Consider the following 55,137-nt stretch of genomic DNA (forward strand, 5'->3'; position numbering starts at 1 on the left):
CGACGATCGTCGCGCAGAGCGAGGCGATGCGCCGTGGGGCGAACGACGTCGGGACACGAAGAAGCCCCACCGGATGACCGGTGGGGCTTCAGGTGGTGCGCCATCAGGGACTCGAACCCCGGACCCGCTGATTAAGAGTCAGCTGCTCTAACCAACTGAGCTAATGGCGCGAACAGGAAAGAACTTTACCCCCTCGCCGCAGGAGGTCCAACCTCAGGGGCGGGTCTGTGATCGAGTGAACAGGACCGCCCGCTCGGGGCCCGTGAGGACCGCCGTCGGAACTGTCTCTCCGCGCCCCGGCGCCCCGTCCACCGGGACGCTCGTCGGCGCGGGGACCAGCCCCGATCCCCTAGACTCGTTGCTCCCAGGAAACACGGTGCGCGGGCGGCCCAGCAGGCCGCTCGCCGGAGGAGGTCAGCGTGAGGATCGCGGTCACCGGTGCCACAGGCGTGCTCGGCCAGGAAGCCGTGGAGGCGCTGGTCGCCGCCGGGCACGAGGTCACCGGGATCACCCGACGGGACTCCGGCGTGCCGATCATCGAGGGCCGCGGCGGCGGCGCGCTGGTCGCCGACGTGTTCGACGCCGGTGATCTGGCCCGCGCCTTCCGCGGCCACGACGTCGTCATCAACACCCTCGCCCACGTCCCCGTCGGCATGGCCGGTCTGCGCCCGCTCGCCTGGCGGGAGGACGACAAGCTCCATCTCGAGGCCTCGGTCGCGATCGCCGAGGCGGCCGCCCAGGCCGGGGTGCGCAAGCTGATCCAGGAGTCCTCCGTCTTCCTCTACCCGGACAACGGGACCGAGTGGATCGGCGAGGACCTCCCCCTGAGCGTCCGCAACCAGGCGTTCCGCCCCCGGGTGGCGGAGATGCGCGCCGCGGTGAACTTCGCGACCTCCGGCCGCAGCGCCGTGGTGCTGCGTCTGGGGCAGCTGTTCGGCCGGGATCCGCAGACCACCCATGCCCTCAAGGCGACGCGGGACGGCGACCCGATCCTGCTGGGCAAGCCGGAGAACTACATCACCCTGCTCCACCACTGGGACGCGGGCCGTGCCTTCGTGGCCGCGCTGCGCGCCGGCAGCGGCTTCTACAACGTCGGCGGGGAGCCGATCACCCGCGGTCGCTGGGCGAAGGATCTCGCCGCGGAGGCCGGGAGCGGGCAGCCCGCGAAGTTCTATCCGGAGATCACGCAGGCGATCGTCGGCACCCGCCTGGAGGTCCAGCGCCGCTCCCTGCGCGTCTCCTCGGTGCGGTTCATGTCCGAGACCGGCTGGCGGCCGACGGTCGGCCCGTCCACCCCGGGCTGGTCCCGCCGCTGAGCGGACCGGCCGCAGGGCCGCGCCGTCGCCGATCCTCAGAGCTCGCGGATCACCCGGGCCGGGCTGCCGACGGCGAGGCTGCGCGCGGAGACGTCCTTCGTGACCACGCTCCCGGCGCCGATCACGGCGCCGTCCCCGATGCTCACGCCGGGCAGCACGGTCACTCCCCCGCCGATCCAGACGTCGTCGCCGACGATGATCGGCTCGGCGGCCTCCCAGCCCTCGCGCCGCGGCTCGAGCTCGAGGGGATGGATCGGAGTGAGCAGCTGGATGTTCGGGCCCAGCTGGCAGTGGCTCCCGATGCGGATCTCGACCACGTCCAGCGCGGTGAGGGCGTAGTTGACGAAGGTCCCCTCGCCGATGTGCAGCCGGGTGCCGTAGTCCACCCGCAGGGGCGCCCGCACGTGGGCGCCCCGGCCGAGCGTGCCGAGCAGGCCGTGCAGGATCTCCTGCGCGCCGTCCGGATCCTCGGCGTACGCGCGCTCGAAGCGGGCGGTCTCGGCCAGGGCGCGGCGGAAGGCCCTCTGGATCTCGGGGTCGTCGGCGATGTACCAGTCCCCCGCCGTCATCCTCTCGAACGGGGTGCGGGGGTCGTTCTCGTCGATCTCGAAGCGCTTCATGAGGCGAGCCTAGGCAGATCCGGCAGCGGGGCGGGCGTCGGTGTCGGGGCGCAGGAGGGTCAGGTCACAGCGGGTGCTCGTCGGCCCCCGCCGGCCGCTCGGCTCAGCGGGGAAGCCGCATCCCCAGGCTGGGGTCGGAGTCGACGAAGCCGAGCGAGCGGTAGAGCCGCTGCCCCGGCGGGTCCGCGAGCAGAGTGATGTACGGATGCGGGGGCGCGGCCGCATCGATGCGGCCGAGGAGGTCCTCCATCACCGCACGCCCCAGCCCGCGACGCTGATGGACGGGGTCCGTGGCGACGTCGGCGAGGTGGAAGTACCAGGTGCCGTCCCCGATGATCCGTCCCATCGCGGCCAGCGCACCGTCGGCGGAGCGCACGGTGGTCCAGGCCCAGCTCGCGGTCAGTGCGCCCGCGGCCTGCTCCGGGGTGCGAGGGCTGAGTCCGGCCTCCCTGCGCAGCCGCACGTACTCCTGCGAGCCCGGCGGAGCGTCGCTCAGCGCGTAGCCGTCGGGCAGCTGCGGGGCCGCGGGCTGGTCGGCGCCGGGGGCGGTCGGTGTCGCGGGCATGGGACGATCCTGCCATCCGCGACCCGGGCGCCGCGGAGGCCGAGCCGCCGTGGCACGTGATACTGGAGGGATGAGCACCGCCGACACGTCTCTGCCCGACGACGCCCGCTGCCCGTGCGGAAGCGGCGACGACTTCGGCACCTGCTGCGGGCCCGTGCTGCGTCAGGAGCGCCGGGCCGGGACCGCGCAGGCCTTGATGCGCTCGCGGTACACGGCCTTCGCGGTGCGCGACCTCGAGCACCTGCTGCGCAGCTGGCATCCCTCGACGGCCCCGGACCGCGACGACCTGGCCGCCTCGCTCGAGCAGGAGGTGCGGTGGCTGCGCCTGGAGATCCGCGGGACCTCGGCGGGCGGCCCCTTCGACGATGCCGGCACCGTGGAGTTCGTCGCGATCTCGCGCAGCCCGCAGGGCCGCCAGGTGCAGCGCGAGAACTCGCGGTTCGTGCGCGAAGGAGGCGCGTGGCTCTACGTGGACGGGGAGGTCGACGGACGGGTCGACGGGTCCGCGTCCGCACCCCCGGCATGACCGACGCCCCGGGCTCACGAGGAGCACGGGGCGCCGGCGGATGTCAGGGTCCGGGACCGCACGGGACGGCCTGAGGCGTCGGCGACCTCAGCCGCCCACGGACGCGACCTTCTTCTCGGCGCGCTTCGCGGCCTCCTGGAGGATGGCGCCGAGCTCTGCGGCATGCTTCTCGGCGTCCTTGGAGCGCGGCAGCGAGGACTTCCTCACCGACTTCGCGGCCTGCTTCGCGGAGCGCTCGGTGCTGCGCCGCGCGTCCTTCATGGCCGCGGCGAGCTTCTCGCCGCGGGTGGGCTCGCGCCGCGACAGGGCGATCGCCGCGGCGATGCCCCCTCCGATCAGGACCACGCCGATGACGCCGCCTGCGATCACCATGGGGAGCGTCGCAGGGGTCTTCCCGTCACCGGCCTCGGAAAAACCCTTCACGGATCCGACGAGCTCGTTCTTCCAGCGGGTCGCCGCGTTCTTCGGGTTCACGCGGTCGATGAGCTCATCGATGTCCGACGCGAGGTTGTCCTGTCGGCGATAGGCCTCGTCGCGCATGTCGTCCAGGCTCTTCTTCTTGGCCACCATTGCCTCCGGGGGTCGTCAGGCTGTGCTGCTGCTGATCGTATCGCGGTCGGGGGGCCGCGAGTGCCGTCACCGCCGGGCGCGGGAGAGGAAGTCGTCGGCGCCGCCGACGAGCTCGATGTGTCCGGTCTCGACGTCGGCCGACGCCATGGCCGCGATCTCGGCGGCGAACTCCTCGACCGAGTACAGCTTCCCGGCGGCCTCGCGGCGGGCCTCGAGGGCACCGGGGCGGGCGCGGTCGAGCAGGGTCGCGGTGACGGTGCCCTCGATCATGTCGGCCGAGACGACCACGAAGGAGACGCCCCTCTCCCGCATCTCGGGAAGGCGCTCGGTCAGGGCGATCTCGCCCGCTCGCTTGGACCGCGCGACCTGCTCGTACTCGGGCATGGTCTCGACCTCGTCGATGAAGTGGGCCTGGTGGCTGGTCACGAACACCACGCGGCCGCCCTGGGAGAGATGCTCGAGCCCCGCGGTGAGGGCCTCGGACTGCGCGTCGCGGTTCAGGCGCATGGCGTAGTCCTCGCCGAGGTCCTTCTCCATGCCGCCGGAGGCGTTGAGCACCAGCAGGTCCAGGCCCCCGAAGGTGTCCACCGCGGTCTGCATGAGTCCGCGCAGGCTCTCGGCGTCGGTGAGGTCCGCGCCGACGGCGACGGCCTTCCCGCCCGCGGCCTCGATCTCCGCGACGACCTTGTTCGCCCGCGGCGCCTTCTGGCGGTAGTTGACCACGACGTTCGCGCCCTCGGCGGCGAGCAGCTTCGCGGTCGCGGCCCCGACTCCTCGGGACGAACCGGTGACGACGGCGGTCTTGCCTGCGAGGGCGCTCATGGGAACTCCTGTGGGATCGGGAACGGATGTCCGTGTCTGCGGGGGTGTCGCGGCCGCGCCGCCCACGAGGGGGACGAGTGCTCCGCGCCACCGACCACACGAGCCTACCGGAGCATCACTGTCGGCCCCTCAGGCTGGTTAGGCTGGGTTCGCGCGCGAGTGGCGGAATTGGCAGACGCGCTGGATTTAGGTTCCAGTGCCCGAGGGCGTGGGGGTTCGAGTCCCCTCTCGCGCACGCATCACCCATCCCGCGACGAGGAGACCCTTCATGACCCTGTTCGGCCTGGTCCGTCATGGACAGACGGACTACAACCGACGGAACCTCTTCCAGGGCTCCTCGGACATCCCGCTGAACGAGACGGGGATCGCGCAGGCGCACTCCGCCCTCGACGACCTCCCGCCGGTGGCATGGGACGTGGTGGTCTCCTCCCCGCTGCAGCGGGCCGAGCAGACCGCCCGCATCATCGCCGGGGACCACGGGATCCCCTTCGGCGGCACGGACGCGCGCCTGGTCGAGATCGACTGGGGCATCGCCGAGGGCGAGCCCGTCGACGAGATGCAGCGGCGCCATCCCGGCCGCTCCTTCCCCGGCATCGAGGATCCCCAGCAGGTCGCCGACCGCGGCTACGACGCGCTCGAGCACCTCGAGGGGCGGTTCCCCGGGCAGAAGGTGCTGCTGGTCGCCCACGGCACCCTGATCCGCTTCCTGCTCTCCGGGGTCATCGGACGGTCGCTGCCCTCGATCCCGAACGCGACGCTCTCCCTCCTCGAGCTCGAGGGAACCACCTGGTCGGTCACGATGGTCGCCGGGCAGAGCGTCGAGCACGAGGCCAGGGTCGCCTCCCACGAGCAGGGACCTCGCTTCCCCGTGGGGCAGGAGGGGCTGACCCCGCTGGACCTGCAGCGGCAGAGCGCCTCCGCCGCGGGAGCTCTCCCCGAGGGAGCCCCGTCCGACGACGCCGAGGAGACCGTCCGATGAGCAATCGCACCGCCGTGGACTCCGAAGGGCCGTGGTTCGAGCCGGAGCACGTCACCGAGCTGCGTCGACGCCTGCCGATCCCCTACGTCGACGTGGTGCCCGTGCGCACCGACGTGGACGGCACCGTGGTGGAGGTGGGGCTGCTGCTGCGGGCGTCGGGGGACGGCCAGATCGTGCGCGCGATCGTCTCCGGGCGCGTGCTGGTCCACGAGACCGTCCGGGAGGCGATCGCCCGCCACGTCGAGAAGGACCTCGGACCGATGGCGATGCCGCGCATCCCGGTCTCCCCCGTGCCGTTCACTGTCGCCGAGTACTTCCCCACCCCGGGGGTCTCGCCGTTCCACGATCCGCGCCAGCACGCGATCTCGCTCGCCTACGTGGTGCCGATCGACGGGGAGACCGCTCCCCAGGAGGACGCCCTGGAGCTGTCCTGGTACGGGGTCGACGAGCTGCTGGCCGACTCCTCGCCGCTGGACGAGATGAACGGAGGGCGCGATCTGCTGGTCCGGCGCGCCCTCGCCCACGTCGGCGCGGCCTGAGGCGCGCACCGGGCGACGTGCCCGGACGGGCACGGCTCAGCAGGACCCGGCAGGACCGTGCACGAGATGGCTCGACCGGGCCCGGTCGAGTTCAGCCCAGCAGGCGCGCGACGTGCGCGGCGACCGCCCGGAACGCCTTGCCGCGATGCGAGATCGCGTCCTTCTCCTCGGGGGTGAGCTGCGCGGCGGAGCGCGTCTCGCCCTCGGGCAGGAACAGCGGGTCGTAGCCGAAGCCGCCCTCGCCGCGGCGCTCCCGCAGCAGGGTGCCGGTCATCTCACCGCGCTCGACGGCCTCGGCCCCGTCGGGGGCCACCAGCGCCGCCGCGCACACGAAGCGGGCCGCGCGGTGGACGTCGGGGACGTCTCCGAGCTGGGCGAGCAGGAGGTCGTTGTTCGCCTCGTCGTCGCCATGGCGGCCGCTCCAGCGGGCGGAGAAGATGCCCGGCGATCCTCCGAGCACGTCGATCGCGAGCCCGGAGTCGTCGGCGACCGCGAGCAGTCCGGTGGCCGCGGCCGCCGCTCGGGCCTTCAGCAGGGCGTTGCCCTCGAAGGTGACGGCATCCTCGACCACGTCCGGCAGGGCGATGCCGGCCGAGGAGACGACCTGCTCGGGCTCCAGGCCGGGCACGGCCGCGGCGAGGATCCGCTGCAGCTCGCGCAGCTTCTTCGCATTGTGGGAGGCGAGGATGACCCGCGCCCCGGCGGGGACCTGGGCGGGTGCGGTCATCGCTGCGCGGCCAGCACGTCGCGCTGGATGTCCGCGAGCTGCGCGCACCCGCCGGTCGCGAGGTCCAGCAGCGCGCCGAGCTCGGTCCGGTCGAAGGGCGCGCCCTCGGCGGTGCCCTGCACCTCCACGAAGGAGCCGGCCCCGGTGACCACGACGTTCATGTCGGTCTCGGCGGTGACGTCCTCGCGGTACTCGAGGTCCAGCAGCGGCCGGCCGTCGACGATGCCGACGCTGATCGCGCTCACCGAGTCGGTGAGGACCTCCGTCGCGGCGGGCAGAGAGGTGTGCTGCTTGCCCCAGGTGATCGCATCGGCGAGCGCCACGTAGGCGCCGGTGATCGCGGCGGTGCGGGTGCCGCCGTCGGCCTGCAGGACGTCGCAGTCCAGCTGGATGGTGTTCTCGCCCAGCGCATCGAGGTCGATGATCGCGCGCAGGGAGCGGCCGATGAGACGGGAGATCTCGTGGGTGCGCCCGCCGATCTTCCCCTTGACCGACTCGCGCGGGGAGCGGGAGTCGGTCGCACGGGGCAGCATCGCGTACTCGGCGGTGACCCAGCCGGAGCCGGAGCCCTTCTTCCAGCGCGGCACGCCCTCGGTGAAGGAGGCGGCGCACAGCACGCGGGTGCGGCCGAACTCGATGAGCGCGCTGCCCTCGGCGTGGTCGAGCCAGCCGCGGGTGATGCGCACCTCGCGCAGCTGGTCGGGGGTGCGGCCGTCGACGCGGTCGCCGGCAGGGGTCTGGGTCGGAGAGCTCACGGAGCTCCTTCCTCGTCAGGGGTCCTCGTCAGAGGCGAACAGGCCCCGCGTCGATCGCCCGCCGCGATGTCGCGGCAGGCCGATCAGGCGGGGACCTCGAGGATATCCCCCGGCTGGACCATCGTGATCTCCCCGGTGTGCACGGCGCGGGCCTCCGCGAGCGGCACCTGGGGATCCGTCCAGGCCGGGATGTGGGTCAGCGCGAGATGGCCGACCCCCGCCCGGGTCGCGCACTCCCCGGCCCGCCGACCGGTCAGGTGCACGCCGCTGAAGCGGTCGTCGCGGCCCTCGATGTAGCCGGCCTCGCAGAGGAACAGGTCGGCGCCGTGGGCGAGCTCGTCGAGGGACTCGCAGGTGTCGCTGTCCCCCGAGTAGGCGAGCGTGCTGCCTCCTCCGGTGATGCGGAAGCCATAGGCCTCCACCGGGTGCAGCACGGCGCGGGTCCCGATCTCGAGCGGACCCACCGTGAAGCGGTGACCGTCGCTCAGCGTGCGGTAGTCGAACGGGGCACGGTCCACGCCGTCGGGGACGATCCCGTCGCGGCTGAGCACGGCGGAGAGCCGATCGGGCAGCGGGGCCGGCGCGTGGATGGGCAGCTGCCCGAGGTCGTCCCGCTCGTGGTAGGCCCAGAACACCTCGAGACCGGTGAGGTCGAGATAGTGGTCGGGATGGAGGTGGGAGATGATCACCGCGTCCAGATCGGCCGGGTCGATGGCGCTCTGCAGCGGGCCGAAGGCGCCCGAGCCCAGGTCCATCAGCACCCGCCACAGGCGCCCGTCGGCGTCCTCCTGCTCGATGAGGTAGCTGGAGGCCGCCCCCTGGGGTCCGGCGAAGCTGCCGCTGCAGCCGATGACGTGGACCCTCATGCCGGCACCACGGGCAGCGACCCGGTCATCTCGAGGGTGGGACCCAGGAACCGGCGGGAGAGCAGGGCGAAGTTCTCGCTGCCCGGGCCCTCCGCGGTCTGGGCGAACACGTGCCGTGGCGAGTGCTGCGCCTCGCGCAGCTGATCGGCGGCGTGCAGCTGCCGGTACACGTCCAGCGCCGTCTCCTCCGCGGAGGAGACGAGGGTGACGTCCGGACCCATCAGGTAGCTGATGGGGCCGGCCAGCATCGGGTAGTGGGTGCAGCCGAGCACCAGGGTGTCCACCCCCGCCTCCCGCACGGGGGCGAGGTACTCCTCGGCCACGGCGACCACCTCCTCGCCGCTGACCACGCCCTGCTCGACGAGCTCGACGAAGCGCGGGCACGCCTGGGTGAAGAGCTCGAGCTCGGGGGCCGCGGCGAAGGCGTCCTCGTAGGCGCGGGAGGTGACGGTCCCCTGGGTGCCGATCACGCCGACACGGCGGTTGCGGGTGGCCGCCACCGCGCGACGCACGGCCGGCTGGATGACCTCGACCACCGGCACGTCGTAGCGCTCCCGGGCATCGCGCAGCACGGCGGCCGAGGCGGTGTTGCAGGCGATGACGAGCATCTTCACGCCGTGGCCGACGAGACCGTCCATGATGTCCAGGGCCAGGGAGCGCACCTCGGCGATCGGCCGGGGACCGTACGGACCGTTCTCGGTGTCGCCGATGTAGACCAGCTCCTCCTGCGGCAGCTGGTCGAGGACGGCGCGGGCGACGGTGAGCCCGCCCACCCCGGAGTCGAAGATCCCGATCGGCGCGTTGTTCATCCGGGCAAGGCTAATCTCGACAGCCGTCCATGGCAGTGACCCCACGCTCACTGCGTGCAGTTTCACAGTTCGGGCACATCCGGCGGGACCGGCTCTCCGAGCGGGTGCGTGCCGCCGCCTGCCTGGCCACGTGCCCCTCGAGCGCTAGTCGAGCGCCCTGAGCAGGCTCTCCTGCAGCCAGGACAGCAGCTCGTACACGGCGATCACGATGTCGGATCCCACGTGCTCCTCGTCACCGGTGGCGCCCGCGCCCTCCACCCCGTCCTCGATCTGCTGGAGCATCCGCACGGTGTCGAAGTCGCCGTCGCGCTTCAGACCGAGCCGGTCGGCCAGCACGATCCGCACGTCGTTCAGGGCCCGCAGCATCGCCAGGGCGGCGTCGTCGTCGATCACGACCTCGCCGTGCCCGCCGCCGGTCGCATCGAGGATCGCCATCACCCGTCGCAGGTCGGCGAGCTTGCCCTCGGCGAGGTCCTGCTGGCCCAGGCGTCGGTACTCGGCCGCGAGCGCCGGATCCTCGGAGGCGGCGGGGAACAGGCGCCGGACGGCCGAGTCCGAGGGCTCCCGGGCGTCGCGGCCGGCGAACTCGGCCTCCAGGCGCCGCAGCGGGTCCTCGCTCTCGGCGGCCCTCCGCAGCGCCTCCGCGTCGGAGTCGATCCCCAGGTCCGCGCGGATGAGGTCCGCGGTCTCCTGCGCGACCTGGGCGATGATCGCCTTCTCCTCGCCGTCGAGCCGGCAGGCCAGGGAGCCGTCGGGGCGGCGGCGGAATGCGTGCGCCATCAGTCCTCCCCCGCCCTCTCGAGCGTCGCCTGGAGACCGAAGGAGTGCATGGCCTGCACGTCGGTCTCCACCCGTTCGCGGGATCCGCGCGAGACGATCGCGCGCCCCTCCTCGTGCACCTGCATCATCAGCTGCTCGGCCACCACCCGGGAGTACCCGAAGTAGCTGCGCAGCACGAAGACCACGTAGCTCATGAGGTTCACGGGGTCGTTCCAGACGACGGTGCACCAGGGTCCGTCGGACTCGGCGGTCACCTGCGCCTCGTGCGAGAGATCGGTGAGCGACTCCGTTCCCGGGTCCGCCCGCGGCAGATCCACCGGCATGCACATTCCTCCTGGCTCACCCTTGCCCCAGGGATCGGGACGCGGCGTCGACGAGTCTACGGGGCGCGCCCGGTCCTCTGTCGCCCCGGCACGCATTACGGTGGATACCGTGACTTCTGCCCTGCTCACCGATCTCTACGAGCTGACGATGCTCGAGGCCGCCCGCGAGGCCGGCACCGCCTCGCGTCGCTGCGTCTTCGAGGTGTTCACCCGCTCCCTGCCCGAGGGGCGGCGCTACGGCGCGCTCGCGGGCACCGGCCGCGTGCTCGATGCGATCGCGGACTTCCGCTTCGACGACGCGGACCTGCGCTTCCTGCGTCGGACCGGCGCGCTGCAGGAGGAGACCCTCGAGCATCTGGCCGACTACCGCTTCACCGGGGACGTGCACGGCTACGCCGAGGGCGAGCTCTACTTCCCGAACTCTCCCGTGCTGCGGGTCGAGGGGACGTTCGAGAACGCGGTGCTGCTGGAGACGGTGGTGCTCTCGATCCTGAACCATGACAGCGGGATCGCCTCGGCGGGGTCGCGGATGGTGACCGCCGCGCGGGGCCGACCCTGCATCGAGATGGGCGGGCGGCGGGTCCACGAGGACGCTGCGATCGCCGCGGCCCGCGCCGCCTACCTGGTCGGCTTCGCCTCGACCTCGAACCTCGCCGCGGGCGCCCACTACCGGGTCCCCGTCGCCGGCACCGCCGCCCATGCCTTCACCCTCCTGTTCGACACCGAGGAGGAGGCCTTCCGCGCCCAGCTGACCAGCCAGGGCACCGGCACCACCGTGCTGGTGGACACCTACGACGTCGAGTCCGCGGTGCGCACAGCGGTCGAGATCGCCGGCCCCGGGCTCGGGGCCGTGCGCCTGGATTCCGGGGACCTCGGGACCCAGGCCGCCGAGGTGCGGGCGCTGCTGGACTCCCTGGGCGCGACGGGCACGAGGATCACCGCCACCGGCGACCTGGACGAGTACCGGGTCGAGGAGCTGAAGCACGCACCGCTGGACGGCTACGGGATCGGCACCCGCCTAGTCACCGGCGGCGGGCACCCGGCGCCCGGCTTCGTCTACAAGCTGGTGGAGCGCGAAGGGGCCGACGGACGGATGCACCCCGTGGGCAAGCAGTCCGCCGACAAGGCCACTCTCGGCGCCGGCAAGGCCGCGTTCCGGATGCTGGTGGGCGGAGCGGCCTTCGCCGAGCTCGTGCTGCCGGGCGAGGAGGAGGTCGCCGAGTTCGAGCGCGAGCTGGTCGCCGAGCTGACCTCCGGCGCGGCGAACCCGGACTGGAAGCGCACCTCGATGCGGCCCCTCCAGCAGCCGCTGGTCCTCGGCGGGGAACCGGTCGAGGAGCTGCCCGGCCCGGCCCGGCTCGAGGCGGCGCGGGCGCGCCATGCCGCCTCGCTCGCGGAGCTGGGGATCCCGGCCGATCACGGCCCCGACGGCGGCATCGCGATCCCCACCGTCACCGACGGCGCGGACGCGGCGCGCGTGCTCGGCTGATCCCGGCCGGGCTCAGCGCCGTCCGACGAACCAGCCTCGCACGATCCCGATCCGCTCCTGGATCTGCTCGGCGCTGGCCTGCGCGACCGCCGGTCCCCCGCTGCGGCTGCGCAGCGTGTTGTGCACGGAGCCGTGCGGAGCGCCGGTCTTGCGGGCCCAGGCGGAGACCAGCGAGGAGAGCTCTTTGCGCAGGTCCATCAGCTGGCGGTGATCGACCACGCCCGGCGTGGTGGGGCGTTCCGCGGTGCCGCTCTGCCGGCGCCGGGCCTGCTGCTCGGCCTGCTGCTGCTGGAGGACGGTGCGCATCTGGTCCGCGTCCAGCAGGCCCGGGATCCCCAGGAACTCCTGCTCGTCCTCGGAGCCGATCATCCCGCCGGCGCCGTACTCGCCGCCGTCGAACAGCACCCGGTCGAAGGAGGCCTCCGACTCGAGCGCCTCGAAGCTCATCTCCAGCTGGTCGGAGGCCTGCTCGGGGCGGTTGGCCTGCTCGATGAGGCCCTCGTCGAGCCCGGTCTCCTCGTCCCCGGCCTTGGGGCGGCGGTCGAGCACGTGGTCGCGCTCGGCCTCCATCTCGGCGGCGTGGGCCATCAGGATCGGGACCGTGGGCAGGAAGACGCTCGCGGTCTCCCCGCGGGTGCGCGAGCGCACGAAACGGCCCACCGCCTGGGCGAAGAACATCGGGGTCGAGGTCGAGGTGGCGTAGACGCCCACCGCCAGGCGCGGCACGTCCACGCCCTCCGAGACCATCCGCACCGCGACCATCCAGCGGTCCTCGGAGGCGGAGAAGCTCTCGATCCGCTCGCCTGCGCCGGCGTCGTCGGAGAGGACCACCGTGGGCTCCTCGCCGCAGATCTCCCGGAGGGTCGCGGCGTAGGACCGGGCGGCCTTCTGATCGGTGGCGATCACGAGTCCGCCCGCGTCCGGGACATGACGGCGCACCTCGGTCAGGCGACGGTCCGCGGCCGAGAGCACGGACTGGATCCACTCGCCCCGGGGGTCCAGCGCGGTGCGCCAGGCCTGCTGGGTGATGTCCTTGGTCTCCAGCGCCCCGAGCTGGGCGGAGACCTCGTCCCCGGTCTTGGTGCGCCAGTGCATCCGGCCCGAGTAGGTCATGAACAGCACCGGGCGCACCACGTGATCGCGCAGCGCGTCGCCGTAGCCGTAGGTGTAGTCCGCCTTCGAGCGCGCGAAGCCCTCGGCGTCCTCCTCGTAGACGACGAAGGGGATCTGCGAGTCGTCGGAGCGGAACGGGGTGCCGGTCAGGGCGAGCCGCCGGGTGGCCGGGTCGAAGGCGTCGCGCACCCCGTCGCCCCAGGTGCGCGCGTCCCCGGCGTGGTGGATCTCGTCGAGGATCACCAGGGTGCGGTCCGCCTCGGTACGGGCCCGGTGCAGAGCGGGGTGCATCCCGACCTGCGCATAGGTCACCGCGACACCCTGGTAGTGGGAGCCGTGGGCGCCCTGGGCGTTGGAGAAGTTGGGGTCCAGCGAGATGCCCACGCGGGCGGCGGCGTCGGCCCACTGGGTCTTCAGGTGCTCGGTCGGTGCGACCACGGTGATGCGGCGGACCGTGCCCTCGGAGAGCAGCCCGGCCGCGATCTGCAGCGCGAAGGTGGTCTTGCCGGCACCCGGGGTCGCGACGGCCAGGAAGTCCCTGGGGGCGCGGCGGGTGTACAGCTCGAGGGCCTCGGACTGCCAGGCGCGCAGCTTGGGGACGGTGCCCCAGGCGGCGCGCTCCGGGTAGGCGACGGGAAGCGATCGCGCGGCCGCCTCGGAGGGCTGGCGGGGATCGCTCGCGGAGAAGAGGGAAGGGGTCGTGTTCACAGCGTGCTCCACCGTACCGCCGCGGTGCGACGATCCGCCGACGGCGCCGATGTGAGGAAGTCCCCGGAGTGTCCTGCGGGGACCTCCGCCGGTGCGGGCGTCGGCGAGGTCAGCGGCGCCCGCCGAAGAAGCCGCGGAAGCCGCCGCCCTTCCCGGATCCGCCCTTGCCGTCTCCGCCGTCGTTCGGCTCGCGCATCCCCTCGTAGATCTCCTTGCACTCCGGGCACACCGGGTACTTGTCGGGGTCGCGGCCGGGCACCCACACCTTGCCGCACAGTGCGATCACCGGGGTCCCGCCGAGGGCGGCCTGGGTGACCTTGTCCTTGCGCACGTAGTGGGCGAACCGGTCGTGGTCGCCGTCGTCGGTCTTCTGCTCCTGCTCCTGCAGCTGCCGATCGAGCACGGCGGTGCTGCCCGGGGCGGCGCCGGGATCGTCGCTGTAGGGGTCCATCCGGGACGGGTCGGACGTGGAGGACATGGCACTCTCCCTCGGTCGTTGTCGTGCTCGTCGAAGCCTAGCGGCCCTGCCTCCCGCAGGACAGCGCCCCGCGCTGGAACAATGCCCGCCATGGACGCCGTGGTCGAGTTCCTGCACCGTCTGCCCTCGGAGATCCGACGGGTGGACGGCTCCGTTCCCCGGCGCGTCGGGCTGCTGGCCCTCGCGCTGCTGCTGAACATCGGCTTCTACCTGCCTGCGCTGCCCGCCGGGACCCCGGGTGAGGGAGTCCCCGGGATCGACAAGGCCGTGCACCTGCTGGTGTTCGCGCTGACCGTCTTCGCCGTCGGCCGCGTCCTCGCCCCGCGCCGGCGCTTCCCGATGGGGTGGGTGGTGATCGCCGCGCTCGCCCATGCCGTGCTCATCGAGCTCGTGCAGCTGGTGGCGCTCCCCCAGCGCAGCGGCGACGGAGCGGACATCCTGTTCGACGCGGTGGGCATCGCCCTCGGCGTGGCGCTGTGGATCGGCGAGCGGGTGCTGCGTCGCACCGCCGCGATCCGCCGCGCCGACCCGGAGGACGACCCCCTGCCCCGGCCCCTCGAGCACGAGGTCCGCTGAGCACGAGGTCCGCTGAGTACGGGGCCGCCCGGCGATCCGGGAGCCGGCCTCCCGGGTCCGCCGTCCCGGACGACCACCCCGGACACGCGACCGCGGAACACGTCCCCGGGGCCGTGGCGGGCACCTACGATCGGGCCATGAGCACCCAATCGCTCCTGCAGGCCGTCCAGGAGGACCTCCCTCCCTCGATGCGCCGCGTGGCCGAGGTGATCCTCGCCGATCCGCAGCGGGTCCTGAGCTCCACGATCGCCGACCTCGCCGCGGAGTGCCGCACCTCGGAGCCCACCGTGGTGCGGCTGTGCCAGCGACTGGGCATGGCGGGCTTCGCCGAGCTGCGCCTGACCCTCGCCGGCGAGCTGGCCTCCGAGCGGGTGCGGCGGACCCCGGTCGGCACCGGACACGGCGCGGACCTCCCCGCACGCAGCACGCTGACCCAGATCGTCGAGGACGTCGCCCTGGCGGAGGTGCTCGGCATCGAGGAGACCGCCGCCTCCCTCGACGTGGCCGCTCTCGAACGGGCCGTGGAGGCGATCGTCGCCGCGCCCACGGTGCTCCTGCACGGCATCGGCGCCTCCGCCTCCGTGGCCGGGGACTTCGAGCGCAAGCTGCAGCGGATCGGTCGCCGTGCGCACTGCGCCCGCGACACCCACGACGCGCTCGCCGCCGCCTCCCTGCTGGGGCCCGGCGAGATCGCGCTCGGCTTCTCGCACAGCGGGACCACCGAGGAGGTCGTCGCGGTCCTCGCCGCGGCGCGGCGGGCCGGGGCGACGACGATCGCGCTCACCAACGGCGCCGACGGGCCCCTCGTCGCCCGGTCGGACATCGCCCTGCGCACCACGGTGCGCGAATCCGCCTACCGGTCCGGGGCGATGGCCTCGCGCTCGGCCCAGCTGCTCGTGGTGGACTGCCTGTTCGTGGCCGTCGCCGGGCGCAGCCGGGAGGCGAGCGTCGAGGCGCTGCGCCGGACCTACGACACCCTCGAGGAGTACCGCAGATCATGAGCAGCCGCAGCTCGGGCAGGGACAGCGAGCAGGACGGAGATCCTGGGCGGGACAGCGACCGTGCGCAGGACAGCCACCGCGAGAAGGACCAGCGCCGGCTCACCGCGATGGTGACCGCGCTGACCCGGACCGCCGCGGCGTCCGCGGGCCCTCCCCTCGAGCCCGCTCCCCGCGAGGGCGCGGTCGCCGCCGTCGCGGCCGTGGAGCGCCCCGGGCACGGCACGGCCCGCGCCCTCGCCGGGGTGACGGCGCTGTTCGACGCCGACGGCTCTGCGCTCCCGGGCGACTCCGCGGAGATCACACCGGTGCGCGAGGACACCCTGTTCGACCTCGCGTCCGTGACGAAGGTGGTCACGGCACTCACCGCGGCCACGGCGATCGACGAGGGACTGCTGGACCCGGAGGCGCCGGTCGCCGAGCACCTGCCCTCCCCGCATCCCGCGATCACGGCGCGCCACCTGCTGACCCACACCTCGGGCCTGCCGCCGGTGATGCCGCTGTGGCAGATCCCCGGGGGCCGACGGGCGCGCCTGGCCGCGGTCCCGCAGGCATCGCTCGTCACGGAGCCGGGGACGGCGCACGCCTACTCCTGCATCGGATTCATCCTGCTCGGCGCGCTGCTCGAGGAGCTCACCGGCACCTGCCTGCCCGAGCTCGCCCGGGAGAGGGTCCTGGATCCCGCCGGGGCGAGCGACGCCGGGTGGGTGCCGAGCGCGGGGAGCGCCGCCCGGGCGGCGGCCACCGAGCACCAGGAGGACCCTCCTCGCGGTCTGGTGCGCGGGACCACGCACGACGAGACGGCCTGGTCGCTGGGCGGTGCGGGCAACGCCGGGGTGTTCGCCACGCTCGAGGGCGCGCTCGCCCTCGGCCGCGTGCTCGCCGGCACCGCCCCGGGGCCCGAGCTCTCCCCGGCCGTGCGCACCCTGATGACCACCGATCAGCTCCCCGCCGGCGTGAGCACGGGAGCCCCGTGGACGCAGGGCTTCGGGCTGCGAGTCGGTCAGGAGACCGCGCCCGGCACGATGCTGCCTCAGGTGGTGGGCCATCCCGGGTTCACCGGCACCTCGGTGCTCGCCGATCCGGGCAGCGGCGCCGTGGCCGTGCTGCTGACCAACCGGGTCCACCCCCGGCGCTCGCGCTTCACCGTCGACGGCTCCCGCCGGGAGCTGGCCCGGATCGCCTTCGGCTGACCCTCCCTGCGCCGCTCAGCGCAGGCGGGAGGCCGGGTCCGGGGCCGCGGCGAGCAGTCGCCGGGTGTACTCGTCCTGCGGATCGTCGATCACCGAACGGCTCTCGCCGGACTCCACCACGCGGCCGTGGTGCATGACCATCACCTCGTCCGAGTAGCGCCGGGCACTGCCCAGGTCGTGGGTGATGTAGAGGACCGCGAGGTCCTGGTCCCGGCGCAGCGAGTCGATGAGGTCGAGCATCTCCTTGCGGATGGTGACGTCGAGCATCGAGACCGGCTCGTCCGCGATCAGCACCTTCGGCGAGGCGGCGAGCGCCCGCGCGAAGGACACCCGCTGACGCTCCCCGCCGGAGAGCTCGTGGGGGAAGCGGTCGAGATAGCGGTCCGCCGGGGTGAGACCCACCCGCTCGAGCAGCTCGAGGCAGCGGTCGTGCACGTCACCGGAGGTCCGCGCGTCCTGGTGGATCCGCACCGCGCGACCCAGCGTGTAGGCGATCCGGCGCAGCGGGTTCAGCGAGGCGAAGGGGTCCTGCAGCGTCAGCTGCACGTCGCCCACGTACTCGCGGTGGCCCGAGCTGGTCGAGGCCGGCACCTCCCGGCCGTCGAGCAGGATCTGGCCCGAGGTGGTGGGGATCAGCCGGGCGAGCATGCGGCCCAGGGTCGACTTGCCCGAGCCGCTCTGCCCCACCAGGGCGGTGACACGGCCCTGCACGAGCCGCAGCGAGACGCCGTCCACGGCGCGCATCGTGTCCTGGCGGCGCAGCAGACCGCGACGGGCGCCGACCGGGTACTCCTTGACGAGATCCCGGCCCTCGAGGACGACGCGCGCCTCGCCCTTCCCTCCCGTTCCGCTGCTGGTGTCGGTCGTGTCGGTGGTGGTCATGCGAGGCTCCCCAGGTCAGCGAGCGAGGACAGCAGGTTCTTGGTGTACGGGTGCTGCGCGTCCCGGTAGATGTCCACGGCGGGCCCGTACTCGACGAGTCGGCCGTGGCGCATCACGGCGATGGAGTCGGAGATCTCCAGCAGCAGCGCGAGGTCATGGGTGGTGAACACGATCGCGAACCCGTACTCCTCGCGCAGGCGCACGATCTGGTCGAGCACGTCGCGCTGGACCAGCAGGTCCAGGGCCGTGGTCGGCTCGTCCATGAAGATCACGTCCGGCTCCAGCACCAGCGCGATCGCGATCGCGACGCGCTGCTTCATCCCGCCCGAGAGCTCGTGCGGGTACGCCTGGATGCGCCCGGGGTCGATCCCCACCCGCTCCAGGTGCTCCTTCGCGATCTCCGTGCGCCGCGCCGGGGGAAGCCCCGGCCGGTGCACCCGGATCACGTCGTCGAACTGCGCATGGATCGAGGTCACCGGGTTCAGGGCGTTCATGGCGCTCTGGAACACCACGGCGATCTCGTTCCACCGCAGGGACCGCAGCTCCCGGTCCTCCAGGTGCAGCAGATCCGTGGCCGTGCCGTCCTCCGCACGGTAGGAGATCGAGCCGCCGGCGATCTCGGCCGGGGGTCGCAGCAGGCGGGTGATGGAGTTGGTCAGCGTCGACTTCCCCGAACCGGACTCGCCGGCCAGTCCCAGGATCTCCCCGCGGCGCAGGGTCAGCGAGACGTCCTGCACGGCGTGCACGGTCCCGAAGGCCGTCGGATAGTCCACCCGCAGCGAGTCGACCTCGATGATGGGCGAGCCCGGCATCGGGGAGGGCTGGATCCGCGGAGCGAGCTCGGCGTCGTCGGCCCCGCCGGTCCCGCCGGCCGCGTCGGCTCCGTCGGCTCCATCGGCTCCATCGGCCCCGGTCGGCGCCCGGTCGCCGGCGAGGGCGACCTGCTCGGCCGTGACGGGCCCGGCCCCGCCAGGGACGCTCGATCCCGTCGACCCGATCCCCGAGGCCTGGGCGTCGGTGCTGATCGCGTCGCCGCCCGCGGCGCGGCTGGCGCCGCCCTTCGTCGCCGCGGAGCCCGTGCGCAGGCGCGGGTTGGAGTACTCGTCGATCGCGAAGTTGATCAGCGCCAGTCCCGCGCCGATCACCGCGATCGCCAGGCCCGGCGGCACGTACCACCACCAGGCGCCGGCCAGCAGCGCCTGGGAGTTCTGCGCGAAGTACAGCATCGAGCCCCAGCTGGTGGTGGTCAGCGACCCGAGCCCGAGGAAGGCGAGCCCCGCCTCGGCGAGGATGCCGCCGATCACCGAGAACAGGAAGCCCGAGGCGACCAGCGGGAGCATGTTGGGCAGGACCTCGAAGAACATGATCCGCAGCCGGCTCTCGCCGGTCGCGCGGGCCGCTTCGACGAACTCCCTGTTGCGCAGCGAGAGGGTCTGGGCGCGGATCACGCGGGCGGATCCGGCCCAGGAGGTGATCGCGATGACGATCGCGATCGACAGCAGTCCTCGCGAGGGCAGGTAGCCGGTGAGCACGATCAGCAGCGGCATCCCGGGGATCACGAGGAAGACCGCGGTGAGGATGTACAGCAGATCGTCGGCGACGCCGCGGAGGTACCCGCCGAGCAGGCCCACCGCCACGGAGACCACCTGGGAGACGACGCCCGCCAGCAGGCCCACCAGCAGCGACGTGCGTGCACCGGTCATGAACTGGGCGAACACGTCCTGCCCGGTCTGGGTGGTGCCCAGCCAGTGCCGGGCCGAGGGCGGCTCGAGCATGTCGAAGGAGGTCTGGCCGGGGTCGAAGCGGGAGATCATCGGACCGAACACGGCGAGCACCGCGAACACGAGCACGATGAGCAGGCCGACGCGGACCTTCCCGCCTCGCGGGATGAGGGTGGAGACGGTCATGGTTCAGGCCCCCTGCCTGGTTCGGGGATCGAGCACGACGTAGGCGGCGTCCGCGATCAGGTTCGCGACGATCACCGCGAGCGAGATGATCAGGAACAGTCCCTGCATGAGCGGGAAGTCCTGGGCGGAGACGGCCTGGAACAGGGTGTAGCCCAGTCCCGGGTAGTTGAAGATCACCTCGGTGAGCATCGATCCGCCGACGACGGCGCCGAGGGCGAGGGCGAAGCCGGTGATGGACGGCAGGATCGCGTTGCGCGCCGCGTAGCCGAACAGCACCATCCGGTTCGGCAGCCCCTTGGCCTCGGCCATGGAGACGTAGTCCTCGCCGAGGATCGTGACGGTCATGTTCCTCATCTGCAGCACCCAGCCCGCGAACGAGCCGATGACGATGGTCAGGGCGGGCAGCGCGGCGTGGACCACGACCGAGCCGACGAACGAGGCGGACAGCTCGGGGAACATGGTGCGGTCGTAGGCGCCGGCGTAGGGGAACCAGCCGAAGGTGACGGCGAGGACCAGCACCAGGATCAGGGCCATCCAGAAGTACGGGATGGCGTTGAGGAAGGTCAGCGCCGGCAGCACGTGATCGGACCAGGTGCCGCGGCGCCAGGCGAGCCACACGCCCAGCCCCGTGCCGAGCAGGAAGCTGATCACCGTGGAGACGCCCACCAGGGCCACGGTCCAGGGCATCGCCCCGGAGATGATGTCGATGACGGGCACCGGATAGTTGCTCAGGGACACCCCGAGGTCGAATCGGGCCAGATCGGCCAGGTAGCGGCCGTACTGGATGATCAGGGGATCGTCGGTGATCCCGAACCGGGCGGCGATCGCCTCGGCCGCCTCCGGCTCGATCGTCCCCTCGGAGCCCGCGATCAGCACACGCACCGGGTCACCCGGCATCATGCGTGGGATCAGGAAGTTCAGCGTCAGCGCGGCCCAGGCGATGAACGCGTACAGGCCCAGCTTCTTCAGCAGATATCTCATCGCTCTCTCCTCCGCCTCAGCTCGAGGTCCTGGTCAGGTTGCGCAGGATCATCACGCGATCGGCGTTCTGCACGGGGGATCCCAGGGCGTACGGGTCGGTCTCGTCCGGGAAGCCGGTCCAGACCTCGGTGTTGTAGTTGAACCAGTTCGGCGCGGTGATGATGGGGATCGTGGGCATCTGCTCGATCACGATCCGCTGCAGGGCCTCGACGGCGGCGCGCTGCTCCTCCTCGTCGTCGGTCTCGGCGAAGCCGCGCAGCAGCTCGTCCGTCTCGCCGTCGTACCAGCGCTGGAAGTTCGCCACCACCGGCTCGTCGCCCTCGGTGCGGTACTCCGAGGAGAGCATCGAGCGGTAGAGGTACCAGGGGCTCTGGCCCGCGGCGACGGAGGCGATGGTGACCTCGAAGTTGCCGGTGTCGCGGGCTTCGAGCCACTGCTCGAAGGAGACTCCGCGCGGGGTGAGGGTGATGCCGACACTCGACAGCTGCGAGGCGAGGATCTGGCTCGTGGTCACCCAGTCGTTGAATCCCGAGGGGATCGGCAGCTCGAAGGCGAGCGGGGTGCCGTCGGGCGCGACGCGGATGCCGTCGGCGCCGCGCTCGTACCCGGCCTCGTCGAGCACCTTCTCGGCCTCCTCGACATCCACCTCGAACTCGAGGTCCCGGTACTCCTCGGCGATGAACTCCTCGTAGGTGGGCCGTGGCAGGCCGGTGGGGTGGGGCGGGCCGAAGTAGGACATGTACGCGATCTCGGCGATCTCCTGGCGGTCCACCGCCAGGCTGATCCCGCGACGCAGCTCGAGATCCTGGAACAGCTCCTTCTCGAGGTTCAGGGTGAGGTTGACCGTGCCGTGGCCGGGGTACCAGTAGCCGCGGTGCTCGGGATCGTGATCCACGAAGATCTTGTCGATGTTGGCGACGAAGCCGCCGGACCAGTCCAGCTCGCCGGCCTGCAGGGCGGTGTTCATGGTCTGGGTGGTGAAGGACGGCCAGGCGAGCTCGCGGGGCTCGAACTCCTCGGCCGCCCAGTGCTCGTCGTTGCGCACGAAGGTGTAGAGCTGGTCGGAGAACCTCTCCAGCATGTAGGGGCCGCTGCCCATGGGCTCGGCGATCTGCTCGGTGGACGGGTCCTCGAAGGCGGAGAACACGTGCTCGGGCACGATCGGCCGGGTGAGGATGTCCGATTCCTGCGCGAAGGACGTGCTGCCGAACTCGATCCTCACCGTGTAGGGGTCCAGCGCGGTGGCCTCCGCGATGTCGAGGGCGACGGTGTTGATGGCCGGGATGTCGCGGTGCATCAGGAAGGTGAACACCACGTCGTCGGCGTCCAAGGGCTCGCCGTCGGTGAACGCGACGTCCTCGCGCAGCGTCACCGTGATCTCGGTGCCGTCCTCGTTCCACGCCATCTCGGTGGCGAGCCAGGGCTCGGACTCCCCCGGGTTCATGGCGGTCGCGAGCCGCAGGTTCTCGTAGATCAGACCGCTCGCGCCCTGCAGCGGGACACCGCCGTAGGGGTTGAAGTTCGGCAGGAAGGTGGTGGCGTCGTTGGCGTGGATCCGCACCGGCTGGTCCTGGTCGGCCGGTGCGGCGGTGGAGCAGCCGGCCAGGGCGGTCGCCCCGGCGGCTCCTGCGGTGCCGAGCATCAGAGCGCGGCGGGTGACCTCTGGTGTCATCGGAGGAGTCCTTCCTGGTGGCCCCGGTGGTTCTGGTGGCCCCGGTGATTCTGGTGGCCCGGGGGGTCCTGGTCGTCGTGGCGGCCTCGTGCGCCCCGGTGGCCCGTCCGGTCACCGTCGACGTCGAGGGGGAGGGTGTAGGGCACGTAGGTGCGCAGCCGCGTGAAGCCGCGCGAGGCGTACAGGCGGTGGGCCGGGGAGTCGGGCGCGGTCCACTGGAACCAGGCGTGGGCCAGTCCCTCTCCCGCCATCCGGTGCAGCGCGGCATCGAGCAGGGCGGCGCCTGCTCCCCGGCCGCGGGCGGCGGGGACGACGCCGAAGGGTCCGAAGCGGCTGGGGTCGCGGCCCACCAGGCCCCAGCCGGCGAAGCCGAGCAGCTCGCCGTCCGGCGTGCGGGCGAGCAGGATCCGGTCCCGGTGCTCGGGGCGCCCGGCAGGGATGCGCAGCACGTCCGTCCAGGCGGGGTCGATCTGCTCCTCCACCAGGCTCAGCAGCTCGGGCACGTCCTGCTCCCGGCACTCCCGCACGGAGACCCCGGGGCGGTCGGCGGGCGCCGGGAGGTCGAGCAGCGGCCGGGTCATCGCGAGCGCTGTCGCGCCCGGCCGCGCGCCCCACCGCTCGAGGAAGCGGACGGTCCCCGGATCGCGCTCGCGGTCCACCCCCGGGGCGGCGTAGCCCTCGGGCCTGCCGCTGAGGCGGAGGGTCCGGGCGCCGGCGGCGCGCGCGACGGCGGTCGCCTCGCCGAGCAGGGCGTCGCCGAGGCCCTGCCGTCGGTGTGCGGGGTCGACGGCCGCGCTGACCAGCCATGCGGTCCCGGGACCGATGCTCAGGTGGGCGTAGCCCAGGAGTGCGCCGTCCTGCTCGGCGGTGACCACGGTCGTGGCACCGCTCGGCGCGGCGCCGAGGAGGTCGCGCATCAGCCGCGGGCCGATCACGGCCGTGGCGGAGCCGGTGGTCAGCTGGGCGAGCGCAGCGGCGTGCCCGACCCCCCGGCCCCGCCGGAGTCGGATCCCGCTCACGCGACCATCTCCACCGGGGCGGGAGAGGCGGCGAGGATCTCCGGCAGATCGGCACCGGCCTCGATCCCCTCGCGGAAGGCAGAGGATCCCCAGAGCAGGTCGATGAACGGCGGCCGGCCCGGCACCTGCTCGCGCCACAGCGGACGGTCCGGGTGCAGCGCGGCGAGGGCGCTGATGATCGCGTGCCCCACGGCGAGGGGGTCGAAGAGAGCGGTGTCGGTTCCCGCGCGGTCGAGGCCGACGGTCATGTGCACCTGCGCGCCGTGCACGCGCTCGCCGGCGAAGTCGGCATGGGTGGGCCGGTAGGCCGCCTCCCGGAAGGCGACGCCCGGCAGCTCGAGCTCCCGCAGGTGCGCGGCGAGCTCGGGTCCGCACCAGGGGGCGCCGAACACCTGGAAGGGAGCGGTGGTGCCGCGGCCCTCGCTGTAGACGGTGCCCTCCAGCAGGCCGGTGCCGGGGTAGAGGGCGAGCGTGGTGCGGGTGGGCATGTTCGGGGAGGGGGCGACCCAGGGGGCGGAGCCGTCGGCGCCCGGCGCCTCGACGACGTGGAGGTCGGGCGCAGGATCGAGGTGGTGCGCGGCGACGATGCGTGCGATGCCGCCGAGGCGCTCGCCGTGGCGCAGGGGCACCCCCAGGCGGCCGACGAAGCTCGCGCAGGCGGGGTCCAGGCCCGGCCCGGTCGCGACGGCGGCCAGCGGGGCGGGACGGTCGAGGACGGTGACCGGGAGGCCCAGGCGTCCGCAGGACGCCATCACGTCGACCATGCTCCACATGTACGTGTAGAAGCGACAGCCCGCGTCCTGCAGGTCCACGACCACGTGGTCGATCCCCGCCCCGCCCAGCAGGCGGTCGAGCGCCTCGCCGTGCACCCCGTAGGCATCCAGGACGGGCAGTCCGGTGGCCCGGTCCACGTCCTCGTCGTTGCCGACCCCGGCCTGGCCCGTGCCCCAGTACCCGTGCTCGGGGGAGATCAGGCAGTCAGGACGGATCCCGGCGGCGACCAGGGCGTCGACCCCGCGGTGCAGGTCCGGGGTGACGGCCGCGAAGTGCGTGAGCAGCCCGAGGCGTCCCGACGGACGGAGCGCGGGCTCGACGAGCAGCCGGTCGAGGCCGGAGAGTGCGTGTGACACGGACGACATGTCCCCACGCTACACATCGGATCCGGATTCTGTAACCGGCCTACGTAATCGGCGTGCCGCGCTCCCCCGCCGCATGCGACAGGGCAGGCGCCCGGCGGCACCCGCCCTGTCACCCCGGTCCGGCGGCTCGTTCCGTCAGCCCGGTGCCGTCGACCGCGCTCGAGCCTCTCAGCCCTCCAGGGTGATCTCGTCCGCGTAGACCGCGGTCATCGCCCCGGTGATGGTGTCGACGGTGCCGGCCTCCTCGCGGGCGACCTGCTCGACGGCGCTGGCCACCGCCTTGGTCACCCCCTCGTGGAACACGCTGGGCACGATGTAGGTGGGGTTGAGCTCGTCGGCGGAGACGACGTCCGCGAGCGCCTTCGCGGCGGCCAGCAGCATCCGGTCGCTGACCCGGGTGGCGTGGGCGTCCAGCAGTCCGCGGAACACGCCCGGGAAGGCGAGCACGTTGTTGATCTGGTTGGCGAAGTCGCTGCGGCCGGTGGCGACCACCTCGGCGTGCTTGACCGCCTCGGAGGGGTCGATCTCCGGGGTGGGGTTGGCCATCGCGAACACGACCGAGCGCTCGGCCATGGTGGCGACGTCCCCGGCGGTGAGGATGTTGCCGGCGCTGACGCCGATGAAGACGTCCGCGCCCGCGACCGCGTCGCTCAGGGTGCCGGTGAGCTCGCGCGGGTTGGTGACCTCGGCGATCCACGGCAGGCGGCCCGCGAGGCTCTCCCGGCCCTCGTGGACGATGCCGTCGATGTCCGTGACGATGATGTCCCGCGCCCCGGCCGCGCGCAGCAGGCGCAGGATCGCGGTGCCCGCGGCGCCCGCGCCGGAGAGCACGATGCGGGCGGTGGCGATGTCCTTCTCGACCACGCGCAGGGCATTGCGCAGGGCGGCGACGACCACGATCGCGGTGCCGTGCTGATCGTCGTGGAAGACGGGGATGTCCAGCTCGGCGCGCAGGCGGTCCTCGATCTCGAAGCAGCGCGGGGCGGAGATGTCCTCGAGGTTGATGCCGGCGAACACCGGGGCGATCGCCTTGACGTGGGCGACGATGTCGTCCACCGAGTGGGCGTCCAGACAGATCGGGAAGGCATCGATGTTGGCGAAGCGCTTGAAGAGGGCGGCCTTGCCCTCCATCACCGGCATCGCGGCCAGCGGGCCGAGGTCTCCCAGGCCCAGGATCGCCGAGCCGTCGGAGACGACGGCGACGGTGTTGCGCTTGATCGTCAGGCGACGGGCGTCCTCGGGGTTCTCCGCGATCGCCTTGACCACGCGCGCCACCCCGGGGGTGTAGATCATCGAGAGGTCGTCGCGGTGACGGATCGGCAGCTTGGACTCGACGGTGAGCTTGCCGCCCAGGTGCGCGAGGAAGGTGCGGTCGGAGACCTTGCCCAGCTCCACCCCTTCGAGGCCGCGCAGCTCGTCCACGACCTGCATCGCGTGGTCGTGTCCCGCCGTGAGCACGGTGATGTCCGCGCGCATCCTCTCGGGACCGGACGCGGAGACGTCGAGCGCCGTGACCGTGGCGTCACGGCTCTCGATGCAGCTGGTGATGTCGCTGACCGCGGCGGAGCGGGCGGCGAACTCGAGACGGATCGTGATGGAGTAGCTCACGGTGGGCATCGTTGACATGGGCTCAGCCTAACGAGGCGAGCGCCCTCTCCGGGGCAGGACGCGCATGCTCCTCCCCCGGGGCACGACTCCGGCTCGTCCTGCCCCCGACGGGCAGGGCAGTTGCCCACGTCACAGCGGCCATGGGACCATCGTCCATGGACTTCTGGGGGGCACGGACGGATGATCTCGTCGATCTCGCGCGAGCGGTCCGCGATCGCGGGCACGAGCTGTCGGCGACGGGACAGGCGCTGCAGACCACCGTGGCCTCCGTGACCTGGGAGGGGAGCGACGCGGACAGGTTCCGCGCCACCTTCGAGCAGTGCCGCCAGGAGCTGTCGCTGACCTCGGACCACCTCGGCTCGACCGCTGAGCACCTCACCCTCCAGGCCGCCGAGCAGGACGCCGCCTCCGACCCGGCCGGGAGGATCGACGCCGCGGACTACGACGGGATGCTGGGCGGTGAGTTCCTCGACTGGTCCGACGTCATCAACGCCGGCGAGCGCGTCAGCGACCTCTGGCGCGATCGCGTCGAGGCCGGCGACGCCGACAGCCCGCTCGGCGAGCTCTACACCGACGTCCACCCCGACTGGGACGGCACCGACGTCGACATCGACCAGCAGGGCATCGAGGGGACCGTCGTCCGGCAGGGATCGCTCGGCGACTGCTGGTACCTCGCAGCCCTGATGGCGGTGCAGCAGACCGACCCCGGCCTGCTGGCCGACAACATCAGCGGGCTGGGGCGGCCTCCCGGCGCCGACGGGTGGGAGGTGCGGCTGTTCATCGACGGCCAGTGGCAGGACGTCGCCGTCGGCCCGGACGATCTGGGCACCAACGGCACCCGGGACCACCGCTCCGGCGAGCCCACCTGGGCCACGATCTACGAGATGGCCATGATCAACGCCCACGACGGACGGGCCTCCGCGGTCTCCGCGGACACCCCCGCGGCCGGGCTGGAGATGATCACCGGCGAGAGCGCCCGCGAGTCCGACACCCTGGGACAGCCCTCCTTCGAGGACTACCGGCAGGCGATCGACGAGGGACGGCCGGTCACCGTCATGACCGATCCGCTGAAGCCGATCGGCCCGGCGCACGACGACCTGGTCGCCGCGCACGTCTATCAGGTCTCGGGCTACGACGAGTCCACCGGGGAGATCATCCTGACCAACCCGCATGGTCCGAGCTCCGCCAATCCGTACGAGGTGCGCATCGACCCGGACCACCCGGCGTACGCCACCTCGATCTTCATGACCGGGATCGGGGGATGATCCGGTGGTGAGGGAGCACGTGATCGAGCAGGCCGGCGAGCTGACCGACGGACCGGTGAGGGTCGCCGTCTTCCGCACCCTGGCCGACGAGGGCGGCCCCTATGCCGTGCTGCGCGTGGGTCTCGAGGGGGCGGAGTTCGTGGACGAGCTCACGCTCCGTCCCGGGCAGCAGGACGTCCTCGAGGGGATCGGGCGCCTCGTCCTGCTCGCGACCGCACCCTCGACGAGGGAGCGACGCGGAGCCGTGCGCATCGGGCTCGAGCGCTCGGAGGCGGGACGGGCCGACGATGTGTGAGCGCGAGGGAGCGCGCCCCCTCCCCCGGTACAGCCCGCGGGCCGTGGCGCTCGCGGGGGCGCTGCTGCTGCTCACGGGCTGCGGCGGCGGTGAGCCGCTGGCGGCGGAGGATGCCGTGGCGGCGTACGAGGTCGTCTCCGAGGACGTCCTCGAGGCCCTCGACGAGGTGCGGCCGCTGGCGTGGGAGCGCCGGGCGCAGGAGATCCTGGACCCCGGGGCGGAGGACTGCCGCTACCAGGCCGGGATCTGGGAGGCCGGTGAGCCGCTCTACCCGGAGCCCGGGCAGGGGATGGACTGGGATCCGTGGAGGGAGGCGCTCGATCCCGTGCTCGAGGAGCACGGCTTCGACGCGCTCGGCAGGGAGCAGCGCTCCGGTGCGCAGTACTGGGTCGAGAGCGAGGGGCCGCACGGTGCCCGCCTGCTCCTGGACAGCGAGGGGACGCTGCGCCTGACCGACATCCGTGTGGACGCCGAGCCGTGCGAGGACGCCGCCCTCGGGCTGTGAGCCGTGCGACGCGACGCTGCGACGCACGGCGGGTCAGGGGGATCCGACGGTCTCAGTCGGTGTAGGGGGCGACCTCGTCCGCGAAGCGGTCCCAGAGGATCTGCGCGGCGGGGAGCTGCTCGCTGTAGCGCTCGGGGTGGGCCGAGATCTGGACGGCCTGGGCCGCGGCACCGGGCTCCCAGTCGGCGTAGTCGGGAGCGACCTGCAGCAGGCCGGGGGCGGCGGAGTGGTCGCCGAGCCCGAGGAAGGCGTCGATCGCGAGCTTCTTGTGGCGCACCTCGTCGTAGGTGCCCCACCCCATCGAGGGACGCTGCTGGAACAGGCCGCCCGAGTCGAGGTCCACGGCCGGCTCGTAGTTGCGCAGCCAGGACTCGACGATCGCGGTGATGAGGACGATCTTCGCGGCCGACTCGTCCAGGCCGTGCCCTGTGCACACCGCGATGACGAACTTCGCGTTCTCCTCCTGCCACTCGTCGAGGTCGTCGACGAGGAAGCCCTCACGGGTCTCCGGGCGGGTCATGAACTCCTCGCTCCAGACCTCGTCGTCGGCACGCGCCGGGGCGACGCTGCCGAGGGCGGCGAGGGAGGAGAGTCCGACGACCCCGGCCAGGAACAGGTGGCGTCGGGACAGCGCCGTGCGCGGAGCGAGCGTGCGCTCGGTGGTGGAGATCGGCATGTGGTGCTTCCTTCGGGCCGGAGATCAAGGCGGTGCCCGACGTACCGGGCCGTGCCAACGTAACGACCACCTGGGAGGCTGTGAAGTGCGCACGAGCACAGTGCCGGGCGTCGTGGCCGCAGAGTTGAAACGCGCATGACCTGCGCATGAGGATCTCCGGGGGCGCGTCGCGGGTGCCGTCCGCACCGGTCGCGGGCCCGTACGCCGCGCGACGGCGCGGGACACGGACCCCCTTGCCCGGTCGGCCTCATGAATCGGGTAAAGATTGCACAAGTCAGTGCGGGAGGGCGCGGGAGGGGACCTGGCTCACTCGCAGGAGCTCGGGACCGACCGGGGGCGGGGTCCCGGTCGGCGGGCTTCAGCCGGTGAGCTCGGCGATCGCCTTGCGCACGCGCTTGTCGGAGACCGTCTGCCGGGTGCCGAGGGTCTGCGCGAACAGGCTCACCCTCAGCTCCTCGAGCATCCAGTCGATCTCGCGAGCCGCGGGCTCGGAGCGCCGACGGGCGGAGAGCTTCGCCCGCTGCGTGGCCCAGTGCTGCTCGAGGTCGCGGATCTGCCAGGCCCACTGCTCGTCGCGGCGCGGGTTCTCCGGCAGCTTCTCCAGTCGCTGCAGGTCCGCTCGGAGGTAGCGGCTCAGGTCGGGCAGGTGCTCCACGCCGGTGCGGGAGACGAACCCGTCCCCGAGCAGGGACGCGGCGTGCTCGCGGATCTGGGTGAGGTGGGAGAGCACCGCCAGCGAGGTCGCGCGGCTCAGCTCGCGGTGGAGCGTGGCGGACACGGCGAGCGCGGAGGCGGCGTCCTTGACCGCCTGTGCGGCGAGGACGTCGTGCTCGGCCCGCACCCGGTCCAGCAGCGCGTCGTAGTCCTTCCGGGTGCGCACGTCGGCCTGGCCCACCAGGTGCACGGTCGCAGCCCGGGACGCGTCGGCGAGGAGGGCGGCGGTCGAGGCGTACTCGGAACCGGAGACGGCGAGCTTGGTGGGGTTCGGCAGGGAGTTCAGCACTCCGGAGAGGTCGGTGCCGATCTCGCGGTCGAGCAGGGCGATGACCCCCTCGCGGTGGGAGAGGGCCTGCTCGTCGGCGGTGGCGAGGACGGCGAGGTCCACCCGCTCGAGCCGGCCGTCGCCCGCTCGCCGGGCGACCAGCGCGGGATAGCCGGTGACCTTCAGCCCGCCGACGACGGACTCGTGGACGGACGGCACTCCCTGCGCGGGGAAGCCGGGCAGGTCCTTCTGCGCGAGATCGTCGGCCTGGGCGGAGACCGAGGCGTCGACGCGCTTCTTGAGCCGCTCCTTGAGCGCCTCGAGATCGTCGCCGGCACCGATCTGGGCGCCCTTGTCGTCGACCACCCGGAAGTGCATGCGCAGATGGGCGGGCAGCTTGGAGGTGTCGAACTCGGGGCCGTAGAGCGGCAGGTCGTCGGGGACCCCGGGCAGTGCCACCAGCTCGTCCGCCACCGCCTCGAGGAAGGCCTCCCCCGCGTCGGGATCGTCGTCGTGGAGCGTGGCCGCGACGGTCTTCGCGCGCTCGGGGGCGGGGACCAGGTGCCGTCGGATCGGCTTGGGCAGCGAGCGGATCAGCTCGGTGACGAGCTCCTGGCGCATCCCGGGCACCAGCCAGTCGAAGCCGCGCGGCTGCAGTCTGTTCAGCACGGCCAGCGGCACCGTGGCGGTGACCCCGTCGGTGCCCTTCGCGCCGACGTCCCCGAAGGAGTAGCTCAGCGGCAGGGTGATGTCCCCCTGCACCCAGGTGTCGGGGAAGTCGGCGGCGATCGCCTCGGCCACGCCCTCGTCGGCGGCCAGCAGGTCCTTCTCGGTGAGGGTGAGGAGATCCGGGGTCTCGTGGCGCTGCTTCTTCCACCAGCTGTCGAAGTGCCGGCCGGAGACGACGCTCGCCGGGATCCGTTCGTCGTAGAAGCGGAACAGCTGCTCGTCGGAGATCAGCAGGTCGCGCCGACGGGTCTTGGCCTCGAGCTCCTCGAGCTGCGCGATCAGGGCGCGGTTGTCGCGGAAGAAGTGGTGCCGGGTGCGCCAGTCGCCCTCGATGAGGGCGTGCTGGAGGAAGATCTCGCGCGCCGCCTCGGGATCGATGCGGCCGTAGCCCACCACCCGGTCCGCCACGATCGGCACCCCGTAGAGGGTGACCTTCTCGTGCGCCATCGCGGAGGCCTGCTTGGAGGACCAGTGCGGGGCCGAGTGGGAGCGCTTGACCACGTGTGCGCCCGTCTCCTCGGCCCAGGTCGGGTCGATGCGGGCGGCGGTGCGGCCCCAGAGCCGGGAGGTCTCCACCAGCTCGGCGACCATCACGTAGTCGGGCCGCTTCTTCGCGAGCGCCGAGCCGGGCCACAGCGCGAAGCGGGCGCCGCGGGCGCCGGCGTACTCGCGCGTGCGGTCGTCCTGCAGACCCACGTGGCTGAGCAGGCCGGCCAGCAGCGCCTGGTGGATCGCCTGCGGTGAGGCGTCGTTGTCGTTGCGGGTGAGGTCCGCGTCCTTGGCCATGTCGCGCAGCTGGGCATGCAGGTCCCACCATTCGCGGATCCGCAGGTAGTGGAGGTGCTCGGCGCGCACCTCGCGGCGGAACGCGCTCGAGGACAGCTCCTTGCGGCGCTCCTGGAGGTGGTTCCAGAGGTTCAGGTAGGCGAGGAAGTCGCTGGTCTCGTCATCGAAGCGCTTGTGCTTCTCCCTGGCCTGCTGCTCCTGGCCCAGCGGGCGCTCGCGCGGGTCCTGGATCGACATCGCCGCGACGATGATCAGCACCTCCCGCAGCGCTCCGAGGCGATGCGCCTCGATGAGCATGCGCGCCATGCGGGGGTCCAGCGGGAAGCGCGCGAGGGTGCGGCCGATCCGGGTGAGCCGGCGGCCACCGGGCTCGCCGGGGGCGTCCTCGATCGCGCCGAGCTCGTCGAGCAGGCGCACGCCGTCGGTGACCGCGCGGGAGGCGGGAGGTTCGACGAAGGGGAAGGACTCCACGTCCCCCAGGCCCAGCGAGGTCATCAGCAGCACCACGGAGGCCAGTGCGGTGCGCAGGATCTCGGGTTCGGTGAACTCGTCGCGGCCCTCGAAGTCCTCCTCGGAGAACAGCCGGATCGCGATGCCCGGGGAGGTGCGGCCCGAGCGGCCCGAGCGCTGGTTCGCGCTGGCCTGGGAGATCGGCTCGATCGGCAGGCGCTGCACCTTGGTGCGCTGTGAGTAGCGGGAGATGCGGGCGAGCCCCGAGTCGATCACGTAGGTGATGCCGGGAACGGTCAGCGAGGTCTCGGCGACGTTCGTGGACAGGATGATGCGACGGTAGGCGCCGGCCCTGGGCGGGGAGAAGATCTTCTGCTGATCCTGGGCGGAGAGGCGCCCGAACAGCGGCAGCACCTCGACGGGCAGGGCGGAGCGCCCGCGGGTGCCGCGGGTCAGGTGGTCGGTCAGCGCGTCGGAGATCTCGCGGATCTCGCGCTCGCCGGGGAGGAAGACGAGCATGTCGCCGGGCCCCTCGGCGGCGAGCTCGTCGACCGCGTCGGTGATGGCCTGTGTGAGGTCGCGCTCGACGGAGTGGATGTCCTCGAGCTCGTCGTCCTCGGCGAGGTCCGCCTCGAGCACGAGCGGGCGGTAGCGGATCTCGACGGGGTAGGTGCGTCCGGAGACCTCGATGATCGGCGCGGGCCGCTTCTCGCCCGAGGGGAGGGTGGCCGCGAAGTGCTCGGCGAAGCGCTCGGGATCGATGGTCGCCGACGTGATGACGACCTTGAGGTCCGGGCGCTGCGGCAGGATCTGGCGGAGGTAGCCCAGGATCACGTCGATGTTCAGTGACCGCTCGTGGGCCTCGTCGATGATGATCGCGTCGTACCGGGTCAGCAGTCGGTCGCGGCCGATCTCGGCCAGCAGGATGCCGTCGGTCATGAGCTTCAGCCGGGTGCCGCGGGAGGTCTCCTTGGTGAAGCGGACCTGGAAACCGACGGTCCCCTCCCCCAGCTTCTGCCCGAGCTCGCTCGCGATCCGCTGGGCGACGGAGCGGGCGGCGATGCGTCGGGGCTGGGTGTGACCGATGAGCTTCCCGCGCCGACCGTAGCCGAGCTCGAGCAGCATCTTGGGGATCTGGGTGGTCTTGCCCGAACCGGTCGCGCCCGCGACGACCACGACCTGGTGCTCCCGGATCGCGGCCTGGATGTCCTCGCGGCGCTGGGAGACGGGCAGGTCCCCCGGATAGGTGATCCGGGGCGCGGCCGAGGGCCCGTCGGTGGTCTGGCCGGGATGTGCGTCGGGGGTCGAGGAGGGCGTGGTCATGGCGGGGCCACTCTACGTGGACGGGACGGGGCCGGTCGCGTGCATTCCGGTCCCGGGCGATGCCTGCCACATCGGGCACCGCGGGCAGGGACTGCGGCGCAGATGCTCCTCGCCCGTCGCCCTGCCGCCCTGCCGCCCTGCCGCCCTGCCGCCCTGTCGCCCGGTCGCCCTGTCGCCGCTACGGTGGGTCGATGCTGCCGCCAGGACTGTCCATGCTGTGGGAGGGGACCGACCCCGGTGCCGCGCTGCGCGAGCGCTTCGGGTTCCGGGACCTCGGCGAGTGCACGGCCTGGGCGGGCGCGGTCCTGACCGAGCACTGGGGGATCCGGCTGCGGGCGTGCTCGCGCCTGGTGATCAGTGATCACAACGCTATCGCCTGGCTCGACAGCGATGCCGGGCCCCTGGTCCTGAAGCTCTCGCGGGAGCGCTCCCGCTTCGCAGCCCTCGCGGCCTCGACCCGCCTGCTGCACCGTCTGGCGGCCCTGGGGGTGCCGGTCGCCGCTCCGCTGCCGGCACGGGACGGCCTCGTGCGGCTCGAGCTCGACGGGCCGGGCGGTCCGCTCTCCCTCGCGCTGCTGCCCGAGATCCAGGGGGACTGGCTCGATGTCGAGGACCTGAGCGCGGTGCGCTCGGCCGGCAGGACCCTGGCGGCGGTGCACGAGGCGCTGCGGGCGGCCGAGGAACCGAGCGAATCGGTGGGCGAGGTGTCGGTCGAGATGATGGGCGAGGAACCGATCGAGCGGATCCGCCGCTGGCTGGCCGCATCGGATCGCGGCCTGGTGCCCGAGGCTTCTCGGCGTCTGGCCCGGCTGCTCGAGGAGGCGTCTCCGCTGCGGCAGGAGCAGCAGCTGGTCCACCATGACTTCCGAGCGGCGAACATCCTGGTGCGGGACTCCGCCGTGGTCGCGGTGCTCGACTTCGACGAGGTCGAGCCCGCGCATCGGGTGGACGATCTCGCCCGCGCCTCGGTCTACCTCGCGACACGCTTCACGGACTGGGGGCCGACGCCGCGGCCGGCGCGGGCGGCGCTGCGCGAGGGGTACGAGTCCCTGCTGCCCCTCAGCGAGGCCGAGGCGGAACGGCTCGAGCTCCTCACCCTGTGGTACGGCCTCGCCGCCGTCCGTCCCGGGGCCGACGGGAGGTCCTGGGCCTCCGCCCTCTGACCCCCGACATGCCGGGGACGGGAGCGGATCCCCGGTGGTCGGTCCGCTGTCACCGCGCGAGGAGTCGATGGCCGGCGGCGCCGAGCCCGTGCTCGGGCGGGTAGGCAGTCACCAGCGAGAGCGCCATCCTGGTCCCCCATGCCCAGGACCTGGCCACCAGCGCCTCCCAGGTACCCTCGTCCTCGATGCCGGTCCAGGCCGCCGTCTCCCGATACGCCGCGAGCAGCGCGTCGCAGGGATCGTGGAGCAGCAGACCGCCCAGGTCGCTCGCCGGGTCGCCGCGCGTGGTGTCGCCCCAGTCGATGAGCGAGGCCGTGCCGCCCCGTCCGGGTTCGGGGACGACCACGTTGCCCGGATGCGGGTCCCCGTGCAGCAGCAGCTCGCGGCCCGTCCAGAGATCGGCCTCGAGGCCGTCGATCCAGCGCTCCTGCGCCCGCTCCTTCTGCTCCGCCGGCAGCGGCGCCCGTGCGAGATCCTCGACGAAGGCCTCGTCCCGGGTGGCCAGCGGCACCCCGCGCACAGGATTGCGCCCCACCTCCGGAGCGGGCCCCGAATGGATCGTGGCGAGCATGCGGGCGAGGTCCTGGGCGACCTTCATCCGCACCTGCACCGCGACCTCGGCCGCCGTGACACCTTCGATCCACGGCACCAGCACGGCGTCGTCCTCGGTCGCCAGGACCGTCGGCATGCTCATCGGCAGCTGCGTGCCCAGGCCCCGAAGGCGCCGCAGCACCGTCACCTCCCGGCTCAGGAGCGTGCGCGCGATCTCGCGGCGAGCGACCCGCAGCACCAGGGGGCGGCCCTCGAGCGTCCCGATCGGCCACAGGACGTTGTCCCAGCCCTCGCCGCGGGGTGCCTTCCCGATCGCCCACTGGATCCGCTCCAGCTCGACCCCCTCCTCGGGACGCAGCCTCGCACACAGCAGCTCCACGCGGCGCAGGTCCACGGGCAGGTCTGCAGGGGGCGGAGAGGGGGCGACTCGCGGAACGCCGGTCATCTGCCCACCGTACCGGGTCCGCCGCGACTTCTGGTCGCCGTTTGCCGAAGGCGGTGCCGCCGCAGGCCCTCCGGTCGCCTCATTCCCCTCCGATGCTCCACCGGCCGATGCTCCCCCGGTGCGCCGCGAGGCAATTCGAGGCAAGACCGGCAGGCGGCGCCGTCAGCGCTCTACCGTGACCGGCATGCGAGGGGAGCACCTCTTCTCGGCATCGAGCGGAACCGCGCCGACGAGGGAACGGCTCCGACACCGACCAGCATCGCCGGAGGCCCTTCCGACACCGCCCGCCCCGAACTCCCTGGGCAGCGACGCACCGATCACCACAGGAGGACATCCATGACCGAGCAGCCACGCCTCTCCAGCCGGGTCAAGCAGATCATCGAGGTCGATGGCCTGCAGTTCCGGGACCTCGACGGGGACGGTGAGCTCACCCCGTTCGAGGACTGGCGCCTGAGCCCCGCCGAGCGTGCCGCGGACCTGGTGACGAGGATGTCCCCGGACGAGAAGATCGGCCTGATGGTCATCACCTCGCGCCCCATGGGCATCTCCCAGCGCAATCCGGAGATGACCAGCCACGACGGCGTGCTCGACGAGCAGTACCTGCCGATCAGGATCGATCCGCACACGAGCGCCGGCATCCCCTTCGAGGGCACCACCCAGATGATCGCGGACCTGCACATCCGCCACTTCATCATGCGCGAGGAGCCGACCGGCGCCCGCATCGCGACCTGGATCAACACGATGAACGAGGTCGCCGAGCACACCCGCTGGGGCATCCCCGTGATCGTGGCCGCGAACTCGAAGAACGAGACCGGCGGCTTCAGGATGGGCGCCACCCCCGAGGATCAGCCGTTCACGCAGTGGCCGGGGACCCTGGGGCTCGGAGCCACCGACTCGCTCGAGGTCATCGAGTCCTTCGCCGAGCACTCCCGCGCCGAGTGGCGGGCGTGCGGGCTGCGCAAGGGCTACATGTACATGGCCGATGTGTTCACCGACCCGCGCTGGTTCCGCGGCCAGGGCACGTTCGGAGAGGACCCCGCGTTCGTCAGCGCAGCGATCGGCGCGCTCGTGCGCGGCTTCCAGGGCGAGGACGGTCTGGACGCCGACGGCGTCGCCCTGACCACGAAGCACTTCCCCGGGGGCGGGGCCCGCGAGAACGGCACCGATCCGCACTACGCCGAGGGACGGTTCAACATCTACCCCACGCCGGGCTCGCTCGAGGAGTACCACCTGCCGCCGTTCCAGGCGGCGCTGGACGCCGGCACCTCCTCGGTCATGCCGTACTACGCGATCCCCTCGGAGGAGAAGTCCTCCACCCCGCAGGGGCGCGTGACCGACTTCGAGCAGGTCGGCTTCGCCTACAACACCGAGATCCTGGACCTGCTGCGGGAGATGGGCCACCGCGGCTACATCAACTCCGATTCCGGGGTGCTCTCGAAGATGGCCTGGGGCGCGGAGGACCTCGACACCCCCGAGCGGGTGGGACGAGCTGTCATGGCCGGCACCGACATGTTCGCCGACACCAACGACGTCGCCGCGGTGCGCGAGGCGTACGTCACGGGGCAGTTCACCGCCGCACGGCTCGACGAGGCCTCCGCGCTGCTGCTCGAGGAGCTGTTCGCCCTGGGGCTGTTCGAGGACCCGTACGCGGATCCGGAGCAGGCCGATCGCGTGGTCCAGAACGCCGAGGCGCGCGCCGCGGCGGAGGACGCCCACCGCCGATCCGTGGTGCTCGCGAAGAACCATCAGGGGACCCTGCCGCTGACCGCCGACTCCCTCGCGGGGACGTCGGTCTACGTCGAGCTGTTCTCGAAGGATCTGACGGTCAAGGAGCTCGACGCGCTGCGGCGACGTCTGGCCGAGGCCCATCCGGCCATCGCCTTCACCAGCGACCACCGCCACGCGGACGTCGCGATCCTGCTGCTGCGGCCCGTCATCGGCTCCTACTTCGAGTTCGCGGGGATCGGCGACCTCTCGATCGGCGATCACTCGCATGTGGACATCGAGAAGGTCCGGGACATCCGCGAGCACGTGGACACCCTGGTCATCGGACTGAACACGCTGTTCCCGTGGCTGCTGGACTCGCTCGAGCCGCTCGCCGACGCGTTCCTGATGGGCTTCGAGACGGACTACCAGGTGATGGTCGAAGCGATCCTCGGCGAGTTCTCCCCCACCGGGTCGCTGCCGATCACCTTCCCGATCGATGCCGCGGCCATCGCGGTGGACGAGCATGGACGCTGTGCCTCCCCGAACGACGTCCCCGGCGTCGCCAAGGAGCGGCACATGGACGGCCGGCCGTACGTGTACGTCGACACCGACGGCAATCGCTACGAGCTCGGGCACGGGCTGAGCTACGGCGGCTGACCACCGAACGGATGCCGCGCCGGCCCTGTGTCCCTCCTGGGCGCGGGGCCGGCCGCCGGGGCGACGCGCCGGAGCGCACGAGAGTGGGCACAAATGTGGGCATGACACGGGAAAGGCCCCCTCCCCTGCACATCAGTGCAGGTGAGGGGGCCTCTCGTGGTGAGTGCAATGGTGGAGCCGGCGGGAATCGAACCCGCGTCCGATAGTGCGGAGCGAGGGCTTCTCCGGGCGCAGTCCGTGTTGGCGTTTTCTCAGTCCCGACGATCCCACGGACACGTCGTCGACGGACTCAGTCACTCTGAGGTGTTCATCCTTCCCCGATGACGAGGGTCGGCAGCAGTGGCTCCTTGGATGATGGAACGATCCGGGTCAGGAGCACCCCCGGGGTTCCAGACTGCTAACGCTGATCAGGCAGCGAGAGCGAAGTCAGTGCGCTTGGGTTCGGCACTTATTGGTTTCCAGAGGACGTTAACGAGATGACTCTGGATTCTCGGCCCGCTTCCCCTCGCTGGACAACTACCGTCGAAACCGATCGGCCCCTTGCGTGGGTACAGCACAGACATCGGCGACCCTCTCGGGTCACCCTTGCACTCACTCTTCTCTTGTCAAACACCCACGGACGCTGGGCGGACCTCGGGGGCCGCCCGTTGCGCCGTTCCTCGAGTCTACCCCGCCTCGACGACGATCTGAAGCGGATATCCCTCAGCTCACGGCGAAGCCCCGCGCGCTGGACCTGTCTGCACCCGCCCGGCGATGATGTGCCGGTGAGCAGTTTCGACGCGGCGGGCGTGCAGGTCAGTATCGACGACGAGACCCTGAGGGAGGTGGTCTCGGACCCCTCCGCGCTCTCCGCCTGGTGCCAGGAGCATCCCCTGGACCCGCGCACGGTCTCCTACCTGAGGATGCTCGACCGGCTCGACGAGGCGGCGATCGCCGGTCGTCGGGCCCTGACGGACCAGGGCCTGTCCCCGGTGATGAGGGCGGTGCGGCGGACCCGCTATGCCCACGTGCTGCAGTGGCAGGGTGCGTTCCTCGCCGCCGAGGAGCAGCTGGACCTCGCCGCCGAGGAGACCGGGCTCGAGGACCCCACCTCACCGTCCTCCCTCTCGGCACTGGCCGCCGTGTTCCAGCACAGGGCGACATGTCGTTTCGAGCACGCGCTGGCCGAGCACCGGGACGGCCTCCCGGAGGCGGCCGGGAGACGCTGGGAGGCTGCGATCGAGGACGCTCAGCGGGCCCTGATCATGCGGGAGCGGCTCGGCGTGGCGGACGAGGGGGTCCTCGACTCGAGCCGGCAGACCCTTGCGCGGCTCGAACGCCGCGACCTCACGTCCTGACCGAGCGCGACGGAGCTCAGGCGAGTTCGCGCCGACGCATGGCGCGCTGCGCCTCGCGCATGTCCTGCTTCTCGCGCAGGGTCTGGCGCTTGTCCCATTCCTTCTTGCCGCGGCCCAGACCGATGAGGACCTTGGCGTGCGAGCCCAGGAAGTACATCTCCAACGGGACGATCGTGAAGCCCTTCTCACGAGACTTGCTGGCGAGCTTCTCGATCTCCTGCTTGTGCATGAGCAGCTTGCGCTTGCGGCGGGCGGCGTGGTTCGTCCAGGTGCCCTTGACGTAGGGAGCGATGTGGGCGTTGTCCATCCACACCTCGCCGCCCTCGACGTAGCAGTAGCCGTCGATCAGGGAGGCCCCGCGGTCGCGCAGCGACTTCACCTCGGTCCCGGTCAGCACGATGCCGGCTTCCCAGGTCTGATCGATGAAGTAGTCATGCCGAGCGCGCTTGTTGGAGGCGATCAGCTTCTTCTGGGGGCCGTCGTCGGCGGCCGCCTTCTTCGTCGCGGACTTCTTCGCCGCCATCGTGCCCCTCCTGTCGGGTGCTCGCCGTGCATGATCCACCGATCGCGTCGCGACCGGACGTCCCAGCTTACGACGCTGCCACCGCCGGACGCGAGGAAGTTTCCGACGCCGTGACGCAGGCCGCCCCGGGCAGCGCCCGGGACACCGCACCGCCGCTCGGGAGCAGCACCGGGAGGATGCTCTCGAGGCCGCCGCGCTCAGAGGTACTTGTTGGGATTGACGGCGTTGCCGTCCTCGTGGATCTCGAAGTGGAGATGGCAGCCGGTGGAGGACCCGGTGGTGCCCACGTACCCGACGGTGCTCCCGGCCGAGACCTGTTGTCCCGCCGAGACGGCGTAGCCCTGGAGGTGGTGGTAGGAGCTGGTGATCAGACGGCCGTTCTTCACGCCGTGGCTGAGGATGACCTTGTTGCCGGCGCCGCTGTTGTAGGTCGTGGCGAGGACCCGGCCGGAGGCGGTGGCCTTCACCGGGACGCCGCACGCGACCGGGAAATCGACCCCGGCGTGCAGCTTGCGGGTGCCGTAGATCGGGTGGACGCGCCACCCGAAGTTCGAGTTCAGGCGGGCGTTGACCGGGTAGCTCCAGCCTCCCGAGCTCGCCGGAGCGCTCGAGTCGTCGGAGCCGCTGCCGCCGCTCTGCTGCTGGCCCTGCTGGTTCTTCTTCTCCTCGCGCTCGCGCTCCTGCCGGGCGAGCTCCTCGATCTCGGAGTCCAGGGTGGAGCTGCGGGTCTCGAGCTCGGAGACGTCGCCCTCGTACTTCTCCTTCTGCTCCTCGAGGTCGTCGCGCTGGGCGGTCTGGCGGTCGTAGAGGTCCTCGAGCTCCTGCTTCGCGTCGGCGGCCACCTGCTCGGCCTCCTCGGTGCGCTCGACGGCCTCTTCGGCGTCGATCTTGAGCTGGTCGATCTCCTCGCGCACCGCGGTGAGCCGCTCGGCGGAGTTCTCGGTGACGGACTGATCGGTGCGCAGGGTCTCCAGGCGGGTGCCCTGCGAGGCCATGGTGAGGCGGTAGTTCATCGAGCGGTCCACAGCGTCCTGGGGCGACTGGTTGCCGATGTAGATCGTGGACGGGCTCGGCATCCCCCCGCCCTTGTAGGCGGTCATCGCCACGTCGGCGAGCTCACCGTCGCTGCGATCGACCTCCTGCTGACCCTCCTCGACCTCGCCCGAGAGCCGCTGCTCCTCCTCCTCGGCGGCGCTGAGCCGCTCGCCGATGCGGCGGTCCTCCTCGCGGGCGTCCTCGAGCTCGGCCTGAGCGTCCTCGAGGTCCTGCTGCGCCTGCGGGATCAGCAGCTCGGTCTCGGCCAGAGCCAGGTAGGTGTCGGCGAGCTCGGTGTCCACGTCGTCGAGCTCGATGCGGAGATCCTCGAGCCGCTGGTCCACCTCCTCGCGCTCGGCGATCTTGTCGTCCTTCGATCCCTCGGCCAGGGCCGGGGACAGCGGGGAGACCAGCATCGGCATCGCCACCAGGGCGGCGGCGAGCATGCAGAGGGGACGGCGCAGGACGTTCCGGGACATGCTCACACCTTCAGATAACGGTTGAGTGAGACCACCGACGAGGCGATCGAGAGTACGGCGCCCAGCACGATCAGCAGCGGGGCCGCCCAGATCAGGTCGGCGGTGCCGACGGTGATCAGCTGCTCCCCCAGGGTGGGGGCGAGCCATCCCTGGACGATGTAGTGCAGCCCCACCCAGAGCATGCCGGAGGCGATGATGCCGCCGATGATCGCGGCGACGGCGCCCTCGAGCAGGAAGGGCAGGCGGATGAAGAGGTTCGAGGCGCCGACCAGGCGCATGATCGCGATCTCGCGGCGCCGGTTGGCGACGGACATGCGGATGGTCGTGGCCACCAGGAGCAGCGCCGCGATCAGCATCAGCACGGCGAGCCCGAGGGCGAACAGGGTGGACTGGTTGAGCACGTCGATGAAGGGAGCGAAGGCGCTGAGCAGGTCGGTGACCTCGTCCACGCCGTCACGGCCCTGGAAGAACTCGACCACCGCGGCGGAGTCGTCGGCGTTCTCGAGGGTGATGTGGAAGGAGACCGGCATGTCCTCGGCGGCGAAGTTCGACACGAAGCTCTCACCGGCGAACTGCTGCTGGTAGATGGACAGCGCCTCGTCCTGCGAGCGCTCCGAGTAGGTGGCGATGTACGGGGAGAGCACATCCCCCTCGAGCGCCTCGCGCACGGACTCGATCTGCGCATCGGTCGCGGCGCCGCCCGCGCAGGAGGCGGTGGTCGAATGCGGCGAGCACAGGAAGATGGTCACCTGGGACTGCTCGACCAGGGTGGACTTCATGTCCATGATCTGCTTCTGCATCAGCGCGCCGGTGCCGACGAAGGTCAGCGAGACCGCCGTGACGATGACGACGGAGATGACCATGGCGACGTTGCGCCACAGGCCGGTGAGGATCTCCCCGAGGATGTACCGCGCCCTCATCGCAGATCCTCCTCGTCGTCCTCGGCGAAGGAGTCGTCGTCCAGGACCTGCTGCGCCTCGCGCTCGTCGATCAGGTCCTCCTCGAGGACGTCCTCGGCCGGGGGGTCGACGGCGGCGGGATCGGGATGCTCGACCTCGCGCTCCGTCGCGTCATCGGTCCACCGACCGGCAGCGGGATCCTGCTCCTCGACGGCCGGATCGCCCGGAGTGCTGGGCGAGGCGTCCGCGGGGGCGCCGTCCCAGTCGGGCACCAGCTCCTCGTCGTCCAGCGGATGCTCCTCGCGGTGGGCGGAGTCATCGGGCAGGTGCCCGGAGATGACGCTGACCGGGGCCGTGGTCTCGTAGGTCCCCCGCTCCTCGTCGCGCACCACCTTGCCGCCGACCATCTCCACCACGCGGCGTCGCATCCGGTCCACCGCCACGGCGTCATGGGTGGCCATGACCACGGTGGTGCCGCGCTCGTTGATCTCGTGGAGCAGGTCGAGGATGCCCTCCGCCGTCGAGGGGTCGAGGTTGCCCGTCGGCTCGTCGGCCAGCAGGATCGAGGGGCGGTTGACGTAGGCGCGGGCGATCGCGACGCGCTGCTGCTCGCCTCCGGAGAGCTCGTGCGGCAGCCGCTTGCCCTTGTCCTCGAGGCCCACCATCTCGAGCATCTCCGGCACCAGACGGCGCACCACCTTGCGGGGGGTGCCGATCACGGCCAGCGCGAACTCGATGTTCTGGTAGGCGGTCTTCGAGGGCAGCAGGCGGAAGTCCTGGAAGACCATGCCGATGTCGCGGCGCAGCGCCGGCACCTTCCAGGAGGGGATGCGGGAGAGGTCCTTGCCGGCGACGTAGACCGTGCCGCGGCTGGGGGCGACCTCCTTGAGCACCATCCGCATCAGGGTCGACTTCCCCGAGCCGGACGCCCCGACCAGGAACACGAACTCCCCGCGGGTGAACTCGATGTCGAGATTCTCCACCGCGGGGTGCTGGCCACGCATGTACGTCTTGGTGACGTCGTCGAACCGGATCACTGCTGCCTGTCACGTCGGGGGAAAGCGTGCTCTCCCAGGGTAGGCGCGTCGGGCCCGGATCCGCCGAAGCTGTGGACAGAGACCTGGTCAAAACCTGGTCAAGGACGGGTGCCGCTGGTCACGTCGTCCGCGCGTCGTCCGCGCTCGCGGGTCGGCCCCGGCCCGACACGGGGGCCCGCTGCGGCGGCGACCTGCTGCGCCGAGGGGATGGTGCGCCGGGGGGATGCCGCGCCGGCACCGGGCCGCCGCAGCGAGGGAGATGCTCAGTCCTGGGACTTGCCCTGCTCGGCGCGCCAGCGGATGCCGGCGTCGATGAACTCGTCGATCTCGCCGTCGAACACCGAGGAGGGGTTGCCCTCCTGGTACTCGGTGCGCAGGTCCTTGACCATCTGGTACGGGTTCAGCACGTAGGAGCGCATCTGGTCGCCCCAGCTGGCCTTGACGTCGCCGGCGAGCTCCTTGCGCTCAGCGGCCTCCTCGGCCTTCTTCAGCAGCAGCAGGCGCGACTGCATGACCCTCAGCGCCGCAGCGCGGTTCTGGATCTGGGACTTCTCGTCCTGCATCGAGACCACGGTGCCGGTGGGGAGGTGGGTCATGCGCACCGCGGAGTCCGTGGTGTTCACGGACTGGCCTCCCGGGCCGGAGGAGCGGAACACGTCCACCTTGAGCTCGTTCTCGGGGATCTCGATGGAGTCGGTGGACTCGATCAGCGGGATCACCTCGACCGCGGCGAAGGAGGTCTGGCGCCGGCCCTGGTTGTCGAAGGGGCTGATGCGCACCAGGCGGTGGGTGCCGCCCTCGACGGACAGGGTGCCGTAGGCGAAGGGGGCGGAGACCTCGAAGGTCACGGACTTCAGCCCGGCCTCCTCGGCGTAGGAGGTGTCCATCACCTTGGTGGCGTAACCGTGGCGCTCGGCCCAGCGCAGGTACATGCGCATGAGCATCTCGGAGAAGTCCGCGGCGTCCACACCGCCGGCGCCGGCGCGGATGGTGACCACCGCGTCGCGCTCGTCGTACTCGCCGGACAGCAGGGTGCGCACCTCGAGCTCGTCGAGGGTCCGGTGGATGGACACCAGCTCGTTCTCGGCCTCGGTGAGGGTGTCGGCATCGTCCTCCTCGGCGGCGAGCTCGACCATCACCTCGAGGTCCTCGATGCGGGAGGACAGCTCGCTGATGCGGCGGCGCTCGGACTGCGCGTGCGAGAGCGCAGCGGAGACCTTCTGGGCGTTGTCCACGTCGTCCCAGAGGTCCTGGGCGGAGGCCTGCTGCTCGAGATCGGCGATCTTGGCGTCGAGCGCCTCGATGTCCGTCACCTGCTCGATCGAGGACAGGGTCGAGCGGAGCTGGGGGATCTCTGCGGAGAAGTCGATGGAAGCCACGACGTGGGAGTCTACGGCAGGGGGCTGGGCCCGCGGTGCTCGCCGAGGAGGGCGGGCAGCGAGCGTCCGATATCACGGCCCACCTCCTCCAGCAGCTGCTCCCCGCGGGCGATCGCGTCCTCGACGTCCGCGGCGCGGGAGAGGAGGTCGAAGGCGCCGATGATCCCGGCGCCCGCGAGCTCCTCGCCGGTGAGGGTCACGGCGCCGGCGACGGCGAGGACTGGCAGGCCGGCGGCGGCGGCACGGCGGGCGACCTCGGCGGGCCCCTTGCCCTGGAGGGTCTGGGCGTCGAGCTTCCCCTCCCCCGTCACGACGAGGTCCGCGCCGGCCAGGCGCGCGTCGAAGTCGGCGAGCTCGAGCACGACGTCGGCGCCCGAGCGCTGGGTCGCCCCGAGCAGCAGCAGGGCGAAGCCGACGCCGCCGGCGGCCCCGGCGCCCTCGGCGCGGGATGCCGCACCGCTCGGGTCCAGGAGCGCCGCGGCGGCGGCGAGGGTGCGGTCGGCGAGGGTGACGGCCTCTGCGTCGAGGCCCTTCTGCGGGCCGTAGACGGCGGCCGCCCCGTCGTCCCCGAGCAGCGGGTTCGCGACGTCGTTCGCGGCGATCAGCACGGCCCCCTCGAGAGCCTCGCGGGCGGGTGCGAGATCCACGCTCGCCAGGGTCTCCAGGCCGGCGAGGCCGGGGGCGATGTCCTTCCCCTCGGCGTCCAGAAGGCGTGCGCCGAGGGCCTGCAGGAGGCCCGCGCCGGCGTCGGTGGAGGCGCTGCCGCCGAGGCCGACGACGATCTCGCGGGCGCCCGCGCGGACGGCGGCGAGGATCAGCTCGCCGAGCCCGCGGGAGGACGCGTCCCGGGGTGCGAGGTCCCCGCCGGGCAGGGCCTTGAGGCCCACGGCGTCGGCCAGCTCGAGCACGGCGGTGTCGTCCTCGAGAGCCCAGACGATCTCGCGCACTTCGCCGGTCGGGCCGGTGATCGTCGCGGGCTGCGCGGTCGCGCCGGCGGCGAGCGCCGCGTCGACCGTGCCGTCCCCGCCGTCGGCGATGGGGCAGGCCGTGATCTCGGCGTCCGGAGCGGTCTCGGCGAGGCCGCGGGAGAGGGCGGCGACGACCTCGGCGGCGGTGAGGGAGCCCTTGAACTTGTCGGGGGCGATCAGCAGGCGGGTCATGCGCCGATCCCCACGAGGGCGGCGGTGAGCGGGAGCAGGAGCACGATGAGCGTCCCTCCGATGATGTCGAATGTCACTCCGGTGCGCACCATCCTAGTGATGGGCACGCATCCGGAGCCGTAGACGATCGCGTTCTGCGGCGTGGAGACCGGGAGCATGAATCCGAAGGACGCGGCGAAGGTCGCGGCGAGCGCCGGCACGATCGGATCGACCCCGGTGGCGAGTGCGAGCGGCACCACGATCGGGACGATCACCGCGGCCGCGGCCGTGTTCGAGGTGGTCTCGGAGATGAGGATCGCCAGCGCCACCGCGATCGCGGTGAGCACGACAGCGTTCGAGGCGCCGGGCAGGTGGGACAGGGCCGCGCCGAGGGATTCGGCCAGGCCGCTGTCGGAGAGCATCGCCCCGAAGATCATCCCCGTGCCGAACAGCAGGATCGTGCCCCAGTCGATGCGCGCCGCATCCGACCAGGCGAGCGTCGCCTCGCGCTCCTTCCAGCGCGTGGGCAGCACGAACAGCAGGGCGGCGCCGAGCACGGCGACGACGCCCTCGTTCAGGCGGTCGTCCAGCAGCACGGTGACGGCGTGGTCGGTGCCGAGGACGAGGGATGCGACCGAGGGCGCGAACCACAGAGCGATGGTGAGGGTGAAAGCGAGGACGGTGTTCTTCTCGGCCCTGCTCATCGGGCCGAGCTCGCGGCGCTTCTCGGCGACGTACTCCCCGACCCCGTCGATGCGGCGCACCTCGGGCCGGTTCAGGAGCAGCAGCACCAGGGCGAGGACCACGAACATGCCCAGGCCGATCGGGAGGGCGGCGAGGACCCACTGGGCGAAGCTGATCCGTTCGCCGGTGAACTCCTCGATCAGGCCGCGCCCGATGAGGTTCGGCGGGGCACCGACCGGGGTCATCAGCCCGCCGACGCTCGCCCCGTAGGCGAGCATGAGCATCAGCGCGGTGCTGACCCGCAGGCGCATCGGATCGAAGTCCTCGGTGACCAGGCCCTTGTCCTGCATGAGCTTGGCGATGACGGCGAGGATCCCGAGCGCCGTCGGCATCAGCATCGCGACGGTGGCGGTGTTGGAGACGAAGGCGGAGAGCACGCAGGTGATCAGGCCGAAGGCGATGATCACGCGGACGGTGGAGGTGCCGACGCCGGGCAGGGCCAGGACCCAGAAGGCGAGACGCTGGGCGACGCCGTGCTTGAGCATGGCCTGGGCGAGGATGAAGGCGCCGATGAAGGTGAAGATCGTGGTGGAGCCGAAGGGCGCGAGCACGTCCCCGGCCGGTGCGATGCCGGTGAGCACGATCGCGGCCACGCCGATGAGGCCGCCGACGGGGATCGGGACGGTCTCGCAGAACCACAGCACCACCACGCCGAGGATGACCGCGGCGAGATGCTGCTGCACCTCGGGCAGCGGCAGGGGCAGGAACCAGATCGCGAGCGCGACCAGCGGCGCGAGCACGAATCCGGACGTGCGGCGGAACTTCTCGACCCGCTCCTCGGCGGGGCTGAGGCGCTGCTCGGACAGGCTGCGGTAGGTCTTCCCGCCCAGCAGCACCCGCTCGACGTCGGTGCGGCGCCCGGGCACCGGGGTATCCGCGGCGGTGGGCTCGGGAGCGCCCTTGGGGACGTTCCCGTCCGGGCGGGGCCCGCCGGGGGCGGCGGTCTTGGCGGTCGGCGTCTGTGCCATCACGAACTCCTTCGTCACGCGGTCCGGCCACTATCGAGCGGCCCGGGAGTTCACGTCCAAGACGTTCTTGCTCTCGGATGCATAGGCGAGGCCTATCATCGCTGTGGCGCAGCTCACGGGCACCGCCGCCGTGCGCTCGCCTCGACAGGCAAGGCGGGATCCGAACGAGGAGGAGAGAGATGGACGTCAGGCACCTGGAGCACTTCCTCGGGATCGTGGACCACGGCGGCTTCGCCCGCGCCGCAGAGGCGCTGCACATCGCGCAGCCCTCTCTTTCGCAGGCGATCCGTCGCCTCGAGCGGGAGCTCGGGGTGGAGCTGTTCCACCGGCTCGGCCGCGGGGTGCGATTGACGGGCGCCGGCGAGCAGCTGGTCGGCCCTGCACGGCGCGCCGTGCGCTCCCTGCAGGCGGCGCGCGACGCCGCCCGCTCCTCGCGCGAGCTCGCGGTGGGCACGGTGGACGTCTGCGCGATGCCCTCCCCCGGCATCGAGCCGCTGACCACCCTGACCGAGATGCTGCGGGCGCACCACCCTGGGCTGGATCTCCGCGCCTCGGCGGCCTTCACGCCGCAGGAGGTGGTCGCGAGCGTGAGCGGCGGCGAGACCGAGGTGGGCCTGCTCGGTGCGGCCGGCCGGCCGGCCACGGCGGACCTGGGAGTGATCCCCTTCGCCCCGCAGCCCCTGGTGCTGATCTCGCCGCCGGGGACGGCCGGTGCGGAGAGCGGGGTCGTCGGCCGGGAGGACCTCGCGGGGATCGACGTCGTGATCTCCCCGCGAGGTAGCCTCATGCGCCAGCTCGTCGACGATGCTCTCGCCGACGGCAACGACATCCGCGTGGTCGCGGAGGTCTCGCACCGCACCTCGCTGCTGCCGCTGGTGCTGGCCGGCGTCGGGCATTCGGTGATGCCCTCCTCCTGGACGCGGATGGCGCGACTGGCCGGGTGCACGGTGCGGACGATCGAGCCGACGACGGCGCTCCAGGTGCACCTGGTGCACCGACGGGGTGACCTCACGGCGGCGTCCGCGGCCTTCGTCACCCTTGCCGAGGAGCTCTCGCGGACGGAGCGGGAGCAGCCGCAGGACCCAGCGGCTGAGCGGCAGGACGCGACACCGGACAGCGCGACACCTGGCTGTGCGACATCGGACAGCGCAGCGCGGGAGTCCACGACCTGAGAAGCGCCCCCATGGCACAGTCCCGGACACATAGCCGTGGCCTATCGCAGTGTTCGACGATTGGTCTTGGACGTGATGTCCGGAGCGGGGGTCCACTGGTCCCACTGCACCTGCATCGATCCGACCTCAGGAGGCCACCATGCAGACCACGTCCCGCTTCCCCGCTCCCCCGTCGGCCCCGACGACCGAGGCGCCGCGCGCCTTCGACATCGCCGCGATCCCGGCCGACGGCATCGGCCACGACGTGGTCGCCGCCGGCCGCGAGGTGGTGGACGCGCTCGCGAAGGCATCCGGCGGCCGCTTCTCGGTGACCTGGTCGGAGTTCGACTGGGGCAGCGAGTATCACGCCCGTCACGGCGTAATGATGCCCGAGGACGGCCGCGAACAGGTCGCGCAGAAGGACGCCATCTTCTTCGGCGCGGTCGGCTGGCCGACGGTCCCGGACCACGTGAGCCTGTGGGGACTGCGCCTGGCGCTGTGCCAGGGCTTCGACCAGTGGGCGAACATCCGTCCCGTGCAGTTCCTGCCCGGCATCACCCCGCCGCTGCGGGACGGTGAGCGTCGCGACCTCGACTGGATCGTGGTGCGGGAGAACTCCGAGGGCGAGTACTCCGGCTTCGGAGGGCGCAACTTCGCCGGGCGTCCCGACCACCAGGAGTTCTCCGTCCAGTCGGCCGTGTTCAGCGAGTACGGCAGCGAGCGGATCATCCGCTTCGCCTTCGAGCTGGCGATGACCCGGCCGCGCCGCAAGCTCTCGAAGGTCACGAAGTCCAATGCGCAGCAGCACGGGATGGTGCTGTGGGACGACGTCTTCGACCGGGTCGCCGCCGACTATCCGGAGGTGACCACGGAGTCCGTGCTGGTCGATGCGATGGCGGCGAAGTTCGTGCTGAAGCCGGAGGACCTCGACGTGGTCGTCGCCTCGAACCTCCACGCCGACGTACTCTCCGATCTCGGCTCGGCGCTCGCCGGCAGCCTGGGCCTCGCCTCGAGTGCGAACCTGAACCCGGAGCGGCGCTTCCCCTCGATGTTCGAGCCGGTCCACGGCTCCGCCCCGGATATCGCCGGGAAGGGCATCGCCAACCCGCTCGGGGCGATCGGCTCGGCCTCGCTCATGCTCGACCATCTCGGCCTGGCCGAGGAGGCGCGGGCGATCCAGCGCGCGATCGAGGAGACCACCCGCCGCGGCGTGCTGACCCCGGACGTGGGCGGCACCGCGACCACGAAGGACGTCACCGCCGCGGTGATCGACCACCTCGCCCTGGTGCCGGCCGCCGTCTGAACGGCGGTGGGCTCCGGGCTCACCCGATCCCACCTCAGGCGCTGATGATCACCGCGCCGTGGGATCCGACACTTCCGTCGGGGCCCACGGCGCGGGCTGAGGTGCGAGCCTGTGGCCCGGGCATGCGGTACGGGCCTGCGGCTCGCCGAGCGCACCGACTCGGTGCGGAGTCGGCTCACCGGGCACGGGCCTCGCCGGTGACGGTCAGCGGGATCGACAGGCCCGTCCCGCGGGTGAACCAGCCCGCCAGCGGCGGATGCGTGCGGGCGGAGAGGATGACGTGGACGGTGCCGTCGGGATCCACCGTGACCTCCTCGAGATGGATGCCCTCGGTGCTGGTGGTGTCGTGCGGGTAGGTGCGCAGGTGCTCCTCGGCCGCGGCGCGTGCGGAGGCCGGATGGATCACGGGGCCGTCCCCGCCCTCGTAGAGCCGGGCGCCGTCCACCGCCTGTGCGGCGGCGAGCGCGGCACTGTCCGCGGCGTGCTGGAGACCGGTGCGCTCGAGCTGCACGCCGGTGATCGCGGTGCCGACGGCGATGACCATGAGGATCACCACCAGCACGCCGGTGGTGAGGATCGTCATGGAGCCCCGTGCGTCGGCGAGACGCGCGTGCAGAGCGCTGCGGCCGTTCGACGGGGAGGCGTCGGCGATCCTGCGGGGACCCGGGCCCTGGCATCGTTCGAGGTGAGGAACCGACATCAGGCGCCCGCTCGGTAACGGTCCACGGGCACGGCGTGCGAGGCGCCGACGGTCACGGGTCCGTCCTGGCCCAGGATCGGCCCGAGGCCGGGGATCGGGACCGGGATCCTCACCTGTGCGGTGACGGTTCCGCCCGAGGTCGCGCACGGATCGTGCGTGCAGCTGATCACCACGACGTCCTCCGCGCTCAGGCCGTGGTCCTCGAGCACCATCTCCGCGTGCCGCGCCGAGCGGACCGCGGCGAGTCCCGGATCGGACTCGGTCGCGTGGATCCGGGCCACGTCGCGGGAGATGGTGTCGGCGGCGAACACGGCCGCCTGGACGTTGCCGAGGGTGAGGACGAGATAGAGGCACGGGATCAGCAGGGCGGCGGAGAGCACCACGAACTCGACCAGGGCGTTGCCGTCCTCGTCGCCGAGCCGGTGGCGGGCTCGACGGGGCCCGCGAGTACTCCGTGCGGCGCTCACCAGGACTCCTCGTCCACCGCGCGGCCCTGCACCGTGATCCCCTCGGCGGGCCCGTACAGGCCCAGGAGAGGCAGCCGCGCGCTGACCTGCACCCGGATGGTGCCGTCGGGCTCCTGGACGGCGGTGGCCTCGGCATCGAGATGCTCACCGAAGCGTTCGGAGATCAGCTGCTCCGCCCGCACGGCACCGTCCTGCGGGCCGGAGCCGACCAGCGAGGCGTGGTGGGCTCCCTGCACCGCGGCGTCCACGAGGGTATTGCGGGTGTGCACGATGAGCGCCGCTTGGATGATCAGCACGGCGATCATGATGATCAGGACGGCCACCATCGGGAACTCGGCCACTGCGGCGCCGTCCTCCGCGCCCAGGCGTCGGCGCAGTCCGCGCGGGTGCCCTCGATGCCGGGCCCGGGGACGCCGGGAGTCGAGGAGCGCACGGGCCGCCGCCCTCGGGCAGGCCGTCGTTCCTCGGCACACGTTGGGCACGGAGGTCATGGCATCGGGGGTCGTCGGGCGGCTCAGAGGCTTCCGCCGAGGAACGGTGCCATCGCGTTCTGGAAGATCTGCACGATCTGCTCCGAGGCGACGGCCCACAGGGCGACCAAGATCCCGGCGGTCATGAGCGTGATGAGCACCCAGCCGGGCACGTCCCCACGGTCGGAGGCCAGTCGCGCCCGGAGGGTCGGCAGGAGGGAGGTCGACCTCCCGGCGGAGAGCGAGAGATGCGCCGGACCTCGCCCGCGGGGGTGGACCGGGACACGGTGGAGTCGGGAGCGGTGGACAGTCATGACGGCCTCCTCGGCGTCGTTCCCGGCGCTGTCGCCGGGAGGGTGGGTGTGCGGTGGTCGGTACGGAGGTGGGCAGAGGGTCGTGGGCGGTCGGGGGTCACAGGGAGATCTCCAGGACGGCGAGGCCGGGGAAGATCGCGAAGACGATCACCAGCGGCAGGACGAAGAACACGACAGGAACGAGCATGAAGATCTCCCGCTGTCCCGCGGTCTCCATGAGGTTCCGCTTGGACTCCTCACGGGCGTCCTGGGCCTGCGCACGGAGCACATCGGCGAGGGGCGTGCCGCGTTCGATCGCGATCGAGACCCCTTCGCCGAAACGGCCGAGGGAGTTCAGCGGGGTCCGCGTGCCGAGGGAGGCGAGCGCCTGCGAGACGCTCGTGCCCGCCCGGATGTCGGCGACGGTCGCGGCGAACTCGTCGGGCAGCGCTCCGGAGGAGGTCCTCGCCACGCGCTCCATCGCCGCGATCGGGCTCTCCCCCGCCGCGACGGCGAGCGCCAGGAGGTCCGCAACGGTCGGGAACTCCCGCGCCATCCGCGCAGCGCGTCGGGTGATCTCGACGCCCAGGAGATAGTCGCGCAGGAGGACTCCGCCAAGCGCGCCCAGGGCCACCAGGAACAGCCCCAGCAGCACGCTCGCGTCGCGCACGGAGATCGCGAGCACCGCGACCACCACCCCGAGGACGAGCCCGACGGCTCCGAAGATCACCTGTTCGATGCGGAAGGAGTCCGTCGAGGAGCGCCGACCGGCCAGTCGGAGACGACGTTCGAGTTGATCGGCACCACCGGTGAGCCGCTCGAGCACTCCGACCGTGCGCACCGCGACCGGGCCCATCAGGTTCTCGAGCACGATGCGGATCCGGCTGCTGGTCCGCGGAGCGGCGAAGAGGGACGTCGAGCGTGAGCGTCGCAGGTACGGGTCGATCCGAGCCGCGAGATCCCGCGAGCGGAGCCACGGCAGCCCTCCGGCGAGCAGAGCGAGTCCGATGCCGAGCACCAGACCGAGGGCCGCGCCCGCGAGGATCGTTCCCGAGCCGGTCATCGCAGGACCCTCTCGTCCTGGGGAAGCCGGGCGATCAGCAGCATGACCCGGTAGGCCAGGAGGGAGACGGCCGCCCCGACCACCACCAGGATCAGACCGGTCGTCGAGTCATAGGCCTGCGCGGCCTGGGGGCGCGTCGCCATGAGCCCCAGCACGATCCACGGGGCGGCGAGGGCGAGTCGGGCCGCGTTGACGGTCCAGGACTGTCTCGCCTCCAGCTCGGCCCGCGTCCGGGCGTCCTCGCGCAGGAACGCCGAGAGGGTGCGCAGCAGACCACCCAGATCGGTGCCGCCCACGTCCCGAGTGATCCGCAGCGCCTCGACGATGCGATCTCCCACGGGATCGGCCAGACGAACCTTCAGACGGTCCAGGCAGGTGGCGAAGTCCCCGCTGGCCTGGTAATCCAGGGCGAACTCCGCGAAGGCGGGGCGCAGCTCCTCCGGTCCCTTGCTGCTGAGCTGGACCAGGGCCTCGGGGAGGGACAGCCCCGCGCGGATCGCGGAGTTGATGTGGTCCACCGCCTCCGGCCAGACCTCCCGCATGGCCGTGGCTCGCCGACGGGCGGCGGAGCGCAGGACGAGCACCGGCAGGATCGAGGCGGCCAGTCCGATGGCGAACGAGGGGATGACCGCGCTGGAGATCGCCCACAGCGAGGCGGAGACCAGCACCCCGAGGCCCACGCTGAGCGCGGGGACCGCGGCGGGCGGGACGGTGTCCAGCCCGACCTTGATCAGGTCGTCGCGCAGCCGGTCCATCCACCGCTGGACGGCACCGCTCCTTGCGGGTTGGCCCTCCTGCTCCCACAGGGACCACCAGATGGAGAGCAGACCGAGCCCGGCGACGAGGCCCAGGAAGGCGCCGCCGCTCATGCGGCGACCGCCCTGCCCAGCAGCTCGGTCAGGTCGTGACCGCCCCGGGCGAAGCGCTCCGGGTGCGGTGGATGGCCGTCGCCGCGCACCAGGCGCTCGCCGTGCAGGGAGAAGATGTCGGAGACCTCGATGACGTCCTCCTCCACCCGGCCGCTGAGCCCGACGATCTCCCGCACCCGCCGTCGCCCGTCGGCGAGCATGTCCAGGTGGACCACGAGGTCGATCGCGCTGGCGACCGTGGGCACCACGAAGCGGCTGGAGACGTTCTCCCCGGCCAGCAGCGGCAGAGTGCACAGCTTCGTGACCGCGTCCCGGGCCGAGTTCGCGTGGATGCTGGCCAGACCCGGCAGGCCGCTGTTCAGCGCGATCAGCATGTCCAGCGACTCGGCTTCGCGGACCTCGCCGACGATGATGCGGCTGGGGCGCATGCGCAGCGCCTCCTTGACCAGGCGGCGCATCGAGATCTCGCCGGTCCCCTCGAGGTTCGCCTGACGCGTCTGCATCGCGACCACGTCCCGCAGCGCGAGGTTCAGCTCGAAGACCTCCTCGATCGTGACCACCCGTTCGCGGGCGCCGACGGATCGGGCGAGACAGCGCAGGAAGGTTGTCTTTCCAGCGCCGGTCGCTCCACTGGCGACGACGTTGAGACCGGAGGCGATCGCCGCGTCGAGGAAATCCGCGGCCTGCTGGGTGAGGGATCCGAGGGCGACCAGGCCTTCGAGGTCGTACGCCTTGGCCACGAACTTGCGGATGTTGATCGCCCAGTGCTGTCGGGTCACGCTGGGAATGACCACGTGGAGCCGGGAGCCGTCCGGCAGCAGGGCGTCCACGAAGGGGCTGGACATGTCGAGGCGCCGACCGCTGGAGACGAGCATCCGCTCGACGATCCCCCGGACCTCCAGGTCGCTGAGCACGATGGTGGTCAGTTCGCTGCGACCGTTCCTCGCCGCGAACACCTGGGAGGGAGAGTTCAGCCAGATCTCCTCGATGCTCGGGTCGTCCAGCATCTCCTGCAGCGGTCCGAAGCCTCCGATCCTCGCGGCGACCGCAGCGACCATCGTGTCGTCGTCATCGCGCAGAACCGGCACCTCGCCGGAGGAGGAGCGACGGTCGTAGTCGGCGACCACCTCGCGGATCAGGGGCTCGAGCTGGTCGGCGCGGGCGTCCAGCCCGCGGCGGCGGATCAGCTCGCGCGATTCGCTCTCGATGATGGTGGCGGCGTCCATCCGATCCCCTCCCGGCCCCCGACCGACCGGTCCCTCGTCCTCGACAGAATGTGACGCACGTCGCGTCATTCCCGACACTGTAGGGGGATTCGCGGCGTCCCGCCCCCGCTCCGCAGAATTGTGGACAACTCGCCCGGGCCGCTCCCGCCCTGGTGCGGCGGCTGCGACGGATCTGCTCCCAGGCGGCATCGACCGCGCTCACACCTCGCACCCATGGCAGGATGACGGGTGTCCGTGAGCCATCCCGACACCCAGGAGCTTCCTCATGGCCTCCTCCTCCACCGCACCGGGCGACGACGCCCCCTCGCTGGACGGCACCACGCTGAAGTACATGGCCAAGCGCGTGATCGCCGAGTTCACGCGCCACGGCGGCACCGACCACGCCGCGAAGCTCACCTACTTCATGGTGCTCTCGATCGCACCGACGCTGCTGGCCCTGTTTTCCCTCGCGACCCTGCTGCTGGCGGGGATCAAGGACCAGATCGCCGATCTGCTCGTCGACCTCATCAACTCGGCCGCCGGCGACAGCGACCTCGACGCGGAAGGACCGGTCCGGGACA

The 55,137-nt window shown here is 71.9% G+C and carries 53 protein-coding genes, 2 tRNA genes and 1 other RNA gene (1 of these 56 only partly in view); 18 read left to right on the top strand and 38 right to left on the bottom strand.

All coding sequences use genetic code 11. The features are described 5' to 3' along the window. Positions 1 to 93: 93 nt before the first annotated feature. Positions 94 to 170 (bottom strand) — tRNA-Lys (locus tag ACT3SP_RS12975). Between the two features lie 249 nt (positions 171 to 419). On the opposite strand from ACT3SP_RS12975, the gene ACT3SP_RS12980 reads away from it, so the two are divergent. Further along, on the top strand, positions 420 to 1,316 hold the full coding sequence (locus ACT3SP_RS12980) for an NAD-dependent epimerase/dehydratase family protein (protein ID WP_444587717.1): 897 nt from the start codon (positions 420 to 422) through the stop codon (positions 1,314 to 1,316). Between the two features lie 35 nt (positions 1,317 to 1,351). On the opposite strand, the gene ACT3SP_RS12985 is transcribed toward ACT3SP_RS12980, so the two are convergent. Next, positions 1,352 to 1,936, bottom strand: coding sequence for a sugar O-acetyltransferase (locus ACT3SP_RS12985; RefSeq protein WP_444587718.1), 585 nt, complete (start codon positions 1,934 to 1,936; stop codon positions 1,352 to 1,354). A gap of 103 nt (positions 1,937 to 2,039) precedes the next feature. Then, positions 2,040 to 2,501 carry a GNAT family N-acetyltransferase gene (locus ACT3SP_RS12990; protein WP_444587719.1) on the bottom strand — a complete coding sequence of 154 codons (462 nt, stop codon included), beginning with the start codon at positions 2,499 to 2,501 and terminating at the stop codon, positions 2,040 to 2,042. A gap of 70 nt (positions 2,502 to 2,571) precedes the next feature. Here ACT3SP_RS12990 and ACT3SP_RS12995 point away from each other — a divergent pair, with 70 nt between their 5' ends. Beyond that, entirely contained in the window at positions 2,572 to 3,027 is a 456-nt protein-coding gene (locus ACT3SP_RS12995; RefSeq protein WP_444587720.1) for a YchJ family protein, read from the top strand. Positions 3,028 to 3,114: 87 nt separating this feature from the next. Here the strand turns inward: ACT3SP_RS12995 and ACT3SP_RS13000 are convergent, their stop codons facing one another. Further along, on the bottom strand, positions 3,115 to 3,597 hold the full coding sequence (locus ACT3SP_RS13000) for a hypothetical protein (RefSeq protein ID WP_444587721.1): 483 nt from the start codon (positions 3,595 to 3,597) through the stop codon (positions 3,115 to 3,117). A gap of 66 nt (positions 3,598 to 3,663) precedes the next feature. After that, a complete protein-coding gene (locus ACT3SP_RS13005) occupies positions 3,664 to 4,419 on the bottom strand; it encodes an SDR family oxidoreductase (protein WP_444587722.1) in 756 nt (251 codons plus the stop codon). Between the two features lie 153 nt (positions 4,420 to 4,572). Between ACT3SP_RS13005 and ACT3SP_RS13010 the strand changes: the two genes are divergently transcribed. The 3 genes from ACT3SP_RS13010 (at position 4,573) to ACT3SP_RS13020 (ending at position 5,937) form a co-directional block, all read left to right on the top strand. Next, positions 4,573 to 4,654, top strand: a tRNA-Leu gene (locus tag ACT3SP_RS13010). A gap of 33 nt (positions 4,655 to 4,687) precedes the next feature. Beyond that, positions 4,688 to 5,398, top strand: coding sequence for a histidine phosphatase family protein (locus tag ACT3SP_RS13015; RefSeq protein WP_444587723.1), 711 nt, complete (start codon positions 4,688 to 4,690; stop codon positions 5,396 to 5,398). Beyond that, positions 5,395 to 5,937: an NUDIX hydrolase family protein gene (locus ACT3SP_RS13020; RefSeq protein ID WP_444587724.1), complete on the top strand. Its 543-nt coding sequence runs from the start codon at positions 5,395 to 5,397 to the stop codon at positions 5,935 to 5,937. Before ACT3SP_RS13015 ends, ACT3SP_RS13020 begins: the two co-directional genes overlap by 4 nt. A gap of 91 nt (positions 5,938 to 6,028) precedes the next feature. Here ACT3SP_RS13020 and rdgB read toward each other — a convergent pair whose 3' ends face one another. The 6 genes from rdgB to clpS all read right to left on the bottom strand — a co-directional run bounded on the left by rdgB (position 6,029) and on the right by clpS (position 10,197). Beyond that, entirely contained in the window at positions 6,029 to 6,664 is a 636-nt protein-coding gene (gene rdgB, locus ACT3SP_RS13025; protein WP_444587725.1) for an RdgB/HAM1 family non-canonical purine NTP pyrophosphatase, read from the bottom strand. Next, positions 6,661 to 7,419 carry a ribonuclease PH gene (gene rph, locus ACT3SP_RS13030; protein WP_444587726.1) on the bottom strand — a complete coding sequence of 253 codons (759 nt, stop codon included), beginning with the start codon at positions 7,417 to 7,419 and terminating at the stop codon, positions 6,661 to 6,663. Before rph ends, rdgB begins: the two co-directional genes overlap by 4 nt. An 83-nt stretch (positions 7,420 to 7,502) precedes the next feature. Beyond that, positions 7,503 to 8,285: an MBL fold metallo-hydrolase gene (locus tag ACT3SP_RS13035; RefSeq protein ID WP_444587727.1), complete on the bottom strand. Its 783-nt coding sequence runs from the start codon at positions 8,283 to 8,285 to the stop codon at positions 7,503 to 7,505. After that, positions 8,282 to 9,094, bottom strand: a complete 813-nt coding sequence (gene murI / locus ACT3SP_RS13040) for a glutamate racemase (protein WP_444587728.1) — start codon at positions 9,092 to 9,094, stop codon at positions 8,282 to 8,284. Before murI ends, ACT3SP_RS13035 begins: the two co-directional genes overlap by 4 nt. A gap of 144 nt (positions 9,095 to 9,238) precedes the next feature. Continuing rightward, positions 9,239 to 9,874: a DUF2017 domain-containing protein gene (locus ACT3SP_RS13045; RefSeq protein WP_444587729.1), complete on the bottom strand. Its 636-nt coding sequence runs from the start codon at positions 9,872 to 9,874 to the stop codon at positions 9,239 to 9,241. After that, positions 9,874 to 10,197 (bottom strand): ATP-dependent Clp protease adapter ClpS, encoded by a 324-nt coding sequence (clpS, locus tag ACT3SP_RS13050; RefSeq protein WP_444587730.1) that lies wholly within the window; start codon positions 10,195 to 10,197, stop codon positions 9,874 to 9,876. The genes ACT3SP_RS13045 and clpS overlap by 1 nt, the downstream gene beginning before the upstream one ends. 109 nt (positions 10,198 to 10,306) lie before the next feature. Here clpS and ACT3SP_RS13055 point away from each other — a divergent pair, with 109 nt between their 5' ends. Further along, complete coding sequence (locus ACT3SP_RS13055) at positions 10,307 to 11,686, top strand: nicotinate phosphoribosyltransferase (protein ID WP_444587731.1); 1,380 nt, start codon at positions 10,307 to 10,309, stop codon at positions 11,684 to 11,686. A 12-nt stretch (positions 11,687 to 11,698) separates the two neighbouring features. Here the strand turns inward: ACT3SP_RS13055 and ACT3SP_RS13060 are convergent, their stop codons facing one another. Continuing rightward, positions 11,699 to 13,507 (bottom strand): DEAD/DEAH box helicase, encoded by a 1,809-nt coding sequence (locus ACT3SP_RS13060; protein ID WP_444587732.1) that lies wholly within the window; start codon positions 13,505 to 13,507, stop codon positions 11,699 to 11,701. Between the two features lie 109 nt (positions 13,508 to 13,616). Continuing rightward, on the bottom strand, positions 13,617 to 13,985 hold the full coding sequence (locus ACT3SP_RS13065) for a DUF3039 domain-containing protein (RefSeq protein ID WP_444587733.1): 369 nt from the start codon (positions 13,983 to 13,985) through the stop codon (positions 13,617 to 13,619). Between the two features lie 90 nt (positions 13,986 to 14,075). On the opposite strand from ACT3SP_RS13065, the gene ACT3SP_RS13070 reads away from it, so the two are divergent. The 3 genes from ACT3SP_RS13070 to ACT3SP_RS13080 all read left to right on the top strand — a co-directional run bounded on the left by ACT3SP_RS13070 (position 14,076) and on the right by ACT3SP_RS13080 (position 16,752). Then, the gene (locus tag ACT3SP_RS13070; protein WP_444587734.1) at positions 14,076 to 14,561 is read left to right on the top strand and encodes a VanZ family protein; all 486 of its coding nucleotides are present in this window, start codon (positions 14,076 to 14,078) and stop codon (positions 14,559 to 14,561) included. 137 nt (positions 14,562 to 14,698) lie between these two features. Next, a complete protein-coding gene (locus ACT3SP_RS13075) occupies positions 14,699 to 15,562 on the top strand; it encodes a MurR/RpiR family transcriptional regulator (protein WP_444587735.1) in 864 nt (287 codons plus the stop codon). Next, the gene (locus tag ACT3SP_RS13080) at positions 15,559 to 16,752 is read left to right on the top strand and encodes a serine hydrolase domain-containing protein (protein WP_444587736.1); all 1,194 of its coding nucleotides are present in this window, start codon (positions 15,559 to 15,561) and stop codon (positions 16,750 to 16,752) included. Before ACT3SP_RS13075 ends, ACT3SP_RS13080 begins: the two co-directional genes overlap by 4 nt. Before the next feature lie 15 nt (positions 16,753 to 16,767). Here ACT3SP_RS13080 and ACT3SP_RS13085 read toward each other — a convergent pair whose 3' ends face one another. The 7 genes from ACT3SP_RS13085 to ACT3SP_RS13115 form a co-directional block, all read right to left on the bottom strand. Beyond that, positions 16,768 to 17,634 (bottom strand): ABC transporter ATP-binding protein, encoded by an 867-nt coding sequence (locus tag ACT3SP_RS13085; protein WP_444587737.1) that lies wholly within the window; start codon positions 17,632 to 17,634, stop codon positions 16,768 to 16,770. Further along, positions 17,631 to 19,541, bottom strand: coding sequence for a dipeptide/oligopeptide/nickel ABC transporter permease/ATP-binding protein (locus ACT3SP_RS13090; RefSeq protein ID WP_444587738.1), 1,911 nt, complete (start codon positions 19,539 to 19,541; stop codon positions 17,631 to 17,633). Before ACT3SP_RS13090 ends, ACT3SP_RS13085 begins: the two co-directional genes overlap by 4 nt. Before the next feature lie 3 nt (positions 19,542 to 19,544). Further along, on the bottom strand, positions 19,545 to 20,522 hold the full coding sequence (locus ACT3SP_RS13095; RefSeq protein ID WP_444587739.1) for an ABC transporter permease: 978 nt from the start codon (positions 20,520 to 20,522) through the stop codon (positions 19,545 to 19,547). 16 nt (positions 20,523 to 20,538) lie between these two features. Beyond that, positions 20,539 to 22,194, bottom strand: coding sequence for an ABC transporter substrate-binding protein (locus ACT3SP_RS13100; RefSeq protein ID WP_444587740.1), 1,656 nt, complete (start codon positions 22,192 to 22,194; stop codon positions 20,539 to 20,541). Beyond that, entirely contained in the window at positions 22,191 to 23,213 is a 1,023-nt protein-coding gene (locus ACT3SP_RS13105; protein ID WP_444587741.1) for a GNAT family N-acetyltransferase, read from the bottom strand. Before ACT3SP_RS13105 ends, ACT3SP_RS13100 begins: the two co-directional genes overlap by 4 nt. Continuing rightward, positions 23,210 to 24,352, bottom strand: coding sequence for an exo-beta-N-acetylmuramidase NamZ family protein (locus ACT3SP_RS13110; protein WP_444587742.1), 1,143 nt, complete (start codon positions 24,350 to 24,352; stop codon positions 23,210 to 23,212). Before ACT3SP_RS13110 ends, ACT3SP_RS13105 begins: the two co-directional genes overlap by 4 nt. Positions 24,353 to 24,520: 168 nt before the next feature. After that, positions 24,521 to 25,978 (bottom strand): NAD-dependent malic enzyme, encoded by a 1,458-nt coding sequence (locus ACT3SP_RS13115; protein ID WP_444587743.1) that lies wholly within the window; start codon positions 25,976 to 25,978, stop codon positions 24,521 to 24,523. A 137-nt stretch (positions 25,979 to 26,115) separates the two neighbouring features. Here ACT3SP_RS13115 and ACT3SP_RS13120 point away from each other — a divergent pair, with 137 nt between their 5' ends. From ACT3SP_RS13120 to ACT3SP_RS13130, 3 genes are read left to right on the top strand one after another with little or no spacing between them, the layout of a single operon-like run. Next, positions 26,116 to 27,225: a C2 family cysteine protease gene (locus ACT3SP_RS13120; RefSeq protein WP_444587744.1), complete on the top strand. Its 1,110-nt coding sequence runs from the start codon at positions 26,116 to 26,118 to the stop codon at positions 27,223 to 27,225. Between the two features lie 7 nt (positions 27,226 to 27,232). Further along, positions 27,233 to 27,520: a hypothetical protein gene (locus ACT3SP_RS13125; RefSeq protein ID WP_444587745.1), complete on the top strand. Its 288-nt coding sequence runs from the start codon at positions 27,233 to 27,235 to the stop codon at positions 27,518 to 27,520. Then, on the top strand, positions 27,513 to 28,025 hold the full coding sequence (locus ACT3SP_RS13130; RefSeq protein ID WP_444587746.1) for a hypothetical protein: 513 nt from the start codon (positions 27,513 to 27,515) through the stop codon (positions 28,023 to 28,025). Before ACT3SP_RS13125 ends, ACT3SP_RS13130 begins: the two co-directional genes overlap by 8 nt. Positions 28,026 to 28,077: 52 nt before the next feature. On the opposite strand, the gene ACT3SP_RS13135 is transcribed toward ACT3SP_RS13130, so the two are convergent. Further along, a complete protein-coding gene (locus tag ACT3SP_RS13135) occupies positions 28,078 to 28,701 on the bottom strand; it encodes a hypothetical protein (RefSeq protein ID WP_444587747.1) in 624 nt (207 codons plus the stop codon). 358 nt (positions 28,702 to 29,059) lie between these two features. After that, complete coding sequence (hrpA, locus tag ACT3SP_RS13140) at positions 29,060 to 32,971, bottom strand: ATP-dependent RNA helicase HrpA (RefSeq protein WP_444587748.1); 3,912 nt, start codon at positions 32,969 to 32,971, stop codon at positions 29,060 to 29,062. Between the two features lie 191 nt (positions 32,972 to 33,162). On the opposite strand from hrpA, the gene ACT3SP_RS13145 reads away from it, so the two are divergent. Further along, positions 33,163 to 34,134 carry a phosphotransferase enzyme family protein gene (locus ACT3SP_RS13145; protein WP_444587749.1) on the top strand — a complete coding sequence of 324 codons (972 nt, stop codon included), beginning with the start codon at positions 33,163 to 33,165 and terminating at the stop codon, positions 34,132 to 34,134. Between the two features lie 49 nt (positions 34,135 to 34,183). Here ACT3SP_RS13145 and ACT3SP_RS13150 read toward each other — a convergent pair whose 3' ends face one another. Continuing rightward, a complete protein-coding gene (locus ACT3SP_RS13150; RefSeq protein WP_444587750.1) occupies positions 34,184 to 35,131 on the bottom strand; it encodes a phosphotransferase in 948 nt (315 codons plus the stop codon). A gap of 336 nt (positions 35,132 to 35,467) precedes the next feature. Here ACT3SP_RS13150 and ACT3SP_RS13155 point away from each other — a divergent pair, with 336 nt between their 5' ends. Continuing rightward, complete coding sequence (locus ACT3SP_RS13155; RefSeq protein ID WP_444587751.1) at positions 35,468 to 37,495, top strand: glycoside hydrolase family 3 protein; 2,028 nt, start codon at positions 35,468 to 35,470, stop codon at positions 37,493 to 37,495. A 169-nt stretch (positions 37,496 to 37,664) separates the two neighbouring features. Here ACT3SP_RS13155 and ssrA read toward each other — a convergent pair. Beyond that, positions 37,665 to 38,035: a transfer-messenger RNA gene (ssrA, locus tag ACT3SP_RS13160) on the bottom strand. 224 nt (positions 38,036 to 38,259) lie between these two features. On the opposite strand from ssrA, the gene ACT3SP_RS13165 reads away from it, so the two are divergent. After that, positions 38,260 to 38,832, top strand: coding sequence for a hypothetical protein (locus tag ACT3SP_RS13165; protein WP_444587752.1), 573 nt, complete (start codon positions 38,260 to 38,262; stop codon positions 38,830 to 38,832). A gap of 16 nt (positions 38,833 to 38,848) precedes the next feature. On the opposite strand, the gene smpB is transcribed toward ACT3SP_RS13165, so the two are convergent. From smpB to ACT3SP_RS13200, 7 genes are all read right to left on the bottom strand, one after another. Continuing rightward, entirely contained in the window at positions 38,849 to 39,355 is a 507-nt protein-coding gene (gene smpB, locus ACT3SP_RS13170) for an SsrA-binding protein SmpB (RefSeq protein ID WP_444587753.1), read from the bottom strand. 197 nt (positions 39,356 to 39,552) lie between these two features. Further along, positions 39,553 to 40,869 carry a murein hydrolase activator EnvC family protein gene (locus ACT3SP_RS13175; protein ID WP_444587754.1) on the bottom strand — a complete coding sequence of 439 codons (1,317 nt, stop codon included), beginning with the start codon at positions 40,867 to 40,869 and terminating at the stop codon, positions 39,553 to 39,555. A gap of 2 nt (positions 40,870 to 40,871) precedes the next feature. Beyond that, positions 40,872 to 41,789, bottom strand: a complete 918-nt coding sequence (ftsX, locus tag ACT3SP_RS13180; protein WP_444587755.1) for a permease-like cell division protein FtsX — start codon at positions 41,787 to 41,789, stop codon at positions 40,872 to 40,874. Then, complete coding sequence (gene ftsE / locus ACT3SP_RS13185; RefSeq protein WP_444587756.1) at positions 41,786 to 42,805, bottom strand: cell division ATP-binding protein FtsE; 1,020 nt, start codon at positions 42,803 to 42,805, stop codon at positions 41,786 to 41,788. Before ftsE ends, ftsX begins: the two co-directional genes overlap by 4 nt. Before the next feature lie 263 nt (positions 42,806 to 43,068). Beyond that, positions 43,069 to 44,184, bottom strand: a complete 1,116-nt coding sequence (prfB, locus tag ACT3SP_RS13190; RefSeq protein WP_444587757.1) for a peptide chain release factor 2 — start codon at positions 44,182 to 44,184, stop codon at positions 43,069 to 43,071. 11 nt (positions 44,185 to 44,195) lie between these two features. Then, positions 44,196 to 45,344 carry a glycerate kinase family protein gene (locus ACT3SP_RS13195; RefSeq protein WP_444587758.1) on the bottom strand — a complete coding sequence of 383 codons (1,149 nt, stop codon included), beginning with the start codon at positions 45,342 to 45,344 and terminating at the stop codon, positions 44,196 to 44,198. Next, positions 45,341 to 47,035, bottom strand: coding sequence for an SLC13 family permease (locus ACT3SP_RS13200; protein WP_444587759.1), 1,695 nt, complete (start codon positions 47,033 to 47,035; stop codon positions 45,341 to 45,343). The genes ACT3SP_RS13195 and ACT3SP_RS13200 overlap by 4 nt, the downstream gene beginning before the upstream one ends. Before the next feature lie 179 nt (positions 47,036 to 47,214). Between ACT3SP_RS13200 and ACT3SP_RS13205 the strand changes: the two genes are divergently transcribed. Together ACT3SP_RS13205 and ACT3SP_RS13210 are read left to right on the top strand one after the other, a co-directional pair. Then, positions 47,215 to 48,207 carry a LysR family transcriptional regulator gene (locus ACT3SP_RS13205; RefSeq protein WP_444587760.1) on the top strand — a complete coding sequence of 331 codons (993 nt, stop codon included), beginning with the start codon at positions 47,215 to 47,217 and terminating at the stop codon, positions 48,205 to 48,207. A gap of 139 nt (positions 48,208 to 48,346) precedes the next feature. Next, positions 48,347 to 49,489, top strand: a complete 1,143-nt coding sequence (locus ACT3SP_RS13210) for a tartrate dehydrogenase (protein ID WP_444587761.1) — start codon at positions 48,347 to 48,349, stop codon at positions 49,487 to 49,489. Between the two features lie 175 nt (positions 49,490 to 49,664). On the opposite strand, the gene ACT3SP_RS13215 is transcribed toward ACT3SP_RS13210, so the two are convergent. The 7 genes from ACT3SP_RS13215 to ACT3SP_RS13245 form a co-directional block, all read right to left on the bottom strand. Then, positions 49,665 to 50,072 (bottom strand): pilus assembly protein TadG-related protein, encoded by a 408-nt coding sequence (locus tag ACT3SP_RS13215; RefSeq protein WP_444587762.1) that lies wholly within the window; start codon positions 50,070 to 50,072, stop codon positions 49,665 to 49,667. 116 nt (positions 50,073 to 50,188) lie between these two features. Then, positions 50,189 to 50,656, bottom strand: a complete 468-nt coding sequence (locus tag ACT3SP_RS13220; RefSeq protein ID WP_444587763.1) for a TadE/TadG family type IV pilus assembly protein — start codon at positions 50,654 to 50,656, stop codon at positions 50,189 to 50,191. Continuing rightward, positions 50,653 to 50,997, bottom strand: a complete 345-nt coding sequence (locus tag ACT3SP_RS13225) for a TadE family protein (RefSeq protein ID WP_444587764.1) — start codon at positions 50,995 to 50,997, stop codon at positions 50,653 to 50,655. Before ACT3SP_RS13225 ends, ACT3SP_RS13220 begins: the two co-directional genes overlap by 4 nt. Positions 50,998 to 51,170: 173 nt before the next feature. Further along, positions 51,171 to 51,440, bottom strand: coding sequence for a hypothetical protein (locus ACT3SP_RS13230; protein ID WP_444587765.1), 270 nt, complete (start codon positions 51,438 to 51,440; stop codon positions 51,171 to 51,173). Positions 51,441 to 51,537: 97 nt separating this feature from the next. Beyond that, entirely contained in the window at positions 51,538 to 52,482 is a 945-nt protein-coding gene (locus ACT3SP_RS13235) for a type II secretion system F family protein (protein WP_444587766.1), read from the bottom strand. Then, positions 52,479 to 53,351, bottom strand: coding sequence for a type II secretion system F family protein (locus ACT3SP_RS13240; RefSeq protein WP_444587767.1), 873 nt, complete (start codon positions 53,349 to 53,351; stop codon positions 52,479 to 52,481). The genes ACT3SP_RS13235 and ACT3SP_RS13240 overlap by 4 nt, the downstream gene beginning before the upstream one ends. Beyond that, positions 53,348 to 54,577, bottom strand: coding sequence for a CpaF family protein (locus ACT3SP_RS13245; RefSeq protein ID WP_444587768.1), 1,230 nt, complete (start codon positions 54,575 to 54,577; stop codon positions 53,348 to 53,350). The genes ACT3SP_RS13240 and ACT3SP_RS13245 overlap by 4 nt, the downstream gene beginning before the upstream one ends. 265 nt (positions 54,578 to 54,842) lie before the next feature. Here ACT3SP_RS13245 and ACT3SP_RS13250 point away from each other — a divergent pair, with 265 nt between their 5' ends. Next, positions 54,843 to 55,137 carry the beginning of a YihY/virulence factor BrkB family protein gene (locus ACT3SP_RS13250; RefSeq protein ID WP_444587769.1) on the top strand. It continues 917 nt past the right edge of the window, so 295 of the gene's 1,212 nt are visible here — the first part of the coding sequence; its start codon is at positions 54,843 to 54,845; its stop codon lies beyond the right edge, outside the window.

Source organism: Brachybacterium sp. AOP43-C2-M15 (genome assembly GCF_052446295.1).
Classification (GTDB): Bacteria; Actinomycetota; Actinomycetes; order Actinomycetales; family Dermabacteraceae; genus Brachybacterium.

Bases quoted from the DNA above. Each gene is read 5' to 3' on its own strand.
- ACT3SP_RS13205 (WP_444587760.1), top strand. From the start codon at position 47,215: ATGGACGTCAGGCACCTGGAGCACTTCCTCGGGATCGTGGACCACGGC.
- ACT3SP_RS13075 (WP_444587735.1), top strand. From the start codon at position 14,699: ATGAGCACCCAATCGCTCCTGCAGGCCGTCCAGGAGGACCTCCCTCCC.
- murI (WP_444587728.1), bottom strand. From the start codon at position 9,094: ATGAACAACGCGCCGATCGGGATCTTCGACTCCGGGGTGGGCGGGCTC.
- ACT3SP_RS13015 (WP_444587723.1), top strand. From the start codon at position 4,688: ATGACCCTGTTCGGCCTGGTCCGTCATGGACAGACGGACTACAACCGA.
- ACT3SP_RS13035 (WP_444587727.1), bottom strand. From the start codon at position 8,285: ATGAGGGTCCACGTCATCGGCTGCAGCGGCAGCTTCGCCGGACCCCAG.
- ACT3SP_RS13245 (WP_444587768.1), bottom strand. From the start codon at position 54,577: ATGGACGCCGCCACCATCATCGAGAGCGAATCGCGCGAGCTGATCCGC.
- ACT3SP_RS13090 (WP_444587738.1), bottom strand. From the start codon at position 19,541: ATGACCGTCTCCACCCTCATCCCGCGAGGCGGGAAGGTCCGCGTCGGC.
- ACT3SP_RS12985 (WP_444587718.1), bottom strand. From the start codon at position 1,936: ATGAAGCGCTTCGAGATCGACGAGAACGACCCCCGCACCCCGTTCGAG.
- ACT3SP_RS13065 (WP_444587733.1), bottom strand. From the start codon at position 13,985: ATGTCCTCCACGTCCGACCCGTCCCGGATGGACCCCTACAGCGACGAT.
- ACT3SP_RS13240 (WP_444587767.1), bottom strand. From the start codon at position 53,351: ATGAGCGGCGGCGCCTTCCTGGGCCTCGTCGCCGGGCTCGGTCTGCTC.
- ACT3SP_RS13070 (WP_444587734.1), top strand. From the start codon at position 14,076: ATGGACGCCGTGGTCGAGTTCCTGCACCGTCTGCCCTCGGAGATCCGA.
- ACT3SP_RS13080 (WP_444587736.1), top strand. From the start codon at position 15,559: ATGAGCAGCCGCAGCTCGGGCAGGGACAGCGAGCAGGACGGAGATCCT.
- ACT3SP_RS13155 (WP_444587751.1), top strand. From the start codon at position 35,468: ATGACCGAGCAGCCACGCCTCTCCAGCCGGGTCAAGCAGATCATCGAG.
- ACT3SP_RS13150 (WP_444587750.1), bottom strand. From the start codon at position 35,131: ATGACCGGCGTTCCGCGAGTCGCCCCCTCTCCGCCCCCTGCAGACCTG.
- ACT3SP_RS13110 (WP_444587742.1), bottom strand. From the start codon at position 24,352: ATGTCGTCCGTGTCACACGCACTCTCCGGCCTCGACCGGCTGCTCGTC.
- ftsX (WP_444587755.1), bottom strand. From the start codon at position 41,789: ATGAGGGCGCGGTACATCCTCGGGGAGATCCTCACCGGCCTGTGGCGC.
- smpB (WP_444587753.1), bottom strand. From the start codon at position 39,355: ATGGCGGCGAAGAAGTCCGCGACGAAGAAGGCGGCCGCCGACGACGGC.
- rdgB (WP_444587725.1), bottom strand. From the start codon at position 6,664: ATGACCGCACCCGCCCAGGTCCCCGCCGGGGCGCGGGTCATCCTCGCC.
- ACT3SP_RS13215 (WP_444587762.1), bottom strand. From the start codon at position 50,072: ATGACGATCCTCACCACCGGCGTGCTGGTGGTGATCCTCATGGTCATC.
- ACT3SP_RS13145 (WP_444587749.1), top strand. From the start codon at position 33,163: ATGCTGCCGCCAGGACTGTCCATGCTGTGGGAGGGGACCGACCCCGGT.
- ACT3SP_RS13095 (WP_444587739.1), bottom strand. From the start codon at position 20,522: ATGAGATATCTGCTGAAGAAGCTGGGCCTGTACGCGTTCATCGCCTGG.
- ACT3SP_RS13020 (WP_444587724.1), top strand. From the start codon at position 5,395: ATGAGCAATCGCACCGCCGTGGACTCCGAAGGGCCGTGGTTCGAGCCG.
- ACT3SP_RS13130 (WP_444587746.1), top strand. From the start codon at position 27,513: ATGTGTGAGCGCGAGGGAGCGCGCCCCCTCCCCCGGTACAGCCCGCGG.
- ACT3SP_RS13115 (WP_444587743.1), bottom strand. From the start codon at position 25,978: ATGTCAACGATGCCCACCGTGAGCTACTCCATCACGATCCGTCTCGAG.
- ACT3SP_RS12990 (WP_444587719.1), bottom strand. From the start codon at position 2,501: ATGCCCGCGACACCGACCGCCCCCGGCGCCGACCAGCCCGCGGCCCCG.
- clpS (WP_444587730.1), bottom strand. From the start codon at position 10,197: ATGCCGGTGGATCTGCCGCGGGCGGACCCGGGAACGGAGTCGCTCACC.
- ACT3SP_RS12995 (WP_444587720.1), top strand. From the start codon at position 2,572: ATGAGCACCGCCGACACGTCTCTGCCCGACGACGCCCGCTGCCCGTGC.
- ACT3SP_RS13005 (WP_444587722.1), bottom strand. From the start codon at position 4,419: ATGAGCGCCCTCGCAGGCAAGACCGCCGTCGTCACCGGTTCGTCCCGA.
- ACT3SP_RS13210 (WP_444587761.1), top strand. From the start codon at position 48,347: ATGCAGACCACGTCCCGCTTCCCCGCTCCCCCGTCGGCCCCGACGACC.
- ACT3SP_RS13175 (WP_444587754.1), bottom strand. From the start codon at position 40,869: ATGTCCCGGAACGTCCTGCGCCGTCCCCTCTGCATGCTCGCCGCCGCC.
- ACT3SP_RS13100 (WP_444587740.1), bottom strand. From the start codon at position 22,194: ATGACACCAGAGGTCACCCGCCGCGCTCTGATGCTCGGCACCGCAGGA.
- hrpA (WP_444587748.1), bottom strand. From the start codon at position 32,971: ATGACCACGCCCTCCTCGACCCCCGACGCACATCCCGGCCAGACCACC.
- ACT3SP_RS13235 (WP_444587766.1), bottom strand. From the start codon at position 52,482: ATGACCGGCTCGGGAACGATCCTCGCGGGCGCGGCCCTCGGTCTGGTG.
- ACT3SP_RS13195 (WP_444587758.1), bottom strand. From the start codon at position 45,344: ATGACCCGCCTGCTGATCGCCCCCGACAAGTTCAAGGGCTCCCTCACC.
- ACT3SP_RS13000 (WP_444587721.1), bottom strand. From the start codon at position 3,597: ATGGTGGCCAAGAAGAAGAGCCTGGACGACATGCGCGACGAGGCCTAT.
- ACT3SP_RS13085 (WP_444587737.1), bottom strand. From the start codon at position 17,634: ATGACCACCACCGACACGACCGACACCAGCAGCGGAACGGGAGGGAAG.
- ACT3SP_RS13230 (WP_444587765.1), bottom strand. From the start codon at position 51,440: ATGACTGTCCACCGCTCCCGACTCCACCGTGTCCCGGTCCACCCCCGC.
- ACT3SP_RS13135 (WP_444587747.1), bottom strand. From the start codon at position 28,701: ATGCCGATCTCCACCACCGAGCGCACGCTCGCTCCGCGCACGGCGCTG.
- ACT3SP_RS13045 (WP_444587729.1), bottom strand. From the start codon at position 9,874: ATGGCGCACGCATTCCGCCGCCGCCCCGACGGCTCCCTGGCCTGCCGG.
- ACT3SP_RS13120 (WP_444587744.1), top strand. From the start codon at position 26,116: ATGGACTTCTGGGGGGCACGGACGGATGATCTCGTCGATCTCGCGCGA.
- ACT3SP_RS13200 (WP_444587759.1), bottom strand. From the start codon at position 47,035: ATGGCACAGACGCCGACCGCCAAGACCGCCGCCCCCGGCGGGCCCCGC.